This window comes from uncultured Lactobacillus sp., from assembly GCF_946477725.1.
Lineage (GTDB): Bacteria > Bacillota > Bacilli > Lactobacillales > Lactobacillaceae > Lactobacillus.
On record NZ_CAMKZC010000011.1, the window covers coordinates 1 to 47176 of the forward strand.

Annotated in this window: 43 protein-coding genes, 2 tRNA genes and 1 pseudogene; 35 read left to right on the forward strand and 11 right to left on the reverse strand. The window is 34.1% G+C overall.

What is annotated here, in order from left to right; genetic code table 11:
* The first annotated feature begins 275 nt into the window (after positions 1-275).
* The 4 genes and pseudogenes from Q0R51_RS05860 (at position 276) to Q0R51_RS05875 (ending at position 5172) form a co-directional block, all read left to right on the forward strand.
* Positions 276-1286, forward strand: a complete 1011-nt coding sequence (locus Q0R51_RS05860; RefSeq protein ID WP_294757322.1) for an AraC family transcriptional regulator — start codon at positions 276-278, stop codon at positions 1284-1286.
* A 239-nt stretch (positions 1287-1525) separates the two neighbouring features.
* Positions 1526-2728 carry an MFS transporter gene (locus tag Q0R51_RS05865; RefSeq protein WP_294757324.1) on the forward strand — a complete coding sequence of 401 codons (1203 nt, stop codon included), beginning with the start codon at positions 1526-1528 and terminating at the stop codon, positions 2726-2728.
* 1 nt (position 2729) lies between these two features.
* Entirely contained in the window at positions 2730-3698 is a 969-nt protein-coding gene (locus Q0R51_RS05870; RefSeq protein WP_294757326.1) for an alpha/beta hydrolase, read from the forward strand.
* Position 3699: 1 nt separating this feature from the next.
* Positions 3700-5172, forward strand: a pseudogene (locus tag Q0R51_RS05875) (hypothetical protein).
* 126 nt (positions 5173-5298) lie between these two features.
* Here the strand turns inward: Q0R51_RS05875 and Q0R51_RS05880 are convergent.
* Positions 5299-6402 carry a helix-turn-helix domain-containing protein gene (locus Q0R51_RS05880; RefSeq protein WP_294757327.1) on the reverse strand — a complete coding sequence of 368 codons (1104 nt, stop codon included), beginning with the start codon at positions 6400-6402 and terminating at the stop codon, positions 5299-5301.
* Between the two features lie 105 nt (positions 6403-6507).
* Between Q0R51_RS05880 and Q0R51_RS05885 the strand changes: the two genes are divergently transcribed.
* The 5 genes from Q0R51_RS05885 to Q0R51_RS05905 all read left to right on the forward strand — a co-directional run bounded on the left by Q0R51_RS05885 (position 6508) and on the right by Q0R51_RS05905 (position 13012).
* Positions 6508-8901: a DUF4982 domain-containing protein gene (locus tag Q0R51_RS05885; protein WP_294757329.1), complete on the forward strand. Its 2394-nt coding sequence runs from the start codon at positions 6508-6510 to the stop codon at positions 8899-8901.
* Positions 8902-8920: 19 nt separating this feature from the next.
* The gene (locus Q0R51_RS05890; protein WP_294757331.1) at positions 8921-10120 is read left to right on the forward strand and encodes an MFS transporter; all 1200 of its coding nucleotides are present in this window, start codon (positions 8921-8923) and stop codon (positions 10118-10120) included.
* 1 nt (position 10121) lies between these two features.
* On the forward strand, positions 10122-11084 hold the full coding sequence (locus tag Q0R51_RS05895) for an alpha/beta hydrolase (protein ID WP_294757333.1): 963 nt from the start codon (positions 10122-10124) through the stop codon (positions 11082-11084).
* A 1-nt stretch (position 11085) separates the two neighbouring features.
* Entirely contained in the window at positions 11086-12552 is a 1467-nt protein-coding gene (locus Q0R51_RS05900; RefSeq protein ID WP_294757334.1) for a GH39 family glycosyl hydrolase, read from the forward strand.
* Positions 12553-12835: 283 nt separating this feature from the next.
* Positions 12836-13012, forward strand: a complete 177-nt coding sequence (locus tag Q0R51_RS05905; RefSeq protein WP_294757336.1) for a hypothetical protein — start codon at positions 12836-12838, stop codon at positions 13010-13012.
* A 27-nt stretch (positions 13013-13039) separates the two neighbouring features.
* Here Q0R51_RS05905 and Q0R51_RS05910 read toward each other — a convergent pair whose 3' ends face one another.
* Positions 13040-14050: a serine hydrolase gene (locus Q0R51_RS05910; protein WP_294757338.1), complete on the reverse strand. Its 1011-nt coding sequence runs from the start codon at positions 14048-14050 to the stop codon at positions 13040-13042.
* A gap of 197 nt (positions 14051-14247) precedes the next feature.
* Here Q0R51_RS05910 and Q0R51_RS05915 point away from each other — a divergent pair.
* The 3 genes from Q0R51_RS05915 to Q0R51_RS05925 all read left to right on the forward strand — a co-directional run bounded on the left by Q0R51_RS05915 (position 14248) and on the right by Q0R51_RS05925 (position 15133).
* A tRNA-Glu gene (locus Q0R51_RS05915) sits at positions 14248-14319 on the forward strand.
* An 8-nt stretch (positions 14320-14327) separates the two neighbouring features.
* Positions 14328-14399: transfer RNA gene (locus Q0R51_RS05920), tRNA-Gln, on the forward strand.
* A gap of 350 nt (positions 14400-14749) precedes the next feature.
* Positions 14750-15133 (forward strand): hypothetical protein, encoded by a 384-nt coding sequence (locus tag Q0R51_RS05925; protein ID WP_294757340.1) that lies wholly within the window; start codon positions 14750-14752, stop codon positions 15131-15133.
* A gap of 1042 nt (positions 15134-16175) precedes the next feature.
* Here Q0R51_RS05925 and Q0R51_RS05930 read toward each other — a convergent pair.
* Positions 16176-16991: a hypothetical protein gene (locus Q0R51_RS05930; RefSeq protein WP_294757341.1), complete on the reverse strand. Its 816-nt coding sequence runs from the start codon at positions 16989-16991 to the stop codon at positions 16176-16178.
* A gap of 948 nt (positions 16992-17939) precedes the next feature.
* Here Q0R51_RS05930 and Q0R51_RS05935 point away from each other — a divergent pair.
* Positions 17940-18089: a hypothetical protein gene (locus tag Q0R51_RS05935; protein ID WP_294757343.1), complete on the forward strand. Its 150-nt coding sequence runs from the start codon at positions 17940-17942 to the stop codon at positions 18087-18089.
* Positions 18090-18162: 73 nt separating this feature from the next.
* Here the strand turns inward: Q0R51_RS05935 and Q0R51_RS05940 are convergent, their stop codons facing one another.
* The 6 genes from Q0R51_RS05940 to Q0R51_RS05965 all read right to left on the reverse strand — a co-directional run bounded on the left by Q0R51_RS05940 (position 18163) and on the right by Q0R51_RS05965 (position 22166).
* Complete coding sequence (locus Q0R51_RS05940) at positions 18163-18951, reverse strand: hypothetical protein (protein ID WP_294757345.1); 789 nt, start codon at positions 18949-18951, stop codon at positions 18163-18165.
* A gap of 131 nt (positions 18952-19082) precedes the next feature.
* Positions 19083-19388: a hypothetical protein gene (locus Q0R51_RS05945; protein ID WP_294757347.1), complete on the reverse strand. Its 306-nt coding sequence runs from the start codon at positions 19386-19388 to the stop codon at positions 19083-19085.
* 380 nt (positions 19389-19768) lie between these two features.
* The gene (locus tag Q0R51_RS05950; protein ID WP_294757349.1) at positions 19769-21208 is read right to left on the reverse strand and encodes a phage/plasmid primase, P4 family; all 1440 of its coding nucleotides are present in this window, start codon (positions 21206-21208) and stop codon (positions 19769-19771) included.
* Between the two features lie 244 nt (positions 21209-21452).
* A complete protein-coding gene (locus tag Q0R51_RS05955) occupies positions 21453-21719 on the reverse strand; it encodes a DNA-binding protein (RefSeq protein ID WP_294757350.1) in 267 nt (88 codons plus the stop codon).
* 3 nt (positions 21720-21722) lie between these two features.
* Positions 21723-21974: a hypothetical protein gene (locus tag Q0R51_RS05960; protein ID WP_294757352.1), complete on the reverse strand. Its 252-nt coding sequence runs from the start codon at positions 21972-21974 to the stop codon at positions 21723-21725.
* A 12-nt stretch (positions 21975-21986) separates the two neighbouring features.
* Positions 21987-22166 (reverse strand): helix-turn-helix domain-containing protein, encoded by a 180-nt coding sequence (locus tag Q0R51_RS05965; RefSeq protein ID WP_294757354.1) that lies wholly within the window; start codon positions 22164-22166, stop codon positions 21987-21989.
* A gap of 150 nt (positions 22167-22316) precedes the next feature.
* Between Q0R51_RS05965 and Q0R51_RS05970 the strand changes: the two genes are divergently transcribed.
* Positions 22317-23012 (forward strand): DNA-binding transcriptional regulator, encoded by a 696-nt coding sequence (locus Q0R51_RS05970; RefSeq protein WP_294757355.1) that lies wholly within the window; start codon positions 22317-22319, stop codon positions 23010-23012.
* A 117-nt stretch (positions 23013-23129) separates the two neighbouring features.
* Positions 23130-24281 (forward strand): site-specific integrase, encoded by a 1152-nt coding sequence (locus Q0R51_RS05975; RefSeq protein ID WP_294757356.1) that lies wholly within the window; start codon positions 23130-23132, stop codon positions 24279-24281.
* A gap of 484 nt (positions 24282-24765) precedes the next feature.
* Here the strand turns inward: Q0R51_RS05975 and Q0R51_RS05980 are convergent, their stop codons facing one another.
* Complete coding sequence (locus Q0R51_RS05980; RefSeq protein WP_294757357.1) at positions 24766-26571, reverse strand: DUF4041 domain-containing protein; 1806 nt, start codon at positions 26569-26571, stop codon at positions 24766-24768.
* A gap of 1335 nt (positions 26572-27906) precedes the next feature.
* Here Q0R51_RS05980 and Q0R51_RS05985 point away from each other — a divergent pair.
* The 8 genes from Q0R51_RS05985 to Q0R51_RS06020 all read left to right on the forward strand — a co-directional run bounded on the left by Q0R51_RS05985 (position 27907) and on the right by Q0R51_RS06020 (position 35088).
* Complete coding sequence (locus Q0R51_RS05985; protein WP_294757358.1) at positions 27907-28053, forward strand: hypothetical protein; 147 nt, start codon at positions 27907-27909, stop codon at positions 28051-28053.
* Positions 28054-28242: 189 nt separating this feature from the next.
* Complete coding sequence (locus Q0R51_RS05990) at positions 28243-28944, forward strand: BspA family leucine-rich repeat surface protein (RefSeq protein ID WP_294757360.1); 702 nt, start codon at positions 28243-28245, stop codon at positions 28942-28944.
* A gap of 18 nt (positions 28945-28962) precedes the next feature.
* On the forward strand, positions 28963-29265 hold the full coding sequence (locus Q0R51_RS05995; RefSeq protein ID WP_294757361.1) for a hypothetical protein: 303 nt from the start codon (positions 28963-28965) through the stop codon (positions 29263-29265).
* A 74-nt stretch (positions 29266-29339) separates the two neighbouring features.
* On the forward strand, positions 29340-30119 hold the full coding sequence (locus Q0R51_RS06000; protein ID WP_294757362.1) for an SLAP domain-containing protein: 780 nt from the start codon (positions 29340-29342) through the stop codon (positions 30117-30119).
* A gap of 402 nt (positions 30120-30521) precedes the next feature.
* Complete coding sequence (locus Q0R51_RS06005) at positions 30522-32123, forward strand: ABC transporter ATP-binding protein (protein ID WP_294757363.1); 1602 nt, start codon at positions 30522-30524, stop codon at positions 32121-32123.
* Positions 32124-32240: 117 nt separating this feature from the next.
* Positions 32241-33089, forward strand: coding sequence for a sce7726 family protein (locus Q0R51_RS06010; RefSeq protein WP_294757366.1), 849 nt, complete (start codon positions 32241-32243; stop codon positions 33087-33089).
* Positions 33086-34015, forward strand: coding sequence for a sce7725 family protein (locus tag Q0R51_RS06015; RefSeq protein WP_294757368.1), 930 nt, complete (start codon positions 33086-33088; stop codon positions 34013-34015). Before Q0R51_RS06010 ends, Q0R51_RS06015 begins: the two co-directional genes overlap by 4 nt.
* Positions 34012-35088 (forward strand): RES family NAD+ phosphorylase, encoded by a 1077-nt coding sequence (locus Q0R51_RS06020; protein WP_294757369.1) that lies wholly within the window; start codon positions 34012-34014, stop codon positions 35086-35088. The genes Q0R51_RS06015 and Q0R51_RS06020 overlap by 4 nt, the downstream gene beginning before the upstream one ends.
* A gap of 124 nt (positions 35089-35212) precedes the next feature.
* On the opposite strand, the gene Q0R51_RS06025 is transcribed toward Q0R51_RS06020, so the two are convergent.
* Complete coding sequence (locus tag Q0R51_RS06025) at positions 35213-36565, reverse strand: Mur ligase family protein (RefSeq protein ID WP_294757370.1); 1353 nt, start codon at positions 36563-36565, stop codon at positions 35213-35215.
* 145 nt (positions 36566-36710) lie between these two features.
* Here Q0R51_RS06025 and Q0R51_RS06030 point away from each other — a divergent pair, with 145 nt between their 5' ends.
* The 12 genes from Q0R51_RS06030 to atpD all read left to right on the forward strand — a co-directional run bounded on the left by Q0R51_RS06030 (position 36711) and on the right by atpD (position 47115).
* A complete protein-coding gene (locus Q0R51_RS06030) occupies positions 36711-37310 on the forward strand; it encodes a thymidine kinase (protein ID WP_294757372.1) in 600 nt (199 codons plus the stop codon).
* A 17-nt stretch (positions 37311-37327) separates the two neighbouring features.
* Complete coding sequence (gene prfA, locus Q0R51_RS06035) at positions 37328-38416, forward strand: peptide chain release factor 1 (RefSeq protein ID WP_294757374.1); 1089 nt, start codon at positions 37328-37330, stop codon at positions 38414-38416.
* Positions 38409-39257, forward strand: coding sequence for a peptide chain release factor N(5)-glutamine methyltransferase (gene prmC, locus Q0R51_RS06040; RefSeq protein ID WP_294757376.1), 849 nt, complete (start codon positions 38409-38411; stop codon positions 39255-39257). The genes prfA and prmC overlap by 8 nt, the downstream gene beginning before the upstream one ends.
* Positions 39257-40261 (forward strand): L-threonylcarbamoyladenylate synthase, encoded by a 1005-nt coding sequence (locus Q0R51_RS06045; RefSeq protein WP_294757377.1) that lies wholly within the window; start codon positions 39257-39259, stop codon positions 40259-40261. The genes prmC and Q0R51_RS06045 overlap by 1 nt, the downstream gene beginning before the upstream one ends.
* Positions 40262-40346: 85 nt before the next feature.
* A complete protein-coding gene (gene upp, locus Q0R51_RS06050) occupies positions 40347-40976 on the forward strand; it encodes a uracil phosphoribosyltransferase (RefSeq protein ID WP_046324708.1) in 630 nt (209 codons plus the stop codon).
* Between the two features lie 117 nt (positions 40977-41093).
* The gene (gene atpB, locus Q0R51_RS06055) at positions 41094-41807 is read left to right on the forward strand and encodes a F0F1 ATP synthase subunit A (protein ID WP_046324709.1); all 714 of its coding nucleotides are present in this window, start codon (positions 41094-41096) and stop codon (positions 41805-41807) included.
* An 18-nt stretch (positions 41808-41825) separates the two neighbouring features.
* Positions 41826-42050 (forward strand): F0F1 ATP synthase subunit C, encoded by a 225-nt coding sequence (gene atpE / locus Q0R51_RS06060; protein ID WP_034981200.1) that lies wholly within the window; start codon positions 41826-41828, stop codon positions 42048-42050.
* A gap of 42 nt (positions 42051-42092) precedes the next feature.
* On the forward strand, positions 42093-42605 hold the full coding sequence (gene atpF / locus Q0R51_RS06065) for a F0F1 ATP synthase subunit B (RefSeq protein ID WP_294757381.1): 513 nt from the start codon (positions 42093-42095) through the stop codon (positions 42603-42605).
* Positions 42605-43153, forward strand: a complete 549-nt coding sequence (gene atpH / locus Q0R51_RS06070; protein WP_294757383.1) for an ATP synthase F1 subunit delta — start codon at positions 42605-42607, stop codon at positions 43151-43153. Before atpF ends, atpH begins: the two co-directional genes overlap by 1 nt.
* 14 nt (positions 43154-43167) lie before the next feature.
* Positions 43168-44679: a F0F1 ATP synthase subunit alpha gene (gene atpA, locus Q0R51_RS06075; RefSeq protein ID WP_294757384.1), complete on the forward strand. Its 1512-nt coding sequence runs from the start codon at positions 43168-43170 to the stop codon at positions 44677-44679.
* An 11-nt stretch (positions 44680-44690) separates the two neighbouring features.
* Positions 44691-45653, forward strand: coding sequence for a F0F1 ATP synthase subunit gamma (locus Q0R51_RS06080; RefSeq protein ID WP_294757386.1), 963 nt, complete (start codon positions 44691-44693; stop codon positions 45651-45653).
* A gap of 22 nt (positions 45654-45675) precedes the next feature.
* The gene (atpD, locus tag Q0R51_RS06085; protein ID WP_294757388.1) at positions 45676-47115 is read left to right on the forward strand and encodes a F0F1 ATP synthase subunit beta; all 1440 of its coding nucleotides are present in this window, start codon (positions 45676-45678) and stop codon (positions 47113-47115) included.
* Positions 47116-47176 lie beyond the last annotated feature (61 nt).

Sequence of the window (47176 nt, forward strand, 5' to 3'; positions counted from 1 at the left end):
ACAAAGAAAAGTTGTCCTATTTTAGCAGAAAGTGGCATATTTGCCACTTTGTTTTTGACAAAATCAATTTCTGCGCTTGATAAGTTATAAGGCTTTTTTGTTAGATCTGTCATTATTTTCCTCCATGTGCTATAAATATATTGATTCGAAAACAAGTTTATTGTAGCTTAATGTTAGCGCTATCGCTATTGTCAAAAGTCATGTGTAGTATGTCGATTTCACAGATTTTATTTATCATTCTTAAAAATATTTAGATTCTACGAGGAGAAAATAAATTGAAAGAAGAAATTCTGCAGCTACTTCGAAGTAGAAATATGCCCAGAGAATGGGAAGATGTTATAGCAACGATTGCCAAAAACGGTAATCTTACCAAAGAGATAGGAAGGATAGGTAAAGAGCCAGTATATCGTTTTTTTGAAACTTATACAGACGACCTAGTTTTGAACAATAGTTCAATTTCAATTACGGTTCAACCGACAAAATCATTTATTCCTTACCACATTCATAATTATGTAGAAATTATGATTCCACTGGTAGAAGACTGTTTCGTTTACGTGGAGCGAACAAAGATTAAAGTTAAACAAAATAATCTTATTTTTATGGGGAATAAAACTGTTCATAAAGTTAGTCCAATCAGCTCAAAAGGAGTAGTTGTCAATATTGCTTTACGCAGTTCCGCCTTTTCACTTAATGACCTTGATTTTTTGCATCACAAAAAAAACGGCACCAATATTTCTAATATTTTATTCTCACTGCTTTCTGATGAAGAATATGGTGAAGGGCGGTATAATCTCTTTGACGTAAAAGCCAACCCTAAAATTATCGCCCTAATTTATGACATTATTTACGAATATTATCATCCTGACATTCAGTCTAATCAACTGATCAGACTTGAGATGCTGACTCTGTTTTCGCGTTTAATCCGCCAAGCAAATTATTCTGGAATGACAGTGAAAGAGATTCGGAAGCAAAAAAACAACTTACTTTCCTTGTTGCTATATATTGAAAAAAATTACGAAAAAATTACTTTGCAGGAAATGGCCAATTATTTTGGCTTTAATCCGAACTATTTGTCCGACTTTTTAAAAAAGCATACAGGTAAAACCTTTATCCAGCTTGTTCATTTGCAGAGAGTTAATGTAGCAGCAGAGTATTTATCATATACAGTTGCGCCTATTGATAGAATTGCTAATAAAGTGGGATATGAGAATCCATCTTATTTTTATAAAATCTTCAAAAAATATTTTGGGGTTTCACCAGCTGAATACCGTCATAAAAATAGTTAGCAAATTTTTACAAAAAGGTAGAATTTATAATTACTAGTCAAAGTGATTTTAAAATTAAACTGAAAATCCGCTAAAATAGCTTTTTTAATAGGGCTGTTTTGTCGGATTTTTTTGGTTTTTTTTAAAAAACTGGGAAATGAATATAATTTCTCTGTTTTTTGACTATGGTTATCGCAAAAATTCACTAATATACTTTAATTGAAAAATGAAAGCGAATCCATAGATAGAAGGAGAAGAAAATGACTAAAAAACAAATTTCAAAAGCAATAGGTATTTTGAGTATGAATTTGCTCTTAATGCTGGGTACTGCCGTTACTTCGGCAATTGCGGCAATAGCAAAGTCCTTTCCTAGAGAACCAGTTTCTAAAGTCCAGTTGCTAGGTTCTATACCGCATTTGGGACAGATTATTGCAAGTATAATTTTTACTTACCTAACTTTTAAATTAACTAGAAAGAACATCGGATTGCTTGCAATAGCCTTTGTTGGAATTGGAGGACTTATTCCAGCAATTTATAATAGCAACCTAAATCTAATTTTAGCTTGTATGGTCTTAGTTGGCTTTGGTACAGGAACTATTACTAACGTTGTCCCCGTTTTATTACAAGAAAATTTTGAAGGAGAAGCTCGTGCCACCACTATGGGCTGGGCTACCGGTGTTACTAATGTTGGTATGATGATATTTACTGCTCTAGGAGGTATTTTAGGCGGAGCAAATTGGCGAAATCTTTTTTGGATATATTCTCTAGCTTTAATTATTTTTATTTTAGCTTATGTACTTATTCCACGAGATGTCAAGTTAACTGGTAATTCAAAAAATAATAAAAAGAGCGAAAAAACAAATTTCTGGGTTTTAATGAAACATTTAAATGGCTATGTTTATGCTATATATCTTATCAACTTTATGCTGTCTTTGGCCATGATGACCTTTCTGTCTAATCAATCAATAGTTTTATCTAGTCAAGGAAAGGGAACATCCTATGTTGCAATGGTTACAGCCATAGGTAATGTAGGAGGAATTATAACCGCTGCATTTTTGAAGTACATAAGAAAATTTACTAAAAATGATTCGATAGCATATGGATTTATCGCATTTGCTTTATCATTTATTTGTATTGCTTTTTTCAAAAATATAATTATTCATATTATTGGTAATGCATTTTCCGGAATGGGAATTGTTTTAGTTAATGCGACAGCACCTTATGAAATGTCTATTTTAACTACTAAAAAAGAATTTCCATTAGCAGTTTCCACTAATACTATATTAGGATCGATTGCTGGAATGATCGTCCCTTTGATTTTGGCAGCATTAAAAATAAAGCCTGGATTTAATTCTTTTATGGCAGGAATAATAATTTCAGTATTTACAGCTTTAACTTTATTCGTCACTAGATTTGGCACCCGGGTTGAAAAACAACAAATTAAAGAAAATGGAGGAAATTAAGATGAAAGTTGAAAAAATCTATTTAGATAAAGAAAGCGAATCTGCAACGCTTACAACGTATGTTTTGGATGATTCACCAGAAATGTTAAAAGGGAAAAACAGGCCTGCAATTATAATTTGTCCTGGAGGTGGCTATTTTAGTTGCTCTGATCGTGAAGCTGAACCCGTAGCTTTATATTTTGCCTCTATTGGCTATCATGCTTTTGTTTTAAAGTATACAACATATAATAATGGACCATTAGAAATGCCTGATTTATCCCGGCCTCTGCCTAAAAAAGAGATATCAATATATCCCAGACAAATTAGAGAACTTGGTCAGGCTATGTTGTTAATTAGAAAAAATGCTTCAAAGTGGCACGTTGATACTGAAAGAATTGGTGTATGCGGTTTTTCAGCTGGCGGACATGTTGCTGGACTTTATTCGACTCAATTTAATGAGCCGGTTTTAACAGATTATTTAGGTGTAAGTAAAAATGATTTACGGCCAGCTTTTGCCATCCTTGGTTATGCCATCACTGATTATCATCTTTTAGATGCCGATCTTGAAAGGAAAAAGAATAATCCTATGGACTATCACTTTATGAAGGCTTCAAATGTTGCTACCTGTGGTACAGAAGTTCCAGATAAAGAGCTTGAGACCAAACTTAGCCCAGTTGATCATATTGATATTGAAACACCACCATTTTTCATTTGGACTACTGCCACCGATCCACTTGTTACACCGCTTCATTCATTAAAATTAGCTACAGTTTTAGCTGAAAATAATATTTCGTATGAAATTCATATTTTTGACCAAGGTAGTCATGGCTTAAGTCTTGCTTCACAAGCTGCTGCTAGTTCCAAGTCTCAAATTTCTTCTGTTGTTAGTCAATGGACCAATTTATGTGCTAGGTGGCTTGAAAGAAATTTTGGTCTTAAATTGCCAGAACTAGATGATTTTGAAAAGATGAAAATGGAAGGAAAAAATTAGAATGCTAGATTTTAAAGTAAATTCAAGTATAAAAACCCCGTTTCCACACTATTGGGAAATGTGTGTTGGCAGCAGTCATGCTTATACTGCTTTGAGAGCTGACTATCAAGAGCAATTAACAAAAGTACATAATGAACTGGGAATAAAATATGTTCGTTTTCATGGTTTGTTCGACGATTAAATGAGTGTCTGTATTGAAAACTTTGATTTTACGGGCAAATCACAAGGCATCACCTATAATTTTGTTAATATTGATAAAATATATGATTTCTTACTAAAAATAGGAATGAAGCCATTTGTAGAACTAAGCTTTATGCCAACTTGTTTAGCTTCAAAACAGAATCAAATCTTTCCTTATGGTGGCAATAATTCCATGCCTAAATCTGATGAAGCGTGGGAGAATCTAATTGCTAAATTTATCAAGCATATTATTAACCGCTATGGTAAGGATGAGGTTGAATCATGGTACTTTGAAGTTTGGAATGAGCCAAATTTGCCGCGATTTTTCTCTGGAACACAGGAGGATTATTTTCACCTGTATGAGATAACAGTAAGAACTGCTAAGAAAATTGATCAGAAATTACGTTTTGGTGGACCTGCCACATCTTATAATTCTTGGATTCCAGACATGGTAAACTTTTGCCAACAAAATAATTTGCCTTTAGATTTTATTTCAACACATCATTATCCTACTGACGATCCTTTGTGGGAAAGCGGCATGGATATTGAAGAATTTTTCAAGAAAACTAAAGGAAAACAAACTGACTATCACCGTGGCATTCTCAAAGAAATGACTAGTAAAACTAGGAAAGAAGCAGCTGAATACCCATTGTTTTATACTGAATGGAACGTTTCAGCTATGCTAGGTGATGCTATTCATGATGAACCATATGCAGCAGCAATGGTTGCCAAAACTTTGGCAGATAATGACGGTTTGGTGGATTGTTATTCATACTGGACTTTCTCAGACATTTTTGAAGAGCAGTCGCAAAAACCCGGAATATTTCATGGTGGCTTTGGTCTGCAAACAGTTGAGGGAATAGAAAAACCAGTTTTTCGCTTATTTGAATTTTTTCATAACCTTGGTAATCAGCGAATTAAAGTTGAAGATAACAATAATAGTACTGCTGAAGTTTTGGCTGTTCAAAATGGCAATGACTTACAAATAGTGGCCTACAACCATAACGTTCCCAGTGGCAAAATTAAAACAGAACAATTGGCTATTAATCTGGACCACGAGTTTAATGGAAACTGTGAAATTAAAAGAATTGATGAAAATCATGCTAACCCTAAGAGATTGTGGCAGGAGATGGGAGAACCAACTTATGTTGACAAAGAGCAAGTAACAAAATTGCGTTCTGCTTCTCAACTTGTCTCAGAACAATTGGCAATAGAAAAGGGTAAGATAAATTTGGAGTTAAGACCGCAATCATGTGCGCTGATCACTATTTCAAATTATTTTGGTCAAGAGTAGACTAGCATGAAAATTAAATACTTGAAATAACTTAAAACCAACTTTGAACTTTATGTCGAGGTTGGTTTTTGTATCATAAATTAATTGCGAAAAACTTGATTACAACTTGAGTATCACATATTAAAACTATTCAGATTTTTTGCGATATGCGCTGGGTGTGAGGTGGAGTATAGTTTGAAAACTTCTTTCAAAGCTGTTGACTGAACTGTAGCCAACTTGTTCGCTGATGCTATTGATACTGTCATCCGTATATTTCAGTAAATTGCAGCTTTTTTGTATGCGGTAGTAGTTGCGTAAATAGTTAAAAGAATGTCCTGTCTTTTTAGAAATCAACTTTCCCAAATACGCTTTATCATAATTATATTGCCGAGCCAAATCTTTTAACTTAACAGTATCACAGTTAACTTTAATAGTATTAATGATTTTGGCAAATCTATTGGTCAGATTATTATCGTAAGTTTTAAAATTATTTGACTCGCTTAAACCGCGTAGAGCATAGGATAATAAAATAGAAATATAGTCACAACAAATCGCGTTTGATTGTGGTAAGGAAGAATAGGATTCAATGAATATATTTTTGATTATTCCTAAAATTTTCTCTGTGATTTGAACGTTAAATGTTAAATAGTTTTCGGTAGAACTATAGAGACATTTGTTAAAAAAATCAGCCAGTATGTTATCAGCTTTTATTAAGTTAAAAAAAGAATTATCAAAAGTACTTTTCTTCATCACAATACAGATAACGATACTACTCTCAATGACTTCTATTTTATGAGAAGTACCAGGTGAAATTATTACTAGGTCACCTTTGTGTAAGGTAGAGACTGAATTATCGGTAAAAAACTTAGTTTCTCCGTCTAATACTAAGTCTATTTCAAAATAGTCGTGTTTATGATAATGAACTAATTCATTTTGAAACTGCAGTAAAATTTTGGCATCTTTTTCTTCAAACATGAAATAAGACTCTGACACGTTTTTATATAGCTGTTGGGGTTTTTGGATAATGGCTGTTACGTCAACATGTAAATTTTGCAAACATTGATAGAGTGAAAAAATATCATGAGACTTGTTTAAAGAATTTGGAGTTTTAGGCAATTCATACGAATAATTACTTTTTTGATATAAATGCAAAATTGCATCCAGTAAAGAAATTTTTTGATGTCTTTTAAAAAAACAAAATGACAAGTACTTTTGAATTGCCTTGTAAGACATATAAATTCGACGATTCATTTTTTCTCCTAACACTAATTTTGTTAAATTTAGCACTAAAAAGTATATCTGGTTAGTCTATGAAAGCGCTTATAATTACATTGAAAAGTAAAAATGGAGGCAAATATGAACGAATCTATTTCTTTAAATTATAACTGGAAATTTCACTTTGGTGAAATCCAAAAGCCAAAATTATTAGCAAAAAAATCTTATGCTTTTGGTGGGTTAACCGCTCCGCTTGAAAATGAAACTGGCAATATTTTGCCTGTTGGTCCAGGCGGTGTCCATTTCCTAAATTTAATATCTAATGGTGATGTCAATAAGGGCTTACAAAATTTAGCAGGTACAGATTTTGTTCAGTCTCTAGATAAAAATTGGCAATCAATAAACATACCTGATGATTGGAAGAGACGTGAGGCGTATCGAAATGATTCAAATACATTGATGACAGGCTCTAAGCTTGACGGAATAGCCTATTACCGCAAAACTTTTAAACTTTCAACAGCTTCACCGGAAGATAAGGAGTATCTGTTACATTTTGATGGCATTATGGGGTCAAGTGACATTTGGTTTAATGGTTGTTATTTGGGACACAATGACAGTGGCTATGTAGATATAGACTATGACATTTCGTCAATAATTAGATTCGCTAGCGATGGGAACAATGTTATTCTTGTGCGCACCGATACAACAACTGGCTCAGAAGGGTGGTGGTATGAAGGAGCCGGAATTTATAAGAATGTTTGGCTTGAAGTCAGAGATTTAGTCCATTTAGAAAGCGATGAGTTCTACTTTAGGACAACGAAAATAAATGCTCAAAATGCCAAAATGTTGGTCAGCTTTGCTGTCAAAAATGATTTGAATCACCCTGTTTCTGTCACGCCAAAACTCACAATTAATCAAACGAATCAAGTTGATTTTGCGGCTGTGACGATACAGTCTCAGTCGGTTAGACGGTTTAATAAATCATTTGAGATAAAAGAACCAAAATTATGGTCGCCTGAGCATCCTAATTTATACCAAGCAAGATTGGAAATTGAAAATGATTCGGTAGAACAAACTTTTGGTATTAAAACAGTCAGCTATGATGTTAATGGTTTTCATTTAAATGGCAAGCTTTATCTGTTGAAGGGTGTATGTGAGCATCAGGATTTTGGTGGAGTTGGCGTTGCTTTGAACCAAGATATTATTGATTTTAAAGTCAAAAGGCTAAAGGAAATGGGCGTTAATGCACTTAGAAGTTCACACCACTTTGCTTCAAAAGAGCTATTAAACGCTTGTGATCGTTTGGGATTGATTTTAATTGATGAAAACCGTCTTTTAGAGGCTACACCGTGGCGATTAAGAAATTTGACTAAAATGGTAAAGAAAAGTCGGTCCCATGTGTGTATCGCATTTTGGTCAATTGCCAATGAAGAGATTATCGGCAATACAGAATATGGTTGTCGTTCAGTAAAAAAGATTACAGAAATTATCCGTAATTTATCTCCTGATGCATTATTAATTTCTGCTGAATTGTTAAATCCTGAAGGTAAAGTAAATGACGATTATATCAAGTACTTTGATATTCTGGGAGTCAATTATCCTGAAGCAGGAGTAATGGGTGAAGGAGCAGAATTCATTCATAAAAGTCATCCGACCCTACCAATGATGTGCACAGAAAATGCATCATATTTTTCAACACGTGGTATTTACAAAGATGACGCTGAAAACTGTCATACTAATAATTTTGGCTCTTTATTTTCAATGGTTTTACCAGGGAAAAGGAAGCCGGGAGATCCGGGAGTAGGAGGGACTGCACGCCCTGAAACTGTGATGTCTTACCTACATGAACATAAATATATGGGTGGTGTATTTTTATGGACTGCTTTTGATTATTATGGTGAACCATCACCATTTGGCTGGCCTGGTATTAGTTCTCAGTTTGGGATTATGGATTTAGGTGGCTTGCCTAAGGACTATTTCTACTATTATCAGGCTCAGTGGCAAGATCAGCCGGTACTTCATCTCATGCCTTCTTGGAATAAAACTGATTTAACAATTGAAAATGGTCAAACTAAGGTCAGAGTCTTTTCAAACTTGGATGAAGTGGAATTATTTATCAATCATAAAAGTTTAGGCAAAAAAGCAGTTAAAAACTATGAATGTAATTGGCAGGTTAAATATGAACCAGGAGAACTTTTAGCTAAAGGATACGTGAAAGATAAAGTTGTGCTAGAAGATAAAAAGGAAACCAGTGGCAAAATTATTAAAGTAAATACTGCTATTTTGTACCAGGGCAAAAACTGTACTTTATTTGAGTTAAAGGCAATTGATGGCCAAAATAACTTTGTGCCTGATGATAATAGTTCGTTGCAAATTAAAGCAAATAATGGTCAGATTATCGGATTGACTAATGGCGATCCTTCTGATATCAGCAAATATTCTTTAAGTAAAATTAAGCTTTTTTCTGGTAAAGCAGTTGTAATTGTAAAACACGAAGAAAGTGTTTTGCCTAAACTTAATGTGGATTTTGACTAAGAAACTAAGGTGACTTTTTATGACTAAAAAACAAATTTCGAAGGCAATAGGTATTTTGAGTATGAATTTGCTCTTGATGTTGGGAACTGCCGTTACTTCGGCGATTGCGGCAATAGCACGATCCTTTCCTAAAGAACCAATTTCTAAAGTCCAATTGCTAGGTTCTATACCGCAACTTGGCCAAATTATCTCTACAATATTTTTTGCTTATTTAACCTTTAAAATGACTAGGAAGAATTTGGGCTTAATGGCGATTTTATTTGTGGCAATTGGTGGTCTAATACCGGCAATCTACAGTAACAGTCTTAACTTGATTTTAGCCTGCATGGTATTGGTCGGCTTTGGTACTGGCACCATCACCAATGTAGTACCGGTTTTATTGCAAGAAAACTTTGAAGGTGAAGCTCGCGCCGCTACCATGGGTTGGGCTACCGGTGTTACTAACATTGGTATGATGATTTTTACCGCCTTGGGTGGCATTTTGGGTAATAGCAACTGGCGCAATCTATTTTGGATCTATGGTCTGGGTTTAGTAGTTTTTGCTTTAGCGCTAGTGTTGATTCCACAGGACCAAAAACTCTCGAATGATAATAAAAACAATAAGGGCAGTAAAAAACTTGGCTTTTGGACTTTATTAAAAAACTTTAACGGCTATGTTTACGTGTTGTATTTGATTAATTTTATGCTTTCACTGGCAATGATGACTTTTTTATCTAATCAGTCTATTGTTTTGGCAACTCAAAACAAGGGAACTGCTTATGTCGCAATGGTGACAGCGTTAGGTAATATTGGTGGTATCTTAACGGCCGCATTTTTGACTTATATTAGGAAATTTACCAAAAATGATACGATTGCCTGGGGTTTTATTGCATTTGCACTGTCTTTCATCTGCATTGTGTTCTCATCTAACGTTGTTTTGCACATCATTGGCAACGCCTTTTCAGGTATGGGCATCGTGTTAGTAAACGCCACAGCCCCTTATGAAATGTCAATTTTAACTGATCAAAAGCAATTTCCGTTAGCAGTTTCAATCAATACCTTACTTGGCTCAGTAGCTGGCATGATCGTGCCAATGTTACTAGCAGCCGTAAAGATTGCACCGGGCCACGATTCATTTATGGCTGGCATAGCTGTCTCAGTTGTAACTGCAGGTGTCTTGTTTATTACCAGATTCGGTAGCCGAGTAGAAAAACAAAATAATAAAAAAGGAAAAGATTAAAATGAAAATAAAAAGAATATTTTTAGGTAAAGAAAATGAATCTGCATCGCTGACAACGTATGTTTTGGATGATTCTCCAGAAATGTTAAAAGGGAAAAACAGGCCTGCAATTATAATATGTCCTGGTGGAGGCTTTTTCACTTGCTCGGATCGCGAAGCTGAACCAATTGCCATGTATTTTGCCTCACTTGGTTATCACTCTTTTGTTTTAAGATATACTACATACTTCTCAGATACATTAGAAATGTCAGACTTGTTAAAGACTTTGCCCAAGAAGGAAAATACGATTTATCCGAAACAGATAAGAGAACTTGGTCAAGCCATGTTGTTGATTAGAAAAAATGCTTCAAAATGGCACGTTGATACTGAAAGAATTGGAGTATGTGGCTTTTCAGCTGGTGGACATGTTGCCGCTCTTTATTCCACAGAATTTAATGAGCCGGTTGTAACAGATTATTTAGGCGTAGATAAAAATGATTTACGTCCAGCTTTTGCCATTTTAGGTTATGCCATCACTGATTATCATCTTTTAGATGCCGATCTTGAAAAGAGGAAAAATAATCCTATGGACTACCACTTTATGACAGCTTCAAACATTGTTACATGTGGTACAGAAGTTCCAGATAGAGAGCTTGAAACCAAACTTAGCCCAGTTGATCATGTTGATAGTGATACACCGCCATTTTTCATATGGGCAACTGCAACTGACCCTTTAGTTAATCCGCTTCACTCATTGGAACTGGCTTCTATTTTAGCCCAAAATAATATTTCGTATGAAATTCATATTTTTGACCAAGGTACTCATGGTCTAAGCTTGGCTTCACAAGCTGCTGCTGGTTCTAAAGCTCAAATTTCTCCCGTTGTTAATCAATGGACCAATTTATGTGCCAAGTGGTTAGAAAATAATTTTGCTCTTAAACTGCCTGCAGTCAGTGATTTTGAAAAAATGAAAGGAAAAAATTAGAATGTTAGATTTTAAAATAAATTCAAGTAAAAAAACACCGTTTCCACACTATTGGGAAATGTGTGTTGGTAGTAGTCATGCTTATACTGCTTTGAGAGCAGATTATCAAGAACAATTAACAAAAGTACACCAGGATATGGGTATCAAATTTGTCCGTTTTCATGGCTTATTTGACGATGAGATGAGTGTTTGCATTGAAAACTTTGATTTTACGGGAAAATCACAAGGCATCACCTATAATTTTGTTAATATCGATAAAATATATGATTTTTTACTAAAAATAGGAATGAAACCTTTTGTAGAATTAAGCTTTATGCCAAGTTGTTTAGCTTCACAAAAAAATCAAATCTTTCCTTATGGCGGCAATAATTCCATGCCTAAATCCGATAAGGCCTGGGAAGAACTAATTTCTAAATTCATAGAACATATTCTTGAGCGCTATGGTAAGGATGAGGTTGAATCATGGTACTTTGAAGTTTGGAATGAGCCAAATTTATCGCGCTTTTTCTCAGGTACCAAAGAAGATTACTTCCACTTGTATGAAATAACAGTAAGAACTGCTAAGAAGATTGATGAAAAGCTCCGCTTTGGTGGTCCAGCTACATCTTACAATTCCTGGATACCAGATATGATAGACTTTTGTCAGAAAAATAATTTACCGCTGGACTTTATTTCAACACATCATTATCCAACAGATGATCCTTTGTGGGAAAGCGGCATGGATATTGACGAATTCTTTAAAAAGACAAATGGAGTTCCGCAAGATTACCCTCGAGGAATACTCAAAGTTATGACTTCAAAGACAAGGGAAGAAGCTCAAAACTACCCACTATTTTATACAGAATGGAGCGTTTCAGCGATGGTTGGCGATTCCGCTCATGATACTCCTTATGGGGCAGCAATGGTCGCCAAAACATTGGCTGACAATGATGGACTAGTTGAAGGCTATGATTATTGGGCATTCTCAGACATTTTTGAAGAAGAATCCCAAAAGCCAGGTGTATTTCACGGCGGCTTTGGTCTGCAAACAGTTGATGGTATAGAAAAACCTGTTTATAGATTATTTGAAATATTCCACAATCTCGGTGATCAAAGAATAAAAGTTGAAGATAATAATAATGCTACTGCAGAAATTTTAGCTGTTCAAAAAGGTAAAGATTTGCAAATCGTCGCATATAATCATAATGTACCTAAAGAGCCGATAAAAACAGAACAACTGGCAATAAATCTAGATAAAACAATTAATGGTACCTGTGAAATTAACAGAATTGATGAAAACCATGCAAATCCAAAGAAATTGTGGCAGGCGATGGGGAAACCAACCTATGTTAATAAGGAGCAAGTTAAAGAATTGCGTGCTGCTTCACAGTTAAAAGCGGAAAGTTTAAAAATACAAGATGGTAAGATTAACTTGGAAATAATGCCACAATCGTGTGCATTTATTACAGTTTCTAATTATTTTGAATAACAAATAAAAGGACTTTAGAATAGTGATTTTAAAGTCTTTTTTGATAGTTGAAAAAGCAATTAAATTACATAACTCACAAAAATGATCGAAAGGCTTTTTATCAAAAATTTTTTTGAAAAAGATTCACTAATGCTTACGAATGTAAACATTTTGAATTAATAACAAAAATGGCAAATAATAATGAAACTTAAGCTTTCATGTGATTAAATAACTCAAAATAACCCCACCTTTTTTACTTTAAAAACGGTATAATTCTAAGTGAATTGAAGGGAGTTTTTTACAAATGATGTGTGATAACTTATTTTTTAAAATCTTGTGGGTGATTGTATACGCTATTACTGCTTACTTTACTTTTACAGGCAATATGATGATGGGAATGTACTGGATGGCTGGCGGGATGCTTGCTCAAGCGGTAGTAGATCTAGTCTATCATTTTTGGCCTAATCGTAAAAAGTGTTAAAAACAGCTTCTTATAGAAGCTGCTTTTTTATTGGTCGTTTTCTTTTAAAAAGCTTTGAATGATTCTTTCTCTCATTGTTAAGAAGACTTGATTATGGCCAGTAGGGTGTATGCGATTGGTCAAAAGAATTAATCCAGATCTTTTTACTCTATCAAGAAGCAACAGAACTCCTGTAAATCCCGTATGAAGAATTAGGGGATAGTGAAGCTGAGGATCAAAACGCAGGTCCCAACCCCATGAACGAGGCTTTAAGTCAGCAGGATTTTTATTTTCGAATAGCTTTGCGACAAGTTCTTGGCTGAAGGGCAGGATGTGCTTATCCAGGCCCAAATATCCTTTACTTAACTTAACCAAATCGTTCATAGAAGAGAACAGACCGGCTGAGCCACAATCACTTCCTAATTGGCGTGCTTTTGGATCATGAGGAATTCCTTGTAAAACTCTTCCTTGATAAACTGCAGTGGGAACACATAAGTCTTTTTCAGGTCTAAAAGTCGTATTTTTGAGTCCAGCGGGCTCGATTATTATTTTTTGACCAACTTCTTGAACTGGTTTACCCAATATTTTTTTGATTACTAAACCTAAAAGGATAAAATTGGTATCTGCGTAACGCATTTTATGTTCAAATTCTTCTGTTACAGGCAAATGGATGATAGCATCGATTAACTCGTCGCGAGATAATTGATCCCGATTTTTAATCCAGCCCCTTATTCCACTAGTGTGAGTTAGCAAATGAAAAAGACGTACGCGCTCATCTTTAAATTCAGGAATAAAGTCATGCAGTGGTTCAGTAAAATTGAGCTGTCCATCTTGATATAATTTAAGCAAAATATTTTCAGTGATAATCACTTTGGTCAGACTGGCTAAATCATAAATGGCAAACGGACTCAGTTGCGTCACCTTGGGGTAAGTACTTGCAAAGCCAACGGTTGAAGTAAAAACTTGTTCATTTTTTATAAAAGCATAATTCACGCCCGGTACAATACGTTCCGTAACCATTGATTCGATTAAGTTCTGGGTGTTTGAGTAGTCAATCATAAAAATTATCCTTTAGTAAAAGTATCTGACTCTATTATATACAATTCTCACATTAATTTTGAAAAATGTGGCTACTGACAGTCAACTGAAAACGATGATGCGTTTGTCAAAAGAATAGTTCGATAATTTTTACCGCTAAAGCGTGAAAACTACTTGACATTACGTGTATCTTCAAGCATAATAATTACTGTTGATTTTGCCCGCTGGTCAAATGGTTAAGACGCCACCCTCTCAAGGTGGAGTTACGAGTTCAATTCTCGTGCGGGTGATTTAACACTGGGATATAGCCAAATGGTAAGGCACAGGTTTCTGGTTCCTGCATGTTTCGGTTCGAGCCCGGATATCCCAATAATTACATTTTTGCCTTTATATCAGGTGGTTTAAACACTGGTATAAAGGCATTTTTGTTTTTTCAAATTTTCTGAAACTAGCTCAAAATGGGCTAAAAAACTTCATATTAGACTTCATATTTTAAGGCAGACGTGCAAGTGGGCTAATCTTAAATATTTAGCTAAATTGGTATAGTTGGTTAATGGGAAACGTTAATTTTTAAGTGATTTAAAGGGATACCAAGTAAATTGAAAGTTCTTTAAGAAATGTTAAATTAAAGAGTAGTACTAGTAAAAAAGACTTCATATTTTGGATAGAACTGCAAACTGTAGTTAAAAATAAAGTGTTAACCAAAAAGAGGAACATAAAATGGAGTATAAAGAAGACGTGAGAACTTTTCTTAAACGTGATTTAGGCGTATTTGCAGCTCGTTCAGGGCAACATAAAGCTGATTTAGTAAAAGGTCCCGTAGATAGATTTAAAGGCGTTAAAACAAACAATAGAATTGATTATGCTAAGAATATTACCACATGTACTTTTAAAGCAATTAAGGCTTGTTCAGAAAAATCAAGAAAAATCTTAACTGGAGTGTATATATTTGATAAACCTAATCGTGTAGTAATGAGGGATGTTGGTTACAAACAATCATGCTATTATGATTTAAAGCACATAGCAATTGATGAGTTTATGGAGAATTTTGCTAAAATCCAAAAGGAAATGAATCTAAACCCGTCATTTAAGTTAATAAAATAAGCTGCAGTACCATTCTACATACTACAGCTTTTTATTTAGACTGAAAAGTTCGATTTTGGAAAAGTGTTCAGGTTTTTTCAAGTTTTAATCTAATATTAGGTGACTATTTCAACTAGGCTAAAAGAATTAATCCTAGCAAATACTAACATTTACTAGGGTATTTATTTGATGAAAAACTGGCAAAAGAGCTGATATATAAGCTATTCTGCCATTGCACACTTTTTTGAAAACTGCACACTTTTTTATGCGTTATTCAAAGGGGAGAACGAAATGGACACCCCTTTTTTTAATCAATAGGAAAAACCAAAGTTGGATTGTCCCAGTGCTTTTACACTAGTTATTACAATTGAAATAGAATGTAGGTTGTTCAACTTATTTTGTACCCCAAACCAAATGTGGATCGGGCATAAAAAAGAATAAATATTAGTAGTGATAATTTGCTACAACTTCTGAATAAAAAAGCAAACATTTTCCAACATTTTTACTGTATACTAATTCATCATAAATACTGATGTATAAGCCTTTTTATAATAAAAATGTGTGCACACATTGCACACAAAAATTTTATCATTGAAACATTCATAATTTTTTATTTTAATGGAAACTTTGTCTACCTAAGGTCTATTAGTATGAAGGAGCTAACAGCAAACTTTGAATAAGGTTAGCATTTATTAGCATAAAAAGCGACCGTGATTTATGATTGAATTCTTAGCTACTTACTAAATATGTTTAAGTGCTAATAAAACAAGTTAGTGTTCAATGATAGGTCGTAGTGTAAAATTGCGCTTTGACTATGAAGTTCAAGAATGGAGTGGGAAGCCTTAGGATGACCTTAGGAAAGATGTTCAGGTTCCCAACTATTATAGACAACTATGGAGAGTTTTAGTTTTCTCCTAAATCGTTTTGAATGATTGAAAACAGAAGATTACAAGTGTAGTTGTAACTATGATTGATTATAGGAATTAATACTAGCATTTACTAGGGCATTTATTTAAAAAAGCAGGTAAAAGCGTTGATATATAGCGCATCTTACCACTGCACACTACTTGATTGCTTTGGTAAATAGCAATATCCCTAAAATTAGTATTATTGCTAGGACACCTATTGCAAGCCAATTAAACCATTTTTTATCCTTATCTTTTGTGCTATCTGTTATTCCTTTGATTTTTGAAATCCAATAAAATAGCAATTCAATAATTCCCCACATAATTAAGCCAAATATTGCAGCAAGAATTAGAGTTTGACCCAATGAAACTGGTGTACTACCAATATTTTTAAATAAATCAGTAAGTAGATTCATTCCACCGAAGATGGCAAATGTTATAGCTGTGAAGATACCTAGAATTGCTACAAATTCCGAATAGATATTATCTATTTTCGTAGTGGTTTTATTTAGACTATCTTTTTGTTTATTAATTATTTCTTTTTGGCTTTCAATTATTTTCTTTTGAGCGTCAATATTTTCAGATAGTGAAGACTGTTCATTCTCTAATTTTTCATATTTTTTAAATAGCTCTACTTTTTTCGTATCAAGATAATTAATCATATCTTCAGCGTTAGAAGAATGTGATATAGTACAGCAGATTAATAAAGTATAATACAGTTCTTGATAATTATTTTTAAGTAAAATCATTTTTTGTTTAAAATCATCTTTTGAATTATCAGAATAAAAATATGTCATCAAATTAATGGACCAAAACATATTACTAGTTTCTACGCTGTACATAAGTGGAAGATGACTTGTTAAAACATTATAGTTATCTTTTATAAAATCAGAAAGCTCTTTTTGATTATCAGTATTATCATATAAATACGTGAAAAATTTTCTAATAATTGTTTCGTTTTCGTCATTGTTCATTTATAATCACCTCAAAAATAATTATACAGTAGCCAATGTAATATTTTGATAGATATTTAATAAGGTAGCTATCATAACCAGTTCAAAAAAGGGTGGTTGATTATAGGTATATATAAAACAAATCGTTTGAAACGATTTTTAAATGGGTCTGAGCCACTTAGAGCATCCCTGGAAATATATTTAGTGGCATAATGAAACCAAACGAGAAAGTGTTCCTATATAAAGAAGTAGGGTGGTGAGTGTTGTGATAAACCATGTTTCTGGTTTGGTATCGCTGCATCCCAATCATTAGCCACGATCTTTGAATAAAAAGCAAGCATTTTCCAGCATTTAGGGTGCAAAGAAAACAGCTGTAAAGACCATTGTATAAGGATTCTTATAAATAAAAAGATGTGCAAAAGTGCACCCCAAAAAATTTGAGCCCATCTTTATTTTTACCTCTTAATTTTAATTATGTCACAATTGGTCACAATTAGGGTGCAAAGATAATAGCTACAAAGACTGTTGTATAAGGATTAATGCAATTAAAAGATGTGCGCGAAGTGCACCCAAAAAATTTCATTGAGGGTGCACTCACGGTATTTATTATTGCAAGGGATGCTGTCTAATATTCCCTATATACCAGATTTTTAAGCTTTATTCCTGTCTTAGTACGCTGATATGAATTATAGAAAAGGTTAGCTTTTGTTAGCATAACCACTTGTCTATAAAATCTCTAAGGACTTAGTTGTTTTCTCTAAATAAAGTTTCGCTTTTTCCCATAATTATTAAGCCCCTTTGATGCACTTTTAGGCACTTTGGATGCCGTTAAATTAACCTTTGACGTAGTAGGCCCCCCTTTCAAAAAAATTCAAAAAATGGTCTGTCACGCAAGCAAGCACCACTTGTTGCGGCTCCTCGCCTAACGGTAGTGGGGGCGGGGGTCAATTATTATCAGGGTAGAGAACGGTGGTACACGGATCACTGCTAATCCAAGGGATGCATGTCGTGGTAACTATCAGCAATAACTCGGATAATTATAGAAATAAAGAAACCACCGACCTTGTCAATTGTCCAAAGATTAAGTACAGCAACCGTGAATGGTCATACACTATTTGATTTAAATATCAATATAAATCATAGACAATAAGCAATCAGCTATTTATAAAATAGAGCAAACAAAAAGACACTTCTATGTCTTTTTTATTGACTTTTTTGTGTCTTTGTTGTTTAGACTTTCGAATGGTATGTATACACGACTACATCCTTCATGACTAATCATTTCTTCTATCGGAGTTTCTTTGATATCAACCTGCTCTGCACATAGACTATCTTTAATAACCGCCTTTTCAGTCCATCTTTGACAATACTCTCTACCATCCATTGACGTAAAATACAAATAAATTTTTTTAGGGTAATTAGAATAAGTATTTGGTTTACTCATTATACTATGAGGTAGTATGATAGCTTGCTCATTTGCTCCTACACAGGTTCTAAGATTACAATAGTCTGTTTGTGTTACTTCACCAGTTCCTTTAGTTTGATATTCAACTTTCAATGCTACGTTATTAGCTACGGCCTGACTTACATTTTTTAATTTATATGCAAAAACATCTACTTTAAAATATGTATAGTCTCGAGTAGGTTTTTCAAAAACTTTGTCAATGTCTATTGATGACGTATCTTTATCTGTTAGCCATAAATGATCTTGTCTATTTTTTAACTGTGTTTGTTCTACTATCGAAAAGAAAGGTCTATTAGCTAATATTTTTTCTTTTTCTTCTTTATTTCTTTGCACATGCATTTGCCAAAGAGCGACTATAATTGCTCCCAATGATCCAATACCACTTACCCAGTCAGCGGTACTACCGAAGTTTTTTTTAGGTAATAAATAAACTATTGTTGCACCAAGAAAAGATGATAAAACAGTTATCAAAGAAAACCATATGTATTCTTTATATTTTTTAAACCAATTTTTCATTATATTCACCTAATAAAAATAATACAAAAAACTAGCTAAAAAAGCTAGTCTATTATAAGAGAATATATTGAGATTAATATAATTGAATACTATATATTAATGTTAACATTTGTTAGCATAAACAGCTGTAATTAGTCATTTACTAGTTGCTTGACCTCACGTTTAATTTGATTACCTTTTATGGTATAGATGTAAAATGTCTTAGTTGAAAAGGAACCACAGAATAGTGTAGGTGTACCATCATGTTCAACGGCTATTCTCGACCAACTTAGCTTATTGTTCATTTCATCAAAATAATCGCTATGTTTTGCCTTATTTAAAATTAATGTCATGCAATTACAGAAGTGGATGGCTGCTTGCTTACCAGACTTTCTTTCAATCTGCATAACAAAATCTAATTTATCGAAGTTGTTTAGACTTTCAAGTGAGTAATACATATAATTTAATTCCTTTACTTAATACATGTGATACGGTACAAAGGCATGGCACAAATAACTGATTCAACAAATCCTTTGTATATCAACTTTTTGGCAGATGTGGTACATTTGGTACAAATCGGGAAATACCCCTCAAACTTACAGCCTGTATGCTTGGCACAAAATGTACACTTTTTTTGAGCTTGATAGAGATTGTATATAGGGGTATGTAGTCCAATATATATATTATTTTATTTATTTTAAAAAAGAGTGTACCACTAGTACCTTACTTACTCTCTCAACGAGTTAGGCATGTTTTTTTATCTGAACCTAGAAAGTTCCATTTGCACCGTGGTTACTCTCATAAGGGTTTATTGAAAGTCTGTGGTTTGTACCTGTCTTTAATTTAAGCTGATACCTTTATAAAAATACCGCCTTTTTCGTTTTTCTCCATCAATACGCTTGTTTTCAACACTTCTAAAAATTCCTTTGTTCTCAAGCTCTTTCTTGAATTTTGTTTTGCTAACTGGTTTGAAATTATATTTAATACACCAAACTTTATAGGCACCGTATAAATCATTTTCATCAACTTCGTCCGTTGGAGCTAAGGTACAATCTTCATTAATAAATTGCTTTATGGGGTCGTTATCTTCTATCCAATTGTTTCTCTGTGCAATAATTGACTCAGTTTGTTTGATTTCTTTTCTTTTCATTGCATCCTTGGCTAAGACCATACATTTGTAAACAAACTCGCCACGTTCTTTTTTAACTTTTTTCATATTTATAGTCTGTTCAAAGTTGTTTATTTTAAAGAACTTAATTACATTAATTCGGCGTAAGAATGCATTGGTTGTATTGCTAAAACTAGGCAAGTCATTAGATGCAAATAGCAATTTAGCATAATTAAATAATGTAATACCTGGCCTATTTTTAACTGGTGCAGTTATTGAACTGCCACCGGTTAACTTCTGTAAAACAGTAGTATCAGGGATGTACGCGTTTGATATATCGTCATATTCATTTAGATACTTATTGTATAATTCTGAATGACTAAAATTATTAGGACGCTTGTCTGCTAAATCAATTAAAGAAACAAAAGAAGTATTTTCATTGCCTACAAGGGTGGTAAGGTGGTTCATAAAGGTGGTTTTACCGTCACCACCTGGGCTTAACAGGATAACAAATAATTGAATTGGTTCATAACTGGGATAGAATATGTAACCTATGAATTCCATCAATGATTGCATGTTTTCACCTACTGAAAGTGCCAACCATTTCTCTGTTTCTAACCAACTATTTTTATTTTTCCAACTATTTATAACGGCTTGTGCGTTCGGATATTTATTAGTAACCACCAGGTCATAATCAACACATGAAGTAAAATAGTACTTAGGCGAATGCTCTTGCAATTTGAAATCATCCCAATTCCAAACACCATTTTTGAAGTTGAAATAATTACCTTGTTTTTTGCCAAACGTATCTTTCCATTTAACACGCTGAATGCTGTCACAAACAAAATGAAAAGCATCCCTAGCCACTCGATCAGTCCACACGTTATATCTGTTTAAAAGCTCTGTAATAACGCTCTTAATGCTTTTAATGTTTCTAAGCTCCCAGTATCCTTTTACTTTGTTATACTCGTAAAAATCGTCTTTATTGCCGTTCTCAACGATAATGCAATTATGTACTTCAAGAATAGTATTGCCTAGCTCAGAGATATTGACTTTAGATTTGCCATCTTTATCAATTATTATCCAACAAACAGTTTTGTTGATTAATTGTTCATATTTTTCCTTTAACTTAGGGTCTATGGTAATTGCTCGTGGTTTATTATCAGACAAATTTGAAACCTCTCTTTCTAGAATACTGTATTAATAATCGACACAAGCTGTTATAATTTTCAGACTTTTAAGTGAGCTATTTATATCTTTCAGACTTTGGTTTATTTCATTTAAACATTTGATTAATTCTTCGTTGTCTTGACTCATAATTTATTTCCTTTTCAGTTAAACATCTAAGATTAATTCACTTGCACGTTTCTAGATGTTATAATTATCTAAATAACGTTTTCTTTTTCGTGGTTGTCTAAGAAACGGTTTTTTCTTTGCTCTGAATCCATTTAGTGATGGATTGCTTACCATATAGTTTGCGACCATCAATGATAGCCACTGGCATCCCCAGAGAGGCCCAATAAGTTATAGTAGATGGAGCTACACCAAAGTACTTTGCAATCTCTACACGGTTTAAATATGGCTGTTGAGGGGATGCTGCTTTTTTAAGACTGTCTTTAATCAGACCACAAACATAGTTTTGCAGGTCTGTTTTTTGTTCTTGGTCTAATTTAAATTCCATGATTTATTCCTCTCGGCAATAAGTTAGCATGTATGAATCATTTACTAAGTCGCTGTAACGCTTAGTAAAACTCTTAATTACATTTGTTAAAGCAGATATTTCGTTTAACTGATTTAGTGTTAAGTCGCTAGGACTTTCTATTTCAGTTATTTTGTCTGAAAGAATAGTCAGACAATTAAAAATATCCAGACTTTCTGTTGCCATTTGAATAAACTTATTGTCGAATTCACTAGTTACTTTGATCTTTCTTTCCATAGCTTTTTCTCCTTAATCATTAATTACTTTTTGATGTTCTTTCATGAATTCATCAATTGCAGATTTGCTAATCTTTTTAGTTTTTCCAACTTGAATAATTGGTAATCCTTCACTAAATAAATTTCGTAATCCCTGATAAGAATTAATACCTAAATAGCTCATAGCTTCCTTATAAGTGAAATATTCAATCATTAAATTTCCTCCTTATTTCTGTTACGTATATTTGTAATGGCTATAGCAAAATTATATATTACAAATATTTGTAAGTCAATACAGCATTGCAAATATTTGTAATATGAATTATTCTATAGATTATAGAAATTAGTTTTGAGGTGAGGGAATATGACTAATAGAATTAGAGAGTTTAGGAATAAAAATGGATTGTCACAAAGTCAATTTGTACATGAATTTAACGAATTTCTAAATAATAAAAAATTAAAATCAATAACTATCCCAACATTTTCAAGATGGGAGAATTCAATAAACAGTCCAACTGAAACAATGTGGAAATATTTATCGAACGTAATGAAAGTACCAACTTTAATGCTTAAGGGTGCCTATAGCCAAAAAGAAATTCTAGAAGTCTTAAAAAATAGTTATATCTCTGAATCTAAGAAAAGTTCTTTAAGTTATAGTGAAAAAATCTCCGAAGTTTCATTCAACGTGGATTTGATATGCATAGCACAGGGCTTATTGCCATATGATGAACCAAGATTTAATCTATTATCCGAGAAAGAAATTAATAATATTGATTTTTGGAATGAAAACTTCTCGTTTATCTTTAATAGTATTGCGGTTAAATGGTTAATTACTAAACCTTTAGATGCTACTAAAGAGGATATAGTAGATGCTCTCAGGGATGCGCTTGCTACTAAATTACTTAAGTTAGAGAGAGACGATAAGGATCAAAAAGATAGTAAACAATGGATAGAACCACCAAAAGAGCTTTTACAAAAAAGGCAGGATTTTATCAATGAACATATTTTTATAGATGAAGATGAAGAACCATTTATAGATTTTAGTAAAACTAATTACTAATTTCATTAAGTAACTTAGTTGTGAAATGATATTGCGTAAATATAATAATCACATGTTAAATATTTAAGATTAGTTCACTTGCACGCCTTCTAATGTTTAGAAGGGAATTAATTAAACATGGATAATGAAATTAAAGAGTACACCACACCTAGTGGTCAATGTAGATACGGATTTAATATTTATGTAGGTAAAAATGATACGACCGGTCATACGATTCAAATAAAAAAACAAGGCTTTAAGACCAGGGATGCAGCAGAAAAGTCATACTATGAATACAAAATAAAAGTCCTTAATGGTGAATATGAACCACTTACCAAAAGGCGCTACACCATGAAGGACTTGTTTAAATTATGGTCTAAGACCTATGAAACTACGGTTAAGGAAAGTACGTATGCTACCGCACTTAGAATTTTCGATAATCATATTCTTAAGGACTTAGGTAATATTTATATAGATAAGCTTACCATTTTCCAGTGTCAAAGTGCTGTAAATAAATGGTTTGAAGTGTCTCATAAAACTTACAAGCGGTATATACGTTATGCATCTCGCATGCTAGACTATGCTGTTGATCTTGAATTAATTGATAAGAACCCAATGAAAAAAGTTGTAAGACCAAAGTATATTGAGCAACCCAAAGAATTTGATAATTTTTATTCTAAGGAAGAATTAAAACAATTTCTATGCTGTGCTAAGAAAAGAAATTTTATGTATTATGTATTCTTTAGATTATTAGCCTATTCAGGGATGCGTAAAGGCGAGGCATTGGCTTTAAAATGGGATAGGATAGATTTTATGCATAGTAAAATAAAAGTTGATAAATCGGTAAGCAAGGGCATTAATAATAGACTTTATATCTCTACACCAAAAACACGTGGTAGTGTAAGAACCATTCAAATGGACAGGCAGACTATGTGTATGTTGAAAGAGTGGAGAACACGCCAACAAAAAGAAATGCTGAAACTGGGGTATAATTTTATTAGTACAAATAACTTGGTTTTTCCGACTTGGCAAAATAAGCCTAATCAACCAACGCAGCCTACACAATGGAATAATAGCATCTGTGAGCATGGCCATCTTAGACATATTACAGTTCATGGATTTAGGCATACTCATGCATCCTTGCTATTTGATTCTGGTGCATCAATGAAAGATGTACAAAAAAGGCTTGGGCATTCATCCATGAAAACCACAATGGATATTTACACTCATGTAACCAAACAAAGCGAACAGGTAACCGTGACAGAATTTGAAAGGTATATGGAAGGTTAAAATCAACTTCATATCAGACTTCATATTCCGAGCAACCTGTTTAAAATACTGATATAAAAGGCATAACGGGTCTAATATTTCGAGCCCGGATATCCCAATAATTACATTTTTGCCTTTATATCAGGTGGTTTAAACACTGGTATAAAGGCATTTTTGTTTTTTCAAATTTTCTGAAACTAGCTCAAAATGGGCTAAAAACTTCATATTAGACCTCATATTTTGAATAAAACTGAGAACCATATATAAAAAATAATGTGTTAACTAAATAGAGAGACTTAAAATAGAATATAGAGAAGATGTAAAAAGCTGATCTTATAAGAGGAACTAAAGACAGATTTAAAGGCATTAAAACAAATAATAGAATTGAATATGCTAAAAATATTACTACAGGCGCTATTAAAGCAGTTAAAGCTTGTTTAGATAAATTAGACTTAAAAATATGACCTCCAAAATTGTTTCAATTTCGGGGGTCATATCTTCTCTATTAATCTTGTTTATCTTTTTCATGTTTCTCAATATATAGAGTGTCACGGTATTCATAAGCATCAGGATATTCGTTGAAATTAAAGGTTAATTCCTTATGCTCAGCAAGCATTTCTTTAATCTTATTCATTGGAATTTTAAAATATTCTTTTCGTTTATTAACTCTATTTACTCTTTCAGTATCAAATCGCTTATGTAACTCAGCTTCCAATTTAAATGCATTATCGCTAAATACTATTGCATTCACATCAAAATTAAAGGGTACCGAAGCACTTCCAAGTTCTTTAATTCTTTCCATTGGATCTAATCTCCGAGTCACGCCAATCTTATAAACATCTTTACCGAAAGAACCAATGTTAGAAATTATATAAACATATCCGGCTGTAGGGTTTGAAGCTCTATCGTTTAATTTTTCTTTTCTCTGGCGAAGGTCATCGAGCTTTTCTTGTAATTTCTCCAATTCATGTTTGAGAGCTAAAACTTCAGCTGTATCTGTAGTATTCCTTAGTTTATCCGCTACACGTTCTTTTGCTTGAGAATAATGAGTCTCATCTTTTTCATACTTAGCACGCTCGGATTCAATTTCTCTTTGTAGTTTTCTTTCTTCTCTCTCTCTTTCTCTTTGCTCACGTAATTCTTCTTTCTCTTCTTCTTTCTTTAATTCATATTCAATTGCAATGTGCGCTTCATCCAATTTGCTATCAAGATAATTAGTAGTTAACCGGACTCCATTGGGTTCATTTAATTTGTTTAATTGGGTAAATGACGTGTTTATTTTCTTTTCTATAGTTTCGATATTAGCTTTAGTCACTTTATTAATTGCAGCTTCGGATTCTCCATTAAATGACCTAACCAACTGTTTAATATTTTTCTTTTGCAACGATTTTCCTTTAGCTAAAGAGTTATCTAGTGTCATGGGCCTAAAAATTTCACCAGCTGTATAATTTCGAATCATAGCTTTTTGATCAGAGCGAACTTCAGATAGCTTGCCCTTATATGTACTTGAGTTTGAAAATTCATAGCGAGGTTTATAAAGCCCATAATTTTCATAAAGTATTTCATCTGATAAGTCTACAATTTGACTATTTAATTCAGTAACTTTTTTATTAAGTGACTTTATCTTAGTCGTAAGATTATCTTCTTCATTTTTCTTATTTAGCAGTATTTTATCAAGATCATTTATTTTACATGTCTTTTTTTCAATAAGATTATCCAGTTCACCTGGTTTCATTTGGCTGACGCTTAATTTTAAATGAGCCTTCTTTTTTAATCTATTATTTTTTATTTTTAATTCTTCTAGTTCTTTTTTTAAACTATTATTTTCCGTATTTGCAACTTCTAATTCTTTCTTTACTTTCCTAACATGGAAGAAATCAAAAAATGAAATATTTTTTGAGAGCGATTTTTTATAATTAGACTTTTTTTCTCCATCAGTTTCTCCATCGAGAGGATTACTGTTTTGTTGCTTAGCTATTTTTCTAGTTAAATATGGCTTGACTGCCTCTTGCTGAACAGTTGCTTCTTCTTTAGAATCTTTGTCGACTAAAATCCATCCTTGAGCTTTAAGTTCTTTGTATTTGATTTTATTGTAAAAAACAAAAAGTATTACATTAGTTAAAAATAATGCACTATTCCATGGCGTAAAAATTATTATTGAATCGACAAGAAAAAAAATCACAAACCATTTCCAGTCTTTTTTATAGATTAAGTAAAAAATGTTGAATAATAATGCCGCCCAATTAACTCCTTGACCAACTTTTTTGATTTCTCCTGTATTAGGATTTTTAAAATTGATTGAATGATTCATAAAATACTCCTGATTTTTTAAATTAGCATAACGATTACTTTGACATTATAAAAGAATAAATTTTTAACAAAACTTTACATTATCATCAAACTTCTAATAAAAAAAGCCGTATTGTTGTTATAAAAACACCAGTTCTTTGAAAGTGCTTGAATTGTTAAACAGCGTATTCACAACCAATTCCAAAAAAATGAATCCGCTTTACGTTCTTTTGAAGTTGACAGATTGTTACAATAGTCAATGACTCCAATATGGTAGTCTTCATTAACTATGTGATTAATTTTATGGCCAAGAACGAAGTCAAATTTATTAGGATTCTTCGTGTCAAAAATGACTGAAATTATCCTATTCCTCAGAAACGTAAACCCAGTTTCTTATGGCTTGTCTTGTGCATTGTTGTGTTTGCTGAAAAATCAAGCATGTACTTAATTGAGCTGCTTTCCGTTATTATCTTCTTCATCAATATCAGCATTCATTACTTCTTTCACTATTTTCAAATACTTTTGGGAACATGATTACATCAATAAAAGAATGCTTGGTCATGTACAAGTCTATTACATCAGAATCCTTATCCTTAGAAGGATTATCAGTATATCCAAATAGACAGCTCATGGGAGTAGATAAGATCTCGGCAACTTCTTGTAACTTGTTTATACTGGGTATACATCTTTTCTACGCATAAATAGAAATTGTTCCAATCCCAGCCATGTCGTTAACCTTGGCCAGAGAATAATGTCTCTTTTTAGTTAGTTCTATTATTATTTCAAACATTGTCACAGCAATAAAACCTATCTAATACTGAAATTAAATTAAAAAAATTTGCTAATTTTCTATTGAATTATTTAAGTAAATCAACCTCTGCAATTGCTTATTGCTATAACTGCATATTAGTATATTCACTAATATGTGTCAAAGCGTTTTAGTAATTTACTGAAAAAATTTTATAAATTCAACATAAGTAAGAAGTTGAGAGTATATCTATTTAACAAACTTTAGTCTGTGAAAAATAAAGGGTCTTTTGTTACATATACATATAAATTGAGGTAGTCCGCCAAAGTTGGACAGTTATTGGCTTAGTAAAGTTGCTAAATATCGACTAGCTGGCAGTTAACTTTGAAATTTATGTAATATTACATAAACTGATTTAATGTGAGAAAAAATTAATTATTGATAAAAACTGGTAATGTCTTAATTTTATACATGTTGATATTATATTTATATACTATTCATATATTTTATAATTAAGCAATAACAAATGCACTGATAAAGCTTTGTTTTATAGTAATTTTTGAATATAAAATAAGTTATTTAGGTACTTTAAATTAAGGGTATAATAATATGAATACGAAGATAACAAAAAGAGCTTTAATAAAAAGCAGTGTAGTTGCTGCAACTTTAGGAATACTATTTTTATCTAACAATATTGTCATTAAAGCTGATAGTATAACTGGAGATCAATTAACTAGTGAAAAAACGAAAGATTAACTGCAACATATAAAAAATATTAATCTAGATGGTAACGCAAAATCCTCTCTTGAAAATCAAACTTCCACAAATAATGAAAATACCAAAACGGGTGAAGGAGAAATTAAACCTCAAGATGGACCAACCATTGTTAAGAGTGGTAAATGGGGAGAAAACGGTGCGGAATGGAAGTATGCTTCTAATAACTGCTTGAAAATTGAAGGTGGAACGATAAAAGATGTTGACAAAAATGAAGGCGCATTTGCAGACCAAGATATTTTGAAAAGTGTAAAAAGAATTGAATTTGAGCAGCCTCTCAAGTTAGAAGGTGATTTTCAATACTGGTTTGAATACGTGAAAGACCCACAAAACGAAAAAAACCAACGTTTAACCAATCTTACTGAAATTAGTGGCCTTGATAATATTGATACTTCAAAGGTAACAAATATGCGAGGTATGTTTTATGCCAGTAAAATCACATCTTTGGATTTATCAACTTGGGATACTTCGTCCGTAACAGACATGGGCTATATGTTTACTGACATGTTTTCAGACGGAAATGATGGTCTTTTAAATGTTGGCGGCAAGTTTGCGGCTACCTCGAAAAATGTCAAAGATATGACGTACATGTTCAATGGTTGTGCTGATTTAAGCAAAATTAAAGGTATTGAAAATCTAAATACCAGTTCAGTAACTTCAATGGAAAACATGTTCCATGGTGATTATAACTTGACTGAATTAAACCTAAGTCATTTTAATACTGAAAATGTCATCAATATGCAAGACATGCTTAGCTATTTAGTTAGTCTTGATTATTTGGACCTCAGCTCATTTGATACTACCAAAACAAAAAATATGACAAATATGCTCGCAAATGATGTTTCAGTTATGATAGCTATTATTGAAATTTGAAAAGTTGTTCCAAAACCAGTGTCCGGAATTACGACTCTAGTACTAGGTACGAAGACAAAATTAAAACAAGAGACGGCTTTAAGTGAACCCAATCCTGCAATAACACCAAACAAAGATAATTTTATCAATAAATGGAGATTAGTTGGAAATGATCGTGAACCCCAGTTAACAACTAAGGATTTACTTCAAAAGACCCAAGATGGAACATTAATATCAGGGCATACACTTGGAAAAAGAAAACTACACCGCCAAATAATAACGACAGCTCTAATCCCAATATCATTCAAACACCTGTTCCCACTGAAACTGGTAACCAGATAGATAATAATAAAGAAACTGAAAAAGAAAATAATAACAATGATGTTGTTCCTGGTAATAGCCAAAAAGTGACTTTAATGCATAATGCTTATTTTTATGATGATAATGGTAAACGCGCTAATGGGATTATTTTAGGTATTGGTTCAATAGTAAATACATATGGCACAACAACTATCACTGGTCGAGAATTTTATAAAATAGTTGATAATAATAAACAATATTATGTTGCTGTAGGTAACGTACAACCGACTGTTCAAAAATTGAAACGCAATGCCAATATTTATAATCAGTATGGCCAACATGTTAAAGGAGCTGTTAAGCTCGAAAAAGGTGAAAATATTAAAACCTATGGTGCACCAGTCACTATGCAAGGACTAAGTTATTACATTATATCTAGAAACCGTTTTGTAAAGACTAAAGATATAACTTTAAATATAAGTAACATTAATAAACCTGAAAAGATACCAGCTAATAAAGCCTTAAAAACTTCAACACAACCAACGGTCAAGAAAACCGTCATGCATAATGCATATTTATACGATGAAAATGGTGCTAGGGCTAATGGACTAATTGTCATTGCGGGCTCTGTTATTGAAGTTACTGGTCAAAGAGTAATTAACAATAGAAGTTACTACGAATTTGAAAATGGTCTGCTTATAGCTACCGGTAATATTGACGGCACACAGCATAATCTGAAACATAATTCTTATGTTTATAATCAATACGCGGAGCGAAAGAGTAAGAAAATTCTGAAAAAGGGTTTGAACATAAATACATATGGTAATTCAGTAACAATGAAGAATCAGAATTTTTATATCGTAGATAAAAACAATTTTATCAAAAAGTCTAATTTTTAAAAGTAACTTCTGAAATAGGATTTGACTTCAGATACTGTAATATCTTGTTTTGTAGGTGTATTTAAATTTTAGTTGCCATTTGATCTAAAAAATACTACCTAAATAAAACTTGAAGACTGTTTTTACTGTAATAAACTTGTTCGCAACTCTATTACTTAAATAGAGTTGTGTATTTTTTGTTTCTACGAATATTGTCAATTGGTTTGGAGATAATAGAAAGTCCTCTACTTTATAAGCTTATTTCCTCCTCTTAGAGAATTTCATTTTTTCTCATACACCTATTTATTAGCCCACTTAGTTACAAATTTCGACCTCTTACTCAAAACATATTGTTAACTCATTTTAATTTTGTTTTAATAATACACAACAACAAAGAATAATTTTGAAGGGTGAGGTAAAGCCATGAATAAAAAAGAAGTAAATGTTACAGTAAGGTGGGTCTTAAGCAATCTCAAACCATGGATGATATTTTGTTTATTTATCTTTGGTGTTACTAGTTCTTTTGAAGGAGTATTAAATGGTTACATTTTAGGTTATATTCCCAGGCTTAATGTCAAGGATGGTCGCAGTTTAATCGTATTTGGAATTGCCGCAGTTTTATCATATCTAACCGTTTATATTTCTCTTTTCTTATTTTGCCTGTTAATGCAAAAAGCAATTCAATTTTTAAATGAAAAGATAAAGGCTATATATTTCAGAGCAAATTTTGCCAGTTCATTTAACAATCCGAATTTAGATTCATCTGATGTTTTGAACAACATGACTAGTATTTCCAAACAGATAGAGGAAAAGTATTTTGAACCGCTTTTATTGCTTTTTCAAAGTTTGATGACAGTCATATCTTCTACAGTCGTAGTATTAATGACTAATCCAGTTTTAGGTCTTGTTTATCTAGCTCTTTCTTTCCTGTCACTTCTTCCCAGTTATTTGGGTAAAGAAAAGATGAAAATTAAGACAGACATGTGGAGTCACTCGAATTCAAACTTTTTAGCGATCACACGTGACTTATTTGCAGGACGCTTTGAAATTACGAATTTTGGTGTTAAAAAACTATTTATGCAGAAATTTGATCATTCTTTGCATAATGAGGAACAAAGATATTACCAATTAAATGCTTTCCAATATGTTCTGCAGTTTATTTCCTGGCTATTTGCCATATTAATAACTTTAACTCCGATTTTCATAGGGCTTTGGATGGCCAAAAACAGCATCTTAGGGGTCACAGTAAGTACGATTCTTACCTTGACTCTGACTGCGGATCACGTGGTTGGTGGCTTTCGGCAGCTAACTAATTTTGAAACTCAAATTCAAAGTACAGAAGGAATTAGAAAGATTTCTTGGACTGAAACAAAAACGGATCAAGAAATTACTCAGCCAGGAGCTGACAATAAACTGGTTGTTGAAAACCTGTCGGTTAAACGTGGTGACTGGGAAATTTTTAAAAACCTGTCTTTGAGCCTAAGTGAAAACGAAAAAATGATTATTACAGGACCTTCGGGTATTGGCAAATCGACCCTGCTAAATGCAATAGCAGGATATATTCCAATTGAAAAAGGTGAAGTAGAATTTGGCGGACACAAATTGAAGTATTCAGATTTTGTATTTATTTCACAGAATATTTGGCTATTTGCAGGAACAGTTCGTGAAAATCTTTCTCTGTTGCAAAATTTCACAGACCAAGAATTAGTTGCTGCTTTAAATAAGGTAGGTTTAGGCAAAGAGCTTGGTAGCAAAGCATTAGATTTTAAAATTAAAGAACAAGGTAGCAATCTTTCAGGTGGACAAGCGCAAAGACTGGCCATTGCCAGAGGACTGCTGCGTCATAAGAAGATCTTTTTACTAGATGAAATTACCTCTAGCCTGGATCATCAAAATGCTGATGAAGTACACCGCTTAATTTACCAACTGCCTTCAATTGTTATTGAAGTGGCGCACAACTTTAACGAAAAAATAGCACAAGAAAACAACGTCAAGATCTTTAACTTAGCACAAAACTATGCGTAGAGTCTTAACTTATTTCTTTAATTGACTCTTTTAAAAATTAGACTTATCCACACTAGGTTTAATACCACTTGAGATTGTAAGAATAGCCATTTATAATATTTTTAAAGGAGTTATATAATGGATTCTCTAATTAATCGTGTTTTCACAAAAACAAATATAAATCAAATTTTGACTAGCGGAAAAAGTGTGATCAATGAAATAATAATTGATAAGTATTCTCTTTCAAAGCAAATTGAAACTCAAGAGGACGCTTTTAACGCCATTTATAATTTCATGAAAAGAAATTATCGTAATGAATATTATTATAAGAATCAGTTATTAAATAATTTATTAATTGGTAGACATAGCTTAAATACAACTAGTGCAATTAGAGAACTCCCGATCAGTAATTCAATTGCTGATTTCATTCTAATAAATGGTAAAGCTCAAGTTTTTGAAATAAAAAGTGGACTAGATAGCCTAAAAAGACTAACAGGCCAACTGCAAGATTATTATAAAGCATTTACTTATGTTAACGTCATTATGGATGAAGTTCATCTAAAAAAAGTGGAAAAAGCTGTACTTAATAAAAATGTAGGATTATATGTTTTAACTAAAAGAAATACTATAAAGAAAATTCGAGAAGCAAATGAATACAATAATCTTCTTGATCATACAGTAATATTCAAAATATTGAGAAAAAAAGAATATGAAGAAATTTTGTTGAAATATTTTGGTAAATTATCAAGCGCAGATGATTTTCATTACTTTAGAGATAGCTTAAAAATATTTAAACAGCTACCGATTGAGGTAGCTCAGCAGGAATTAACTACTATGCTTAAACTCCGTTATCTAAATAAATATAAGGATAATAATTCGTTAATATTAAGTTTTTCTCCTGCCTTAAGAGAAGTAATTTATTTTTCCGATTATCGGAAAAAACAAATTGAAGAACTAAATCAGAGACTACAGGAAAAATATGAGTGAAAGGGGTTAAAATTATGTACTTTCCATACTTACGCGGAAAATTATTTGAATTAAAGGCGATTGAAGAACTAGTTAAGAATAAAAAGATTAATAATAATATTGTGCCGATTATTGAGCCTGTAAATGAAAAGTCACAATTTGAAAGACTAGTGCTGTACATGATAGATAACAAGAAAAAATTTGTTGCTATTCAAAACGCTCAGGTGGGATCCTATAAGAAAATTAATACAAAAGAATTTAAGGATGCTAGGAACAGCAAATTCTTTATCAAAGGTAGAATCATAAAATCGCAGTCTGATATTGATATATTACAAAAAATGTCTACTGAAGAAACTGCGGCTGTTTTTCTAGATTCGGATATTTTTAATTTAGATGTTTCAAAAATCGATAACGATAAAGTGCTTAAAATAATACCAGATAATACATCTTTTAAAATGAAATTTCAAAATGCAAAAAAGCTTATTTTATTAGATGACAAGTTTAATAAACAGGAACGTAACGCAGATTATTTAAAAAAGAAAGATGAGTTATTTTCAATAGATCATCAAATCTTTAATAACGCTGGTTACTTTGGTTTTAGTGATTATTCAATAATTGGAAAGGAGTACAATGACCATGGTTTTGCACCATTAGCTGTTTCAATACATTTAGTTTATTTTGGTGACAAGGATGAACTTCGAATTCGTCACTTTACTTCTGATAGTAATGCGGATATTAGGGATCCAAATGGTAAGGTACTTGAGGCTCTCGAAAAATTTGCAGTTTGGTATGATAGGCAGCCTAAGAAAAATCATTCATTGGGAGCTGATATTTTAAGAGAAAATTATGATACCAAACTGTATCACGGATTAGGGGTACTAAAAAAATACTCAATTATGCATCATTTAGAAATTATGAATAGATATTTAGATGAAAGAAAAAAATGAAAGTTTGTGTCAAATGTTTTAAAGATACTGATATAATAGAAAGAATTAAAAGAATTAACCATAAAGATGTTTGTGACATTCATAATGAAATAGATTATATTTTTGATACTAATTCAGATATTGGACTTAAGGATGATTTTGAGAATCTTTTGTCAGTTTATGAAGAAGATGTAGATGAAAAATATAAAAATTCTGTTCATTTAACAAATACTTTTAGCTCGTTGGAAAAAGATTGGAACATATTTGCAATTAATGCAGAAGAAATACAAAAATTTTTGACTGCTCTCTTTAATAATAATTTTCCAGTGGCATCAATTACAATAATTCCACAGTTGGAATCGAAAAGTGAAAGATGTAATCGATCAATACTGGGCAATCATAGCTGGAAGGATTTTTGTAAAGATATAAAATATCATAATAGATTTTATAATAATTATTTTCGGCCGGATATATTTTTAAAATTTTTAGAGTGGACGAAAATTATTATAAAGGCAGGGACAATTTTTTATCGTTCAAGAATAGATCATGAAAATAAAAGAAAAAATTATCAAAGTGGAGATATGAAAATACCCCCTAAAAATCTTGTTTCTGCTGGCAGACTAAATTCTACTGGAATAGGAGTTTTATATTTATCAAGTAATAAGTCGTTAACAATTGATGAAATTAGACCCGCTGTTGGAGATGTGGTAGTAACTGGGAAATTTACATTAAAGAAAGATTTAGAAATTGTTGATTTAACGAAACTAGATAACATTTCAGTATTTGGTAGTAGTATGGATCCAGAATTTTTAATTGACTACCAAATAAATCGCGATATTCTTAATTCAATTTGTGAGGATATGAGAAAACCAAGTGGAAGTCAATACAACTCTTTAGATTATTTACCCACTCAATATATAAGTGATGTTATAAAATCACAATATAGTGGAATAAAGTACGGTAGTGCAATGACATCAAAGGAAAATCAAGATTATAATTTAGTAGTATTTGATGATAAAGATGTTGAAGTTGATATTAGTCATTTGTCATTTAATAAGATAAGTTCAGTGAATTACAATCCTATAAAAATATAAATTAATTCTTAAAATTTGAATTATAAACAAAATACAAAATAAAAACAACCCGCAAAATGTTTATTCGTACATTTTGCGGGTTTTTAATTGCCATTATTCAAAACAATAATTATTTGACTATTTTTTACATCCCAGCCTTAATTATTTTCTTATCAGCCATGGTTTTACGTAAAGAGAGCATAGCGGTATAGGTAGACAAAATGTAAACCTTTTTCGTCGGCAAATTGGCAATATTGGCGATTACTTCCTCATTATCTGTGCAGGTAACCATTTTACCGGGGTCAAAGCCGGCAACTTCCAGACGAAAGCCCATGTCGTGCCAACGCTCTCCACCAACCAGGATTTTTTTAATTTGATCGTGATTCAAGTCTTCAAACTGACCATCCCAAATCCAGGAAGTGTCGATACCATCAGCGTGGTTGGCATTAAGCAAGGCTACTAATGAATAATCATCTTTTTCAGTGTTAAGCATGTGCAGCACCTCATCTAGACCAACCGGATTTTTAACTAAGATCAAGTCAATTTCTTTTCCTTCATATTTAATTAACTCTTGTCTACCAAAAATACGCTTGTTTTTAGCAAAAGCCTGAGTGATTTCATCTTCACTGAGGTTAAAATAGCGCGCCACTGAATAAGCAGCCAAGGCATTATAAATATTGTAGGTACCACCAATGTTAATAGTATAGTTTTTACTGCCCATTTGAAACACAAGTTTATTCGGTGACTGCTCAATAATCTTGTTCACAGAATCGGTTAATTCAGGTCTGTGATAGTTGCAGTGAGGGCAGAAAAAATCTCCTAAGTTGGCATAAATACGCTCGTGATAATGTAAGATATGATTACAATTAGGACATAAGATGCCATCAGTATTGACAGGAGCCTTACTGTCATTTTGCGGCTCATCACTTGAAAGGTTAAAACCGTAATAAATTTTCGGATTAGGCAAGTCGACTGAAGAAAAGATGCTGGCATCACCATTAGCTATAATAGTAGCTTTAGGAGCTAATTTAATTCCATCCACAATTTTTTCGTAAGTAGTGTAGATTTCCCCATAGCGATCCATTTGGTCGCGGAAGATGTTCGTAAGAACAAACACGCTGGGGTGAAGTAATTCCGTCACCATTTTGACATTAGCTTCGTCAACTTCTAACACCGCAATTGGTCTTGCCGCTTTTTTCTTTTTATGAGCTAAAAAAGCCGTTACAATTCCTTGTTGCATGTTGGAACCTGAAGGGTTGGTTAGGACATCACCGTATTTTTCTCTTAATGCCGCCACAATTAGCGCTGTAGTCATGGTTTTGCCATTTGTTCCTGTAACAACAACTGTTTCATAACCTTCAGCCAGTGTTTTTAAAATTTCAGGATCCAGCTCCATTGCCAATTTGCCGGGAAAACTAGTCCCACCTTTTAGAACATTATGTAAAAACCAGTAGCTTGACTTACCCGCACTTTTTGCAATTACAGATTTAAAACTCATATTTTCCCCTCGCTTTAAAATCATTATCAACTATAGCATAGCCATAAACCGAAAACGAGTTTTTATAACCATTTAACTACACATATTTTATTTTTACATTATACTAGATAAGTTAGGTGATTTTAAATGAAACAAAGGAGCAAAAATGGCACAATTATTTTTTGAGTACGGCACGATGAGCAGCGGCAAAACTTTAGAAATACTGAAGGATGCTCATAACTATGAAGCTCAGGGTCGCAAGATTGCTTTGTTAACCAGTAAAATTGATAATCGTAGCGGTGTAGGCACTGTGGCTTCAAGAATTGGACTTCAGCGAAAGGCAGTTCCGATCGACCATGATTTTGATATTTTTGCTTATATAAAAAAATTAAATGAAGAAGAAAAGGCACAAGGTGATGGCGCAATCGCCTGTGTTTTTGTCGATGAAGCTCAGTTTTTGGAACGTCATCATGTGGTAGAATGTGCCAAAATTGTTGATGACTTATGCATTCCTGTCATGACTTTCGGCTTAAAAAATGACTTTCAAAATAATTTATTTGAAGGAACCAAGAATTTGTTGATTTTTGCTGATAAAATAAAAGAGATCAAAACAATTTGCCACTACTGCGGTAGAAAGGCTACAATGAATCAACGGATACATAATGGTAAACCAGTTTACGAGGGTGAACAGGTTCAAATTGGCGGGGATGAAAGTTATTATCCAGTTTGTCGGTTTCATTATTTTCACCCTCATCAAACAAGATAGGAAGGGATTAGAACAACATGGATAAAATTATGGCACAGCTTGAAAGTCTTGTTGCTCATTATGACGAATTACAAGAAATGATGGCTGACCCGGAAGTTATCAATGATACCAAAAGATACATGGAAGTTTCTAAGGAAGAGGCAGATTTACGCGATGTAGTTGAAAAATATCGCAAATATAAGGCTGATAAAAAAGAAATTTCTGATAATAAGGATATTATTGCAAACGAAAGTGATTCAGATTTGGTTGATATGGCCAAAGATGAAAATGACGAGTTAGAGCAAGATATTGCAAAACTTGAAGATGAAATCAAAATATTAATGCTGCCCAAAGATCCTAATGACGATAAAGACATTATTATGGAAATTAGAGGGGCAGCTGGTGGTGATGAAGCTTCCTTGTTTGCCGGAGACTTGCTCAGAATGTATGAAAAATATGCAGAAAGACAAAACTGGCAGATTTCTATCGTTGACAGTGAGCCAACTGAAGTTGGTGGCTATAAACGAGTTGCCATCATGATTACCGGTAATAAAGTCTATTCTAAATTAAAATATGAAAATGGCGCTCATCGCGTGCAGCGTGTTCCGGTAACTGAATCTCAAGGCCGCGTTCATACTTCAACGGCTACGGTTGCCGTCATGCCAGAATATGAACAGGTTGACCTTGACTTGGATCCCAAAGATATCAGAGTTGATGTTTACCGCTCCAGTGGTGCTGGCGGCCAGCATATTAACAAAACTTCCAGTGCTGTGCGAATGACTCACTTGCCTACGGGCATTGTAGTGGCAATGCAGGATCAGCGAAGTCAACAGCAAAACCGGGAGAAAGCCATGCAGATCTTGAAATCGCGTGTTTATGATTACTATGAAAGTCAAAACCGTGATCAGTATGATGCTAAGAGAAAAAATGCTGTGGGCACTGGTGACAGATCTGAGCGCATCAGAACTTATAATTACCCGCAAAACCGGGTAACTGACCACCGTATCGGTTTGACTCTTAATAAGCTTGACCGGATAATGAATGGTGAACTTGATGAAATCATTGATGCTTTGATTTTATATAATCAAACAAAGCAATTGGAGGAGTTGGCTGAACAGAATGTCTAAGATTGACACTTTAAAAAGCCTAAGAATCTGGGCTGCTGAAACTGCACCAGAACAAAGACCGGAAGATATCGCTTTTTTACTGGCTGAAAGACTGCAGCTGAGTCCTAGTGAATTTCAGTTAAAACAGGACATGGAATTATCACCGGACCAAATTAAACAGGCACAAAAAGACGTGCGCAAGTTGGCTAAAGGGATATCACCTCAGTATGTATTGGGTTATTCCTGGTTTTTTGGCTACAAGATTTTAGTGCAGCGCGGAGTTTTAATTCCCCGTTTTGAAACTGAAGAACTAGTAGAATGGGCTTTAACAAATCTGACTAGTGGTGATAAAGTACTTGACTTAGGAACAGGCTCTGGCTGCATTACTGTAGCTCTAGCTAAAGAGGCTGCTAAAGAGCAGATTACCGATCTTGATTTATATGCTTCTGATGTCACTGATGCTGCATTAAGAACTAGTGAAGAAAATTTTTTGATTCATAAAGTTGATGTTACTGTTAGAAAAGCAAACATTTTAATTGGCCTGGAAAAGTTCGATAAAATCATTTCTAATCCTCCCTATATAAAGGAAACGGAAAAAGATATGATGGATCAAAATGTATTGCAAAATGAACCCCAAAAAGCGCTTTTTGGTGGGAAAAATGGTATAGAATTTTACCAGAAGTTTGTCAAACAAGTGCGTGATCACTTAAACAGCGGGGGAGAGTTTTTCTTAGAGTTTGGTTTTAGTGAAAAAGACCAGCTGGCAGAGTTATTTGGACGAGAGCTGCCGGATTTTACCATAGAATTTAGAAAAGATTTAGCTGGAAAACCGCGTATGGTTAAGGGAAAGTGGAATAAATAATGGAAACAAAAATTTTTTCACAGGATCAAATAGATGATGCAGTCAAATTACTCGCTCAGGGTGAATTGGTTGCTTTTCCGACAGAAACAGTCTATGGCTTGGGTGCCATTGCCACAAATGAACAGGCTGTAAAAAATGTTTATAAGGCTAAGGGACGTCCTAGTGACAATCCGTTAATTGTGACCGTTTCTGATGCTCAAATGATGTCTCATTATGCTAAAGAAGTGCCAGAACGTGCTCAAAAATTAATCAAAAAATTTTGGCCAGGTCCTTTAACTCTTCTGCTTTATGTTAAACCTCACAGTTTGCCTAAAGCTGTAACTGGTGGCCTTGATACTGTTGCCTTTCGCTGCCCCAATGATGACTTAACTCATGAATTAATCAGTCGATTGGGTTACCCTATTGTCGGACCTTCCGCAAATACTTCTACTAAACCTAGCCCAACGACAGCCCAGCATGTCTATCATGATTTAAAGGGCAAAATTGCAGGAATTATTGACGGCGGTCCCACAGAAGTGGGGTTGGAATCAACGATTATTGATTTGTCTGTAGCTACGCCAATTGTTTTACGTCCTGGTGCAGTTACTCCCGCAGAGTTAAGTCAGGTTTTGGGTGAAACAGTTTTGATTAACAGTGGTAAAGTTGCTGATAAAGATGTTCCCAAGGCCCCAGGAATGAAATACCGTCATTATGCTCCGAGTGCACCCGTAGTCGTGGTTGATGATCCAGAAGACTTTGCAAACATTGACTTAACAAGTGCAACAGGAGTAATGGCATTAACAGATGTGCTGGAAAAAATTAAGCTGCCGGCCGCAAATAAATTTAATTTAGGTAAAAACTTGTTAGAGGCTGACCATAATTTATTTGGTGGTTTACGCTACTTCGATGATAAACCAGAAATCAAGCAAATTTTTGTGCAGGGATTTAGTGGCAGCGAGAGTACTTTGGCATATATGAATAGGCTTAATAAAGCGGCTGCAGGTCATCATTATGTTAAAGAGTAAAAATTTTAGTAGCAAGGGACTTTAAACCCTTTGCTTTTTTTATTAAAATACACGTAAATGTATTTATGTTTATAGGAGGAAAAAGATGGGCAAATTTACGGTTTTGAATCATCCGTTAATTCAACACAAGTTAACAATTATCAGGCGTAAGGAAACAAGTTCCAACGAGTTTCGGAGAATAGTTGGTGAAATCGGTGGGCTAATGACTTACGAGATTACCAGAGATTTGCCTCTGAAAGATGTTGAAATTGAAACGCCAATTGGCAAGACTACCCAAAAAGAGATTGCCGGTAAGAAATTGACCATTGTGCCAATTTTACGTGCTGGTATCGGTATGCTTAATGGTGTTATGGAAATGATTCCGTCAGCCAAGGTGGGAGTAATTGGTATGTATCGTGATGAAGAAACTCTTATGCCTCACGAATATTTCTGCAAAATGCCTAAAGATGTTGCAGAGCGTGAATGTCTTGTGGTAGACCCAATGCTTGCAACTGGCGGCTCTGCTAATATGGCAATTGGTGCGCTTAAAAAGCGGGGCGTTAAAGTGATTAAATTAGCTGTTCTTGTAGCCGCTCCTGAAGGTGTCAAAGCTATTCAAGAAGAGAATCCTGACGTCGATATTTATGCTGCTGCCGAAGATGAAAAATTGTTGCCAAATGGTTACATTACACCTGGTTTAGGAGATGCAGGTGATAGATTATTTGGTACCAAATAATCTTTTTTATGTAAATTAGTTGCAAAATACGCTTACATTTTTCACAAAATTATTGAATGGTGTTAATATTGTATGAGTGTTCGATAATATGGGCACGAGAAGGGAGGTCACGAAGAATTGGAGCAATCATTTGTTTTTAAATTTCTGGGTTTGACATTTGATCTTTCTGGGATCATTGGCTCAACTTTGATGGCAGCTGTAGTATTATTTGTCTGCATCTGGTTATCAAGAAAAGTTGAGATGAAACCAAATAAAAAGCAAAATATCATGGAATATTTGATTGACTTTACTGATGGAATTGTTAAAGACAATGTTAGTGATGTTGATGCACGAAAGCACCTTTCGCTTTATGCTTTTGTCCTTTTTATTTACATTTGGTTTATGAACCAGTTAGGCCTCTTCTTAGAGGTTAAAGCGGGAGACAATATTTTTGTAAAATCTCCCACAGCAGATCCGGTAACGACAATGTCGTTTGCAATGATGACCTTGCTTCTTTCATTCACATTCGGTATGCAGAAATTCGGTACTGGTGGCTACTGGCGTAATTATGCCGAACCTGTTAGTTTTCTTTTCCCGATCAATATGATTGAAGAAATTACTAACTTTTTGACATTATCTTTGCGTTTATATGGTAATATCTACGCTGGCGAAGTGTTATTAACTTTAATAGGTAATAGCTTTGCTCCTAGCTTTGGTGTTATCACTTTGGTGTTAGCAGCACCGCTTGCTATGATCTGGCAAGGATTCTCTGTCTTCATTGGCTCTATCCAGGCATATGTTTTCGTAACTTTATCCATGGTTTATGTTGGGAAAAAAGTTACAAAAGAATAATTTATTGGAGGTTTAAATATGTCACAAGCTTTTAAATATATCTCAGCAGCGATTGTAGCTGGTATTGCTGCATTGGCAGCTTCTTGGGGTAATGGTAAAGTTATCACTAAGACAGTTGAGAGCATGGCCCGTCAACCTGAAAGTGCTGGTAACTTGAGATCAACAATGTTTATCGGTGTTGGTCTGATTGAAGCCGTTCCTATTTTGGCGATTGTTGTTGCTTTCCTGATTCTCTTCGTTTAATTTTATTTAAAATAATTTAGGTAAAAGAGAGAAGGGCAGTAAATGACATTTCAAATTTTATTTGCAGCCTCGGCAGGTCATATTTATCTGGGTAATACTATCTGGTATTTAATTGTTTTTGCAATTTTACTTATTTTGGTTAAACATTATGCTTGGGGACCTGTTTCCGACATGATGGAAAAAAGACGCCAAAAGGTAATCAATGATCTTGATTCAGCTGCAGACAATCGCAAAAAAGCCGAAATTTTGGCTAATGAGCGTGAAGCTGCCTTGAAGAACTCAAGACAAGAAGCAACGCAAATTCTTTCTGACGCAAAGGCAAATGCTGAAAAGACCAGCACGCAGATTGTTGCGGAAGCTAATGATAATGCGGCTTCGATTCATGAGAAGGCAAAGGCAGATGCTGCACAGGCTAAAGCAGATGCCGTAAATGAAGCTCGTGCACAAGTTGCGGATATTTCTGTTACGATTGCAGAAAAAGTAATTGCGAAGAATTTATCTGCTGATGACCAAAAAGATTTGGTTGATCAATTTATTAAGGGGCTGAATAAATAATGGCCTTAAGTAAAGCAGAAATTGCTGCACGTTATGGTACTGCACTATTTGATTATGCAGAAGATATGGCTGCTTTGGGTACTGTTCATGCAGATATGCAGGAACTGGCAGAGGCTATTTCCAATTATCCACAAATTTTGCAAGTTTTTAGCGACCCAATTTTTAATAGTGCCGAAAAAGCAAAATCGCTTTCTGCGATTGAGCAAGGTCTGTCAGAAGAAGTTCAAAATTTTTTGAACCTGCTACTGGATTATAATCATTTTTTGGAATTGCCGAACATTATCAATTGTTTCAATGATTTGTATAATAAAAATCAAAAAATTGCAACGGGAGTTGCTGTTTCAGCAGTAGCGTTGGATCAAACACAATTACAAAAATTAGGTACTAGTTACGCTCAGAAATTTAATTTGCGCAAAGTCATTCTCACCAATGAAGTTGATCAAAGTATTATTGGTGGCGTAATTTTAAAAGTTGGTGATTGCGTAATCGATGGGTCAGTCAAGAACAAACTGAATAAGATTCGTGCGCAGTTAATTAATAAAAATTAAAAGAGGTGAAACCATTGAGCATAAAAGCAGAAGAGATTAGCTCTTTAATCAAGCAGCAGCTTGAACACTATGATGATAAACTCGACATTAATGAAGTTGGAGTTGTAACATACATAGGTGATGGTATCGCCCGGGCTCACGGATTGAACAATGTTTTGGCCAACGAACTATTGGAATTTGACAATGGTTCATATGGTATTGCACAAAACCTTGAATCAAATGATGTTGGTATCATTATTCTAGGCAATTTTGATGATATTCGTGAAGGTGACCAAGTCAAAAGAACCGGTGAAATTATGCGTGTACCGGTTGGTGATGCACTAATTGGTCGCGTGGTAAACCCTTTGGGGCAGCCGGTTGATGGACTTGGCGAGATAAAAACGTCAAAGACTCGTCCAATCGAGGCTTCGGCACCGGGTGTTATGGAACGCCAGTCAGTTAATCAACCGCTGCAAACAGGTATCAAGGCTATTGATGCCTTAGTGCCAATCGGTCGCGGTCAGCGTGAGTTAATTATTGGTGACCGTAAGACTGGAAAAACTAGTTTGGCAATTGATACTATTTTGAGCCAAAAAGGTCAGGATGTAATTTGCATTTATGTCTTTATTGGTCAGAAGGAATCAACTGTTAGAGCACAAGTAGAAACTTTAAAGCGTTTTGGCGCAATGGACTATACAATAGTTGTCGAGGCTGGGCCAAGTGAACCTGCGCCAATGCTATATATAGCACCATATGCCGGAACAGCTATGGGTGAAGAATTTATGTATAACGGCAAAGATGTTTTGGTGGTTTTCGATGATCTATCAAAGCAAGCTGTCGCTTATCGTGAACTTTCTTTGCTTCTTCGTCGTCCGCCTGGTCGTGAAGCATATCCGGGTGATGTCTTTTATTTACATTCACGTTTACTTGAACGTAGTGCAAAATTGAGTGATAAGCTTGGTGGCGGTTCAATGACGGCCATTCCATTTATTCAAACTGAAGCAGGAGACATTTCAGCTTATATTCCCACTAACGTGATTTCAATTACTGATGGACAAATATTCTTGCAAAGCGACTTGTTCTTTGCAGGTACCCGTCCTGCGATTGATGCTGGTAACTCAGTTTCACGTGTTGGTGGTAGTGCCCAGATTAAGGCTATGAAAAAAGTTGCTGGTACTTTACGTACCGACCTGGCAGCCTTTCATGAACTTGAAAGTTTTGCTCAGTTTGGTAGTGATTTGGATCAAGCAACTCAAGCTAAGCTTAACCGTGGACGTAGGGTGGTTGAAGTGTTAAAGCAGCCACTTCATACACCAATTCCGGTTGAAAAACAGGTTATCATTCTTTACGCCTTAACTCACGGCTATCTTGATTCCGTTCCAGTTGATGATATTGCCAGGTTTGAAAAAGAGTTATATGACAATTTCGATACTAATCATGCAGATTTGCTAGAGCACATTCGTAAGACTGGTGAATTGCCGGATGAGAAGAAATTACAAGAAGCAATTTCTAAATTTGCGGATAGTTTTTCACCAAGTAATAAATAGGAGGTAGTTAGATGCCTGCATCTTTACTTGCGTTGAAGAAGAAAATAGCTTCAGTTAAGCAAACTGGTAAAATTACTGAGGCCATGAGAATGGTTTCGGCGTCAAAGTTAAACCAAACTGAAAAGCGGGATAAGGGTTACACGATTTACAATGATCACGTACGGCAAACTTTATCGCGCTTGATGAGTGCTGAAGTCGTCAGTCATTTGCGTAAGGCACATGTTGCGATTGATGAAGACAGCATTAGCAAAATCGATTATGAAAATGTCTTTGGCTTGGGTGTTGTTTCCGATATGGTTCAAGCACGCAAAAAGGTCAATTCTACTGGTTATTTGGTCATTACCGGTGACCGCGGTCTTGTTGGTTCTTACAACAGTGCTGTCATCAAAAACATGATGGGATTGTTTGAGGATTCGAAGGCTGAACATAAAGATATTAAGGTTTTGGCTGTTGGCTCAGTCGGTGCTGATTTCTTTAAGAAAAACAATCTGAACGTTGTTTATGAAAATGACAGTATTAGTGACGTACCTACTTTTGATGAAGTTTTACCAATTGTTTCAACTGCAATCAAAATGTATTTGAACGGAGTTTATGATGAATTATATGTATGTTATACTCACCACATCAATTCACTGTCATCTGCATTTCGGGTTGAAAAAATGTTGCCAATCGTTGACATTGATATAGGTGTCAAGGAAGCTGAAGCACATCAAGATTTGGAATACGATATCGAACCTGATGTTAATGCTGTTTTAACAACACTAATTCCCCAATATGCCCGTTCCACTATTTACGGTGCTATTCTGGATGCCAAAACTGCTGAACATGCCAGTTCAATGACTGCTATGCAGAGTGCTACGGACAACGTTGATGATTTGGTTTCGAGTTTAACTACTAAATTAAATCGTGCAAGACAAGCAGAAATCACTACTGAAATTACTGAAATTGTCAGTGGTGCTAACGCTTTGAAATAATTAAGAAAAGGAGGTAGATGTTTTGAGTGAAGGTGAAGTTGTTCAAGTAATCGGCCCAGTTGTCGATGTCAAATTCCCGCTTGACAAAAATCTGCCTGATATTGACAATGCTTTGCGCGTCGTTAAGTCGGACGATGAATCTGTTGTCCTCGAAGTAACACTAGAGCTTGGCGATGGTGTTTTAAGAACAATTGCAATGGAATCTACCAATGGTCTTAGACGCGGAATGAAGGTTGAAGACACTGGTGGCCCTATTTCAGTACCGGTTGGTAATGATACCTTAGGACGGGTCTTTAATGTTTTAGGTGATCCTATTGACAATGGCCCTAAATTTGCAAAAGATCATCCTCGTGACAGTATTCACAAGGATGCTCCTAAGTATGATGAGCTGACAACAAGTCAGGAAATTCTTGAAACTGGTATTAAGGTGATTGATTTACTTGAGCCTTATGTCCGTGGCGGAAAAGTTGGATTGTTTGGTGGTGCCGGTGTTGGTAAGACAACGATTATCCAAGAACTAATTCATAATATTGCCCAGGAACATGGTGGTATTTCAGTTTTTACTGGTGTCGGTGAAAGAACACGTGAAGGTAATGACCTTTACTTTGAGATGAAAGCATCTGGAGTTTTAAGCAAAACTGCCATGGTCTTTGGTCAAATGAATGAGCCGCCTGGTGCCAGAATGCGTGTGGCACTGACAGGGTTAACGCTGGCGGAGTACTTTAGAGATGTTGAAGGTCAAGACGTTCTGCTCTTTATCGACAACATTTTCAGATTTACTCAAGCTGGTTCGGAAGTTTCAGCTTTGCTGGGACGGATGCCAAGTGCCGTTGGTTATCAGCCAACCTTGGCAACAGAAATGGGTCAGTTGCAGGAAAGAATTACTTCTACCAAGAAGGGTTCTATTACCTCAATTCAAGCGGTCTATGTTCCTGCTGATGACTATACTGACCCGGCTCCAGCTACTACTTTTGCTCACCTTGACGCTACTACCAATTTGGAACGTAGTTTAGTTGAGCAAGGTATATACCCGGCTGTTGACCCGTTAGAGTCTACTTCAAGTGCCTTAGATCCTGAAATTGTTGGCAAAGAGCACTATGAAGTCGCTACTGGCGTCCAGCATATTTTGCAAAGATACCATGAATTGCAAGACATCATTTCTGTTTTGGGAATGGATGAATTATCTGACGAGGAAAAGGTTATTGTTAGCCGTGCTCGTAAAGTTCAATTCTTCTTATCGCAAAACTTCTTTGTGGCTGAACAGTTTACTGGTGTGCCTGGTTCTTATGTTCCCATTAAAGAAACGATTAAGGGCTTTAAGATGATTTTAGATGGTCATTTAGATGATCTTCCAGAAGACGCATTCCGTAGTGTAGGCCCAATTGAAGATGTTTTGAAAAAAGCAAAGCAAATGGGTGTAACTCCGAGTGATCCTGAAGCTAAAGCATTATTAGAAAAGTAAGGTGATGTCAAATGGCAGATCCAGAAAAACTTTTTATGGTAAATGTTGTAACTCCAGATGG

Excerpts from the sequence above, each read along its gene's own strand:
- Q0R51_RS05865 (WP_294757324.1), top strand. The coding sequence starts at position 1,526 with ATGACTAAAAAACAAATTTCAAAAGCAATAGGTATTTTGAGTATGAAT.
- Q0R51_RS05870 (WP_294757326.1), top strand. The coding sequence starts at position 2,730 with ATGAAAGTTGAAAAAATCTATTTAGATAAAGAAAGCGAATCTGCAACG.
- Q0R51_RS05880 (WP_294757327.1), bottom strand. The coding sequence starts at position 6,402 with ATGAATCGTCGAATTTATATGTCTTACAAGGCAATTCAAAAGTACTTG.
- Q0R51_RS05885 (WP_294757329.1), top strand. The coding sequence starts at position 6,508 with ATGAACGAATCTATTTCTTTAAATTATAACTGGAAATTTCACTTTGGT.
- Q0R51_RS05890 (WP_294757331.1), top strand. The coding sequence starts at position 8,921 with ATGACTAAAAAACAAATTTCGAAGGCAATAGGTATTTTGAGTATGAAT.
- Q0R51_RS05895 (WP_294757333.1), top strand. The coding sequence starts at position 10,122 with ATGAAAATAAAAAGAATATTTTTAGGTAAAGAAAATGAATCTGCATCG.
- Q0R51_RS05900 (WP_294757334.1), top strand. The coding sequence starts at position 11,086 with ATGTTAGATTTTAAAATAAATTCAAGTAAAAAAACACCGTTTCCACAC.
- Q0R51_RS05905 (WP_294757336.1), top strand. The coding sequence starts at position 12,836 with ATGATGTGTGATAACTTATTTTTTAAAATCTTGTGGGTGATTGTATAC.
- Q0R51_RS05910 (WP_294757338.1), bottom strand. The coding sequence starts at position 14,050 with ATGATTGACTACTCAAACACCCAGAACTTAATCGAATCAATGGTTACG.
- Q0R51_RS05925 (WP_294757340.1), top strand. The coding sequence starts at position 14,750 with ATGGAGTATAAAGAAGACGTGAGAACTTTTCTTAAACGTGATTTAGGC.
- Q0R51_RS05930 (WP_294757341.1), bottom strand. The coding sequence starts at position 16,991 with ATGAACAATGACGAAAACGAAACAATTATTAGAAAATTTTTCACGTAT.
- Q0R51_RS05940 (WP_294757345.1), bottom strand. The coding sequence starts at position 18,951 with ATGAAAAATTGGTTTAAAAAATATAAAGAATACATATGGTTTTCTTTG.
- Q0R51_RS05945 (WP_294757347.1), bottom strand. The coding sequence starts at position 19,388 with ATGTATTACTCACTTGAAAGTCTAAACAACTTCGATAAATTAGATTTT.
- Q0R51_RS05955 (WP_294757350.1), bottom strand. The coding sequence starts at position 21,719 with ATGGAATTTAAATTAGACCAAGAACAAAAAACAGACCTGCAAAACTAT.
- Q0R51_RS05960 (WP_294757352.1), bottom strand. The coding sequence starts at position 21,974 with ATGGAAAGAAAGATCAAAGTAACTAGTGAATTCGACAATAAGTTTATT.
- Q0R51_RS05965 (WP_294757354.1), bottom strand. The coding sequence starts at position 22,166 with ATGATTGAATATTTCACTTATAAGGAAGCTATGAGCTATTTAGGTATT.
- Q0R51_RS05970 (WP_294757355.1), top strand. The coding sequence starts at position 22,317 with ATGACTAATAGAATTAGAGAGTTTAGGAATAAAAATGGATTGTCACAA.
- Q0R51_RS05975 (WP_294757356.1), top strand. The coding sequence starts at position 23,130 with ATGGATAATGAAATTAAAGAGTACACCACACCTAGTGGTCAATGTAGA.
- Q0R51_RS05980 (WP_294757357.1), bottom strand. The coding sequence starts at position 26,571 with ATGAATCATTCAATCAATTTTAAAAATCCTAATACAGGAGAAATCAAA.
- Q0R51_RS05985 (WP_294757358.1), top strand. The coding sequence starts at position 27,907 with ATGAATACGAAGATAACAAAAAGAGCTTTAATAAAAAGCAGTGTAGTT.
- Q0R51_RS06000 (WP_294757362.1), top strand. The coding sequence starts at position 29,340 with ATGCATAATGCTTATTTTTATGATGATAATGGTAAACGCGCTAATGGG.
- Q0R51_RS06005 (WP_294757363.1), top strand. The coding sequence starts at position 30,522 with ATGAATAAAAAAGAAGTAAATGTTACAGTAAGGTGGGTCTTAAGCAAT.
- Q0R51_RS06010 (WP_294757366.1), top strand. The coding sequence starts at position 32,241 with ATGGATTCTCTAATTAATCGTGTTTTCACAAAAACAAATATAAATCAA.
- Q0R51_RS06020 (WP_294757369.1), top strand. The coding sequence starts at position 34,012 with ATGAAAGTTTGTGTCAAATGTTTTAAAGATACTGATATAATAGAAAGA.
- Q0R51_RS06025 (WP_294757370.1), bottom strand. The coding sequence starts at position 36,565 with ATGAGTTTTAAATCTGTAATTGCAAAAAGTGCGGGTAAGTCAAGCTAC.
- Q0R51_RS06030 (WP_294757372.1), top strand. The coding sequence starts at position 36,711 with ATGGCACAATTATTTTTTGAGTACGGCACGATGAGCAGCGGCAAAACT.
- prfA (WP_294757374.1), top strand. The coding sequence starts at position 37,328 with ATGGATAAAATTATGGCACAGCTTGAAAGTCTTGTTGCTCATTATGAC.
- prmC (WP_294757376.1), top strand. The coding sequence starts at position 38,409 with ATGTCTAAGATTGACACTTTAAAAAGCCTAAGAATCTGGGCTGCTGAA.
- Q0R51_RS06045 (WP_294757377.1), top strand. The coding sequence starts at position 39,257 with ATGGAAACAAAAATTTTTTCACAGGATCAAATAGATGATGCAGTCAAA.
- upp (WP_046324708.1), top strand. The coding sequence starts at position 40,347 with ATGGGCAAATTTACGGTTTTGAATCATCCGTTAATTCAACACAAGTTA.
- atpE (WP_034981200.1), top strand. The coding sequence starts at position 41,826 with ATGTCACAAGCTTTTAAATATATCTCAGCAGCGATTGTAGCTGGTATT.
- atpF (WP_294757381.1), top strand. The coding sequence starts at position 42,093 with ATGACATTTCAAATTTTATTTGCAGCCTCGGCAGGTCATATTTATCTG.
- atpH (WP_294757383.1), top strand. The coding sequence starts at position 42,605 with ATGGCCTTAAGTAAAGCAGAAATTGCTGCACGTTATGGTACTGCACTA.
- Q0R51_RS06080 (WP_294757386.1), top strand. The coding sequence starts at position 44,691 with ATGCCTGCATCTTTACTTGCGTTGAAGAAGAAAATAGCTTCAGTTAAG.